Source organism: Sneathiella glossodoripedis JCM 23214 (assembly GCF_000616095.1).
GTDB lineage: Bacteria > Pseudomonadota > Alphaproteobacteria > Sneathiellales > Sneathiellaceae > Sneathiella > Sneathiella glossodoripedis.
Window position 1 is genome coordinate 517,778 of sequence record NZ_BAMS01000001.1, and the last position, 57,671, is coordinate 575,448.

Consider the following 57,671-nt stretch of genomic DNA (forward strand, 5'->3'; position numbering starts at 1 on the left):
GGATTTGACGCGCAAATACCTGATCATATCCGAGGTCATTTGCACCGGCTGTCAGGGCTGATGTATCCGTATTGAGGGCGATGGCGGCAATGGGGGCGCGATCCGAAATAAAGCGGATTACGAGCTCGGCTGCCAGATGTTGTGCATCTGCAGCGCTACCACCATTTCCAAAGAAAAGGATTTTACCCCCCTTCTCTACAGCTTCTGTCCATATATTCAGCATTTGAAGAAAGGGACCTGACAAATTAGCTTTGGTACGCGCCAGAACCTGTTCGTGATCGTCTAATTCTTTATTAAAATAGTCCAGAAAATCCAAGAAACTGATCCTTTTGCCTCTGCCAATGCCTCTTAGGGTAATACTGGAACTGACACATACATGCAATTGAACAGTTTGAAATGTGCAAATGGGAATTATGCACCCGCTGGTGGCAGGTTTCCACTGGCAACATCCTGAATGAGGCGGATATGTTTTGGCAGCAGGTTTTTGAGAGCATACTGGCGCATTACAGTTTGGCGAGCGTTTTTGCGAACGTCTGCAAGTTGATCCCGATTATCCAGCACATGGGCAATCCGATCGGCAAAAGCTTCATGGTCAAAAAAATCAGCGAGAAAGCCATTTTCACTATCCGTTATGACTTCGCGGACGGGCGCAGTGTCTGATGCAACCACGAGTGCCCCACAGGACAAGCTTTCAATTAGGGACCAAGAGAGGACAAATGGGACCGTTAGGTAGGCTTGCACCGTTGAGGCCTGCAGGACTTTGACATAATCGCTGTAGGGTAAAAGGCCGGTAAAGTGCAGCCGGTTTTCATCAAACTCAAGTTCGCCAAGCATTCTCTTTTTCCAGCTATCCCCTTTTGGAAGTCGTTTTCCATAAGCCACTCTGTCTTCACCAACCACCACTATGTGAAGACCCGGACGGTCTTTTTGCAGTCGGGCAGCAGCCTCATAAACTCCGGAAACCCGCGGTAGGGTTCCATACCACGCGTAGCTAGGTCAAGATTTCATCTGCATCTGACAGGTCCAGATTTTTAATTTTGAGTTTCGACTTGTGAGCAGGTTTAAAAAAATCCGTATCTACACCATCATGCATGACAGAGAGTTTCGGTTTGAAAATTTCAGGAAACTGGGACTGCTGAAAACTGGTTGGGACCTGTCCCCAGTCACAATGAGCCAGATCCATCAGAACTGGTAGGTTTTTGGTCCGAATGCGTGATTGATCGTCAAAGGAAATGTTGGAATCTTTTAGGAAATTGGCGTCAGATCCGAGAGCGTGATAATACCATTCAAAATAGCTGAGCAGTTTCGTGTCGGGAAACAGGTCTTTAACGTATAGTGACGGACCCCACCCGGAATGGGCGCAGACAATATCAGGCTGAAAGCCTTTTTTCTTCAACTCCAGACAGGCCTTGAACAAGGATTGCCCATTAATAATCGCTGACTCAGTAGAGCGCAGGTAATGATGGGTTTCTTTGCGTGGCTCACGATGAGGCTTATAGAGCAGGTTACTAACGCCCGGAATTTTTTCCACAGCCCGGTGAGATGCGAATACTACAGTGTTGTTTTTATTTTGTGCCAGTTTTCGAGCTACATGGCGATATTGGGCTGGAAAATTGTTGTGTAAGAACAGTACTCGCATTCGCGACCCCCTACTGTGCTGTGCGATGTCTTTGAAGCCTATTTAAGCAGCAAAACTTAACCGAACCCTAAAGAGAAGTTTGGAAAGTTGGTTAATTCGTCATTTTATGAAAAGTGATTCGGAATTTTAGCCAAAATACCCGTACCTCATTTGAGTGATAGACAATTCTTTTTAACAGAAAATTAACCTTAACGAAAATTAACCGTGATTTTTCTTATGCCTACTAGGGAAGGGAGAAAATGACGGTACAGCAATAAGTTACTGTTTTGTATAAAATTTTACTAAAAAAGAGAGAAAATTTCGAACTTGCAGCAGATATGAAAAAGCACATACTGGCGCCAATTGCGGTGCCGATCAAAAACTGACTAACGGTAACAGATCGGGACTGGCAGCTTAAGAGGTTAAACCATGAATAGCGTATTTAAGTTGATTATTGGCGTGTTTGTTCTGACCGTGATTGGTGCGCAGTCAGCAAGTTCAGCCACTTTTAACCTTGATTTTAATGAACCACTGACGATTACCCCCCTGTTGAGTGCCAGTTCAACGTCAGGAACGGTTCATGAAGGTCTGACATCTTCAGACAGCACGAGTTATATGTACAAGTCACCGTTTGAAGGGACAACGACCCCTGCTGAAGCGTTTACGTCGGTTCAGGCTAGATCTGAAGCGTCTTACAAGTTCAGCGATGCGGTCACACAGGTTAGTTTCCTGTGGGGTTCAGTTGATTTTTTCAACACGGTTGTGTTCAAGAATAACGGAACCATTGTTGATTACTTGAGCGGTCAAACCGTAATTGATGCAGGTGCTGTGTCCGGCGAAGAATTTGTACAGATTTCAATTTTGGCTTTAGCGGCTTTTGATGAAATCATATTCCGGTCTTCTCAAAATGCATTTGAGTTTGCCAATCTGAGCATTTCGGCGGTACCCCTGCCAGCAGCGCTCCCACTATATGCTGCCGGTGTTGTTCTGCTTGCTTTGATTGGGCGTAAGCGTAGCGTAAAAGGGTCAAGCTAACCCGAGTAAAGAGTAGCGTATTCGTTTATAATTAGAGTAAGCAGTAGCGTAACCAGTAGAGTAGATTTGCGTATGTCGTAGAGTATCCAAGATTACGATTATCAAGCAGATTTTGGGCGGCCTTTTAAGGTCGCCTTTATTTTTGTGCTTAGCTGATGGAATTTAGATTAACTGGTTACCTTTACGGCCTTTTCCGTCTCTTTTCTGGGCTGGTCCTTAGGAGCACGGTCTTTTCGGGGATCAATGGAGTCAAATCCGTCAAAAGGTTGCTCAAGCCGGGCCCTGCTCATTTCGACATAGTCCGGGTTAATATCGATCCCAATGCTGCGACGTCCCAACACTTTTGCAACTCGGGTAGTTGTTCCGCTTCCGACAAAAGGATCCAGTATCAACTCCCCCGGATTGGAGGCAGCAGCGATGATCCTCTCGATCAGGGCTTCTGGTTTCTGGGTTGGGTGAGGCTGACGTTCAGCTGCGCAGTAGTGAACGTGGCTAAATTGCCAGACATCTCCTGGATTAGCCCCAGACATGTTGTTGCGCTTGCGATAATATTTTTGCGGAATTCGAACATCATCCAGATTAAAGGTCGCATTCTCTCCTTTGGAAAACCACAGTATGTCTTCATGGCGGGGGGAAAATCCGCGTTTGCGTCCCATTCCTTGCGTGTAATGCCACGTAATCCATCCTTGGGGGAGCATATCCAGCTCTTCTTCCAACATGACATAAAGGCGGGCTATATACTTCACGCCCATGAAGCAAAACAGGGATCCATCAGGCTTCAGTACCCTTTTGGCCTGCTCCAGCCATTGGCGGGTAAAATTGTGATAGTCTGTCCTTTCCTTCTGGTCGATATTATTACCGTAGTTTTTGCCAAGATTATAAGGTGGATCAGCAATTATCAGATCCACGCTTTCATCATCAATGGCTTTCAGATGCTCAAGTGCATCGCCACAGAGAAGAATATGTTCGTCATAATCCTGCATTTACTGGGGGGATCTTTTGGCCATGATCCGCTGCAGGGTTCTGCGGTGCATATTCAATCGGCGCGCGGTTTCTGACATGTTGCGATCGCAAAGCTCATATACTCGTTGGATATGCTCCCATCGAACCCGATCCGCAGACATGGGATTTTCTGGTGGTTCAGGTTTTTCTCCCTCGCGGGCATAGAGCGCATTGATGATATCATCCACATTTGCGGGTTTTGCCAGATAATCAATGGCACCGGCCTTCACAGCGGCGACAGCAGAAGCGATGTTTCCATAACCGGTGAGCATGACGATGCGTGCCGCGGGGCTGGCATTTCTGATGGCTTCTACCACTTCGAGGCCACTGCCATCTTCAAGGCGCAAATCCACCACCGCAAACTGGGGATTACAGGTTGCGGCAAGTTTAACACCTTCAGCGACACTATTCGCCAATGTAGGAGTAAATCCATTTTTTTCCATGGAACGACCTAGCCGGTTCAGGAAGATCTGATCGTCATCCACTATTAAAAGGCGTTTTTCATCCATCACGCGTTTTCCACTCATCCATCCGTTTTCAGAGTCTACAGGTAGGGGTCTGCCTTTTCAAGCTGGCTGCGAGGCCATTCCACCGCCACTCGAGCACCACCATCGAGCTGATTTCCGAGGGAGAGATGACCCCCGGTATGCTTGATCAGCATATCAGCGATAAAAACTCCCAGGCCCATACCCCCCTTGCCTGCACGGCTTGACGTATAGGGCTCCCCCAATCGGTCAAGTATTTCGTCACTAAAACCAGGGCCGTCATCCTGAATAATGATTTCTACCCGGCGTTCTGACCAATTCAGTGTAATATCCACAGCTTGCTTGCAGAATTCACCCGCATTGCTCACCAGGTTGCCGAGCCCATAGAGGAGTTCAGGAGTTGCAAACAGGCTGGGCTGCGTTTTGGGATCCCCAACGTTATGAATTCTGAAGGTTGCGTGAGGAGCAGACTGTTTTTCAACAACCAATTCCATCAGGCTTTGCAGTGGCAGATAATTATGATGGGCGTCATTTTGCAAAAATCGGCTGGTATCTGGTTTAGTGGAGAGTTGTTCCAGCACCTCTCTGCATTTACGGGCCTGATCATACAGGAGGCGAGCATCTTCTGCATGGTCACTTCCTTCAGTGAATTCTTTGGACAATTCTTCGGATACAAGAAGAATGGTATTAAGCGGTGTTCCCAGTTCATGGGCTGCGGCTGCAGCGATCCCGCCTATAGCTGAGAGTTGCTGTTCTCTTGCGAGGGCAAATCTTGCAGCGGTAAGAGCTTCGGTCATTCGCTGACTATCCTTGGAAATACGCCATGCATAAATGGACAGAAACACCGTTCCCAATACAAGGGCGGACCAGATCGCGAATATATAGGTGTTCGAGAGGCGGATCTCACCTTCTGGCAGTGGAAGCGGTTCATGAACAAGCGCCAGCATAGTTACTGCTATGATGGTTGTTAAACCCAGAAAAACGGTCCCCTTCAAGGAGAGGTTTGTCGCGGAAATTGTGACAGGAACCAGAAACAGGAGTGAAAACGGGTTGGTTAGTCCGCCGGTCAGATACAATAAACCCGTAAGCTGCAATGCATCGTAAAACAGATATAAAATTGCTCCTCGGTCCGAGAGGCGTGTCGCAGGGCGGGAGCTCAAAGTGACCAGAATATTGAGAAGGGCGCTGGAACTTACCAGCAGGACCGCGGGAACAATTGGCAGTTCATACCCTAAAAATACGTGAACAAGAAGAAGGGCAAATGCCTGCCCCAACACAGCAAGCCAGCGAATATAGACCAATGACTGAAGACGTACACCGCGTGATGCGTTCAGGATGTTTGTATCAGATGCGCCCTGATCCGCGAGAGTTGCTGCAACCATTACCCTAACATAGCCAAGCCCTGATCGTCAGTTCAGTTTCCGGCTTTCTCCAATACTCATTATCCAGATATTTTCCGGATCATATCCTTCTTTGGTAGCTGCTTGCAAGAAGCGTCCGGGAGGTTCAAACAAAGGCTCATCCGTAAGCCGGACCGTTCCCCAGTGCATACCGACAATCGTTTTAGCTTTGACATCCTGAGCGATTTTTACGGCTTCTTCGGGGGTTGTGTGGTGCGCCTTCATGATAGCCCTCGGCTCATAAGCACCAATACCGACCAATGTATAGTCAAAAGGCCCTTCAAGTTTGCCTATTTCTTTAAAGAGTGGGCCGTAGCCGGTGTCACCGGTGAAATAAATACTCGTAGCATCATGTTTGAAGGCAAAAGATGCCCACAATGTCTTGTTGCGGTCAAAAGGTGTTCTTTTTGACCAGTGTTGTGAAGGTAGGGCCGTAATTTGAATGTCATTTTCTTCAAATCGGTCCCACCAGTCCATTTCGATAACGCGGGAAAAACCTCGCTTTTTGAAATAATTACCCAGACGCAGAGGAACAATGACAGTAATATCGGATTTACCCTGTATTGCGCGTATAGTGCGCGCATCAAGATGATCATAGTGGTTATGTGACAGGACAAGATAATCCAGAGGTGGTAAGTCAGACAGGCGTATGCAGGATCGACAAATCGCTTGGGCCCGGCAAATGGAAAAGGGGATGCGTAAGGCGAAAGATAAGGATCTGTCAGGATTGTCTTTCCATTAATGCGCAGTAAAAAGCAGGCCTGCCCCAGCCATGTGGCACAATCTGTCTCAGAAGCATGAAACGCACGCATTTTCGCAGCGGCATCATCAGGATTTAGGACGTGACCATCGGGAATAGTAATCCGTTCCCTGCTATAGCCGATCATGCGCCAGATAAATGACAAATATGTTTTTCGGGAGGGTTTAGTAATCTCAGGGTTGGGCAGGTTTGAAAATCGCTTCCCATTAAAGGGTGCTTTCGTTTGAGCGGTTTCAGTGTGATGCCGTGTACTTTTTTTAAGCACAGATATGCTTCCTTTCGCCCTTTTTCCCAAAGGGGCAGTTTCACTTCTTAATTACGTCACATTTATGAGTTTGATAGAGAAAAGCAACGATAAACGTGTATTTGAGGCCCGATAGATGGAATTGTTTAATGTACAATGACGTTAAACTCGGGCAATAATTCGCGTCATGTGAGTTCAGGCAATTTCTTTTGACAACTCCTTCAGGGGGATAAAATGCTTTTAAAATGGGTACAGGCGTTTAAAAAATATGTAGTCGGCGGGTTTGCGGGTCTGTTGATCCTGCTACCTTTTGGCCACGCAGTTGCCAGTAGCGAACAACAGCAGCTGGTGGACAAGGCAAAGTTGACGGTGGAAGCGCTGCAAAACCAGTCCGAAATGGAACAGTTTCGCAAATTGCTGGCTGTTTCAAAAGGCGTAGTGATTTTCCCGCAGTTTTTGAAGGCGGGCTTTATTGTGGGTGGTGCCGGCGGTACAGGTGTTCTGCTGGCCCGCAATAAAGAAGGTAGCTGGAGTTCACCGGCCTTTTATACGATGGGTCAGGCGAGCGTTGGGCTGCAGATTGGTGCCGAGGCGAAGGAACTTGTCTTGCTTATCATGACTGACAAAGGCATGGACGCCATTATCAAAAATCAGGTGAAGCTCGGGGGTGACCTTAGCGCCGCGGTTGGGCCGGTTGGCAAAAATATCGGTGCATCCAGCACAACAAACATGGATGTGGACGTATTTTCCTTTGCCAAAACTGCTGGGCTGTTCATTGGCGCTTCAGTAGAGGGCTCATTACTGGATGCGAAAGATGACTGGCAGGAAGCTTATTATGGCAAGCCGGTAACCGCACGGAATATCGTTATTCTCAGAAGCGTTGATAGCCCCGCTGCAAGCGCACTTAAAAATGCATTGAAAGCAGCAGAGGCTCCTTAAAGTAGATTATTGGGGAAGCGCCAGAAGTTTTTCGACTGAACGGTTGCGATTTTCCCTTGCATGATCCAGAGCTGTCCGGCCGGTAAAGTCGGTCAGCTCCTTATCCGCATTAAACTGAAGAAGTAATTTCGCAACATCAAGATGTCCCTCCTGAGCGGCCTTAATCAGCGGGGATTCCCCTTTGTTATTCACGTCATTAACATTCGCTCCGGCCTGCAGGAGTATTTCCACAATTTCGGGATGATTTTGCGAGACTGCATACATCAGTGTTGAATTTCCCAGCCTGTCAGTAAGATTTACATTCGCCTTGTTTCGAATGAGAACTTCAACCACGCTGGTGGAGCCAGCTTCGGCTGCACGGCTAATCAGCGGGACTTTGGAGCTGTCACGGATATTCACATTTTCCCGTTTTAACAGATAGGCTTCAACATTTTCGGAATTGTTTTGCGCTGCAGCGTCGAAAACTTCATGCTCACCGAACAAAGAGGCAGCCTGTATATTGAAGCTTATCAATAACAGAAGCGCGAAAGTGGCTGAAAACCTAATCATTGTGGACCCTTCTTATGAAAATTTTAAGAGAGTTTAGCAGTATACTGTTCGCGGTGGCAAACGTCATTAACCTTAGTGGCTGATTCGAGTTATGTTGCAACGCAGCGAAATTCGGAGTATTATAACACCAATTAGTAATTTGTCTTTGTCAGTAGGATCGGAATATTTTGATGCTGTATCAGTTCAACGAGTTACAACGACTGGCTCTCACACCCGTTCGAATGGCTGCTCAACTGCAGTCACAGATCCTGCGAAGTCCGTTCAACCCCCTGTCAGAGACTCCTCAGGCTAGAACACTTGCTGCGGCTTATGAATTGTTCTCTGAAACCACTCAATATCACGGGAAACCGGCATTTGGTTTGTATGAGACGGTTATTGATGGAAAGTCTGTTCCGGTTGCGGAACAAATAGTTCTTCGTTTGCCATTTGGTCAACTGAAGCGCTTCAACCGCGAAACAAAGAGGAAAGATCCCAAAATTCTCATGGTTGCACCGATGTCTGGACATTTTGCAACCTTGCTCAGGGGCACAGTGGAGGCGATGATGCCCGAGCATGATGTTTATATCACAGATTGGCGGGATGCGTCTTCGGTACCCTTGAGCGAAGGCCGTTTTGATCTGGATGATTATATCGACTATTTGCGGAAATTCATGGAGTATCTGGGCCCCGATACCCATGTGATGGCCGTTTGCCAGCCGGGAGTTCCGGTCTTGGCGGCGATTGCATTGATGTCGGAAGACAAAGACCCCAACACACCAAAATCAATGACCTTGATGGGCAGTCCCATTGATACGCGCCGGCATCCGACAGTGCCTTGTAAACTGGCCATGGATCATTCGCTCGACTGGTTTGAGCGGACGGTTATCTATCATGTTCCCGTTGGCTATCCAGGTGCGTTTCGCAGGGTATATCCCGGCTTTTTACAATTGGGTGGTTTTGTCTCCATGAATTTGGAGCGGCACATGGACGCCCATTTGCAGCAGTTTAATCACCTGATAGAAGGGGATGGCGACAGCGCAGAAAAGCACCGGGAATTTTATTCCGAATATAATGCTGTTATGGATCTGACAGCGGAATACTACCTGCAAACCATCGAAACAGTGTTTCAAAAACAATCCCTTGCCAAGGGCGAAATGATGTATCGAGGCACACGTCTTGTAGATACGGGTGCCATTGAAAAAACGGCTCTGATGACGGTTGAAGGTGAATTGGATGATATATCCGGTATTGGTCAGACTGTAGCGGCACATGATTTGTGTGTGAATTTGCCCGATAGCATGAAGACTCATTATGAGCAAAAGGGTGTCGGTCATTACGGCGTGTTTAACGGATCCAGATTTCGTAAGCATATTGCACCGCGCATTGGCAAATTCATAAAAAAACATAATAATTAGCCCCTGTTCGTCAGGAGCCTGAATATTGTGAATGAAAAGCCTTTTTGGGAGACAACCCCACTGGATGAGATGACCCTTGAGCAGTGGGAGTCCTTGTGTGATGGATGTGCGAAATGCTGCCTTTTAAAGCTGGAAGATGAGGATACAGGTGAAATCGCCTATACGGATGTAGCTTGCAGGCAATTGGATATTGGTAATTGTCGATGCGCAAATTATGAGCAGCGGGCCATTCTGGTACCAGATTGTGTAACCATGACCCCGAAAATTGTTCCGCAACTGGGATGGATGCCAAAAACCTGTGCCTATCGCCGTTTGTCAGAGGGTAAGCCACTTCCCTGGTGGCATCCATTGGTCTCAGGCTCTTCAGAAACGGTTCATGAAGCAGGTATATCGGCTCGAGGGAGAGTGGTATCCGAGCGCAAAGCTGGTGATCTGGAAGACCATATTGTGGACTGGCCGGAGGAGGATTTTTCCTGAAATTTGGACGATTGAGACAACCTGCCATAGAACGGTCGGAAAAAGAGCAGCTTCGTCTACCGATATCAGGCCGAATTGTTCCTTTGCAATTTACGCCGTCATCCCGAGGTAAGCGCCTGAAGTTGAAAGTTCGCGCATCTGGCTTGGTTGAAGTCTCTCTTCCAAAGCGTGTAACGATGGAGGCCGCGCGGAAATTTGTTCGCTCTGAACTGAATTGGATTGAAGGGGTTTTTGAAAATATTGAACCACCTGTCAAATTCGAAGAAGGCGCGGTTGTTCCAATTCGCGGAAAAGACCATCGGATCTGTCATCAGGCGCAGAGTGGAGCACCGGTTTCAATCGAAACGGGGGTGATTTTTGTATCTGGCGGCAAAGAGCATCTAGCACGGCGCTTGACTGACTGGTTAAAGAAAAACGCCCGATCCCGAATTTCTGAGCGAGCTGAGTATTATGCTGCCAAAGCAGGTGTTCGCTATGGTCGTATCACGATTAGAGATCAGAAAAGTAGGTGGGGCAGCTGCTCATCAACTGGGAACTTGAACTTTTCCTGGCGACTGTATCTCATGCCCGATAAGGCGCTGGATTATGTTGTTGCGCATGAGATAGCTCACATAAGACATATGAATCACAGTCCTGAATTTTGGGCGCTAGTTGCTCGGATTTGTCCTCACATGGATGAAAGTCGGCGCTGGATGAAGAAAAATGCCGGTAGATTCCATAAATATAATGCAACTACTTAGCGTAAAGTGTATAACTATGTTCTTGATTAAAGAACATGAGATTTATGGGACTTATTTCAAAAAGCAGCATTTTCTTGACATGGTTTCTGGCAATGTCCGTCGCCCTTGGGCCGCTTGCAACGGATATGTACCTGCCTGCCTTCCCTTTGATCGGAGAAATTTTTGATGTCAATGCTTCTGTTGTTCAGTGGACACTTAGTATTTTTGTAATCGGGATTGCGGTGTTTCAGCTTGTTATCGGTCCAATTTCGGACAGATTTGGACGCAAAAATGTATTGATTGCAGGACTGTTTATTTTCTCAGTATCCAGTCTTTTCGCGGCTCAGGCCAGTAGCATGACAGAGCTGATCATCGCGCGATTTCTACAAAGTATTGGTGTGTGTGTGGCTGTGGTCGTTCCCAGAGCATGATCCGGGATTTGTTTGAAAGGGAAATGTCCGCGCGGAAGTTGTCGCGTATGGGAACGATAATGGGTATTGCTCCTGCGATTGCACCGGTTCTGGGTGGGTATCTAACCGTTCACTATGGTTGGTATGCAGTATTTTTGTTCCTGTTTGGATATGGAATCCTGGCAATGGTGTTGACGACAGTTTTCTTACAGGAAAGTCTGGATCAAAAAGACAAGCATGCGACCCGCCCGTTGCAGGTGTTATCGAATTACCGGGAGTTGCTGAGCTCGCTACTTATTTGCAGTATGCCTGTACCGGAGCGTTTTGCTTCGCAGGTTTCTTCGCCTATATTTCGGCATCTTCATATGTGTTGATTAATCTGATGCAGGTGCCGGTTAGTCAATTTGGTTACTATTTTGGTGCTGTTGTGCTGGGTTATATCAGCGGCACGTTATTGGGACCCCGGCTTCTTCGGCTTAAGGGGCTTGATCAGGCGCTGAGGCTTGGAACCCTCTTGTCCCTGTTAGGTGGAATAACTGTTCTTGGGGTCGCCATTAACGGTGTTTTGAACCCTTTTCTGATTTGCCTGCCAATGTTCGTCTACAATATTGGGGTGGGAATAATTGTTCCGCAAAGCCAAGCGGCATCCATGCACCCCTTTCCTGAAAAAGCCGGGGCTGCTTCCGCTTTAAACGGTTTTCTCATGCTAGGTTTTTCTGCAATTATAGGACTGCTGGTCGCAAAATTCTATTCCGGTAGCGCTCTTCCCATGGGTATCGCAGTATTTTGTATGGGGACGGTTTCCTTCGTGATCTGCCGGTTGAAAGTGAAAGCGATTGAGGTGGTCAAACAAGCCTGAATTTTATCTCTTTCCGTTAGGTCAATCTTGTCAGCCGGTGTGAAATGCACCAAGCTACAGATCCAATAAATTAAGGATCTGTTATGACAACTGCCCGACACCCCATGAGTGAAATGCCAACTCATTCGGTTGAAAATCAACCTGATATGATGGCTGACATAAATTATGCGCAAATTGATCCTGCATTTCTTGAAATGATACAGCGTGAAGGGGCTAGTTGGGCAAGCGATCATATTCAAGGTTTTGGCAAAGTAATAGGTTCTGCAACGGTTCGGGATCTGGCGCGGCAAGCGGATCAGAAACCACCGGAAATTCGACCATTTGATCCATATGGCAGGCGGTTGAATGAAGTTGAATTTCATCCGGCTTATCACCAGCTGATGAAACTTGCCATGAAGGCGGGAGTCCATAATTTTGCCTGGCGCCATGAAGGTAAAAGTGGCGCTCACGCAGCGCAGATTGCCCTTGCTTATTTGTTTAATCAGACAGAGGGCGGAGTGTCCTGCCCTATGGCGATGACTTACGCAGTCTATCCTGCTTTGCAAACACAAAAAGATGTGTTTGACCCAATCAAAGACCTGCTTCTGTCTGCTGAGTATGACGAGAGGTCAATTCCTGTCCATGAAAAGACAGCCATGACGATGGGAATGTTTATGACAGAAAAACAAGGAGGATCGGATGTGCGTGCCAATACAACACGCGCTGTTCCAGCGGGTGACAAGAGCGGACCCGGTTCGGAATATCTGATAAATGGGCATAAGTGGTTCTGCTCAGCCCCTATGTCCGATGCATTTTTGGTTCTGGCGCAAGCAGAAAAGGGGATAAGCTGTTTTTATTTGCCGCGCTGGAAGGCCGATGGAAGTCGCAACAATCTGTTTATACAACGTCTGAAGGACAAGGTTGGAAATAAATCGAATGCCTCCAGCGAAATGGAGTTTGTTGATTGCCATGCCGTAATGGTTGGTGAAGAAGGCAGAGGCATACCCACAATCATAGAAATGGTTCAGCATACCAGGTTGTTTTGTATCATGGGCTCGGCGGCGATTATGCGGGCTGGGTTGGTGCACGCACTATATCATGTATCTCACAGGCGGGCATTTCAAAGAAGGTTGATTGATCAACCGCTTATGAGAGTACTTCTTGCTGATTTGGCAATGGAAAGTGAAGCGGCAGCGCAGGTTATGATGCGAGTCGCCGGAAGCTTTGACAGAGCCGCAAAGGATCCTTTGGAGGATGCGTATAAGCGTATTGTAACGGCAATTGGGAAATACTGGATATGCAAACGTGCACCCAATTTTTCTTATGAAGTCATGGAATGCCATGGTGGAATGGGATATGTGGAGGAAAATCCGCTTGGACGTTTATACCGGGAAAGTCCGGTAAACAGTATTTGGGAAGGTTCAGGTAATGTTATGTGCCTTGACGTTTTGAGAGCCATTGCCAGAGAGGGTGATGCATTTAAAAGGCTTTTAAATGATCTAGCAGAAGATTGCGGTTGGCACAAAGATTATGATCAGTCCCTTGATCGGGTGGTTACAGCTTTTGAAACGGGTCAACTCAGTGAGGCGCGGGCACGCTGGCTTACAGAGCAATTGGCTAAACTGATACAAACATCTTTGATGTATCGGCACGCCCCTGAAAATATTGCTCGCTGTTTTGCAGATACCCGACTAGGAGCCGAAGGGGGACATGTCTACGGATCACTATCCGAAGATGCACCGATCGATGACATACTTGAGCGGGCTGGTCTGTCCTACATTGGTTCGTAACATCAAGGCTTGGTATCTTCATCATAGTAGGTATCGGGTTTTTGCGTGCCCGTTGGATTTTCTTTTTTCGAAGCAGAACTTGTCGAAGGACCAGAACTGAATGTTTTCACAATTCTGTCCCATATACTTTGGGCCGTCTCACTTAAGGCTCATCGACTTTGGCAAATGTGGGCTGGTTACCATTGCCTAATGAGCCCTTCATGAAATCTTTCCAGGCATATGCGGGAAGATTACTGCCGGTTACCCGTTTTGTAGGGCTTCCATTATCGTTTCCGAACCAGACCCCAGCGACCAATCTGGGTGTAAAGCCGATAAACCAGGCATCTCTGTAATCCTGCGTCGTGCCAGTTTTACCTGCTGCGGCAAATCCGGGATACGCAGCGCGGCCAGTTCCTTCGAGCAGCGCCGTGTTCATAATATCCCGTAGGTTATTGACGGTAGAGCCGTTAAGCAAACGACGGCTAGTGGTTGCGGTTCTTTTGTACAGCAGTTCTCCCCTTTTATTGCGGATTTCCTTAACCGCGTAGGGGAGAACAGAATAGCCACCATTAGCGATACTTGCATAGGCCGCACTCATCTCAAGCAGGGTAACTTCTGAAGTGCCCAGCGAGATTGATGGATGTGTTGGCATATCGCCGCCTAACCCCAGTTTTGCAGCCATATGTGCGACACGGCTACGCCCGACACTTTCACTCAATCGAATAGCAACGGTATTAATAGATTTGGCATAAGCTTGTCTTAGCGTCATGTTCCCCAGAAATTTGCGAGTATAGTTTTCTGGCGTCCAGCCATTGATATTAATGGGAGCATCCAGAAAGACATCATCGGGTTCATACCCATTTTCAAATCCGGCGGCATAAACAACAGTTTTAAAGACCGAGCCTGGCTGGCGTTGGGCGGAGGTTGCCCGATTGAAAGACGATTTACTGTAGCTGCGCCCACCGACCATAGCCTTAACTTCACCGTCCGGAGTCATGGCGACAAGCGCCGCTTGTTCCACGCCAAACTTTTTACCATTTTTCGCAAGCTGCTTTTCAATGGTTTTTTCGGCTTGTGTCTGTAGGTTCAGGTCAAGACTTGTAATGACTTCAAGGTCTTCTTCAGTACGTCCCACATAAGAGCGAACTTCATTTACGACCCAGTCGGAAAAGTAGCGTACATTCTTGAAATTACTGCCTGCATGTTGGAGTTTGGCGGGGTTTTTCACCAGTTTGTCAGCTTGTTCTTTTGTAATGTAGCCAACTTCCTGCATGCGCCGGATCACAACGGTGGACCGCTGCTGAGATCGTTTGAGGTTAACAGTTGGTGCATAGTAGGTTGGTGCCTTCAGAAGACCAGCCAGCATCGCTGCCTCAGAAATTGTTAAATCTCTGATATCTTTGGTAAAATATTTTTTTGTCGCCGCGTCAATGCCATATGTTCCTGACCCGAAATAAACTCGATTTAGATAGAGCGCTAGAATTTCTTCTTTGGTGTAATTGGCTTCCAGCCAAAAAGCCAAAAGGACTTCACGAATTTTTCTGCCAATGCTTCGCTCTGGTGTAAGGAACAGGTTTTTTGCAAGCTGCTGCGTAATGGTGCTTCCCCCCTCCACCACGCGCCCTGCCTGATAATTACGCCATAAAGCCCGTATAAGGCTGACCGGGTTAATGCCAAAATGGGAATAGAAATGGGCATCTTCCGTCGCCAGAACGGCTTCTTTCATGACGGTTGGGATTTGCTTTGGTGTAAGCATTCGGCCGTAGAGATCGCCATAGGTTGCAAATTGCTGACCATCATCTGAACGCAGAGACAAAGAGGGTCGTTTTTCAATGACATCTATTCCCGAGATACTGGGCAAGGTATAGGCGAAATAGCCCATAATGATCCCGGTGATGAGAATTCCCCATAACATTAAAGTCCCACCCCAGTTCAGGGCGAGAGTGAGCAAACCTTTGCGTTGAGGGGAAGAGCTCTCTTTTGCCGGTTTTCGCGTCGATGCTTTTTGGGGGGCGGTTTTGCCTTTGCGGTTCGTTCTGCTTGGAGGCTTGCGCTGTTCGTAGTTCGGCTTTCGCGAGTTGGCGGGAGCGATTTACCTTTTGCTGAAGCTTTTTTCATAGATGAGATGCAGATACCTGATTTTGCAATGAACTAGAGCTCAAACCCTGATCCATATTTACGGCAAAAATAAGTTGTTTTGGGCCATCTGCAAGCAGAAACTGTGATCGTCAGTTGATATTCGCTACATATTTGACAGAGCCAGATTTTTTGCCGGTACAGATTTCATCTGTCCGATTAATCTTTTCTGCGACTTTTTCACCACTGAAAATCTGAGTGTTCAAGACAACACGGGCGCAGCTGAAATCTTCGCCCGTGCGTTTGTCTTTGCGGGAGGGAATGAATTTTACAGCCTTACCCACCACATGTATGGATTTGTCCAGAGTAATATCTGTAACGACCATACGAAGGCTGCGTTCATGAATGTCTTCAACAATTTTCCGCATCATATATTCAGCGTCACTTTTCGCCTCGTTGGAAACTTTCCCGGCGGCAACAGCCGATCCGGCCAGCAAAGACGCAGCCAACACGCTAGATGTAAATGTTGAAAACTTCATGGGGCATCCGTTCTTTAAAAAACATCAAGATATGAAGGTAATAGTGAAAAAACCGTTAGTAAACCAAATTAAGCATCCAAAACCCGGACTTTCAACGCATTTTGCTGAATAAAATCCCGTCTGGGTTCAACCACATCGCCCATCAGTGTTGAAAAGACTTCATCAGCTTCATCACCGTGATTGACTTTGACCTGCAGCAGTGTTCTTGCTTCAGAATCCAGCGTGGTCTCCCAAAGCTGATCTGGGTTCATTTCACCCAATCCTTTGTATCGCTGCATACTCAGCCTTTTCGGCCAATAGTAAGGACCGCTTCGAGCAATTCTATAGGCGAATTGATTTTTTGCGATTTGTCTTTGCTGCTAAAGCTACATTGCTTGGCGTAAATTTCCTGAAGTTCTTCTTTCATAGCATCGAGGCTTTTGGCCTCGGACGAGTGGATCATGTTACTGTCAATGAGTTGAGCTTCGGTTACACCACGTACCTCACGTGAAAACTTGAGGCTGAAATCAGGCAGAATTTCACCAACCCAGCCACGTTCTGTTTCCGAAGACATGAAATCCAGCCGGTTGGCGACAAATTCAGCGGCTTTTGGGCCCTTTTCTGGATCGCTGAGTATTTCATCATTCAGAGCACCAGCAATCGCCACCTGCTCCAGAATGCCTTTGGTATGCTGGCGTGATATTGAATCGATCAGATCCCGACACTGACGAGCTCTTTCGATTAGCTTCTTAAGATCCTGACCAGAGCGTTGTTCACCATTGGCGAGGGTCAGAATCGCATCTTCGAGCCCCTGTTCAATCAGATAATCTTCCATGGCGGATTCGTCTTTGAGATATACCGAAGATTTGCCGCGCGTCACTTTGTAAAGAGGAGGCTGTGCAATATATAAATAGCCTTTTTCCACAAGTTCCGGCATTTGGCGGTAGAAGAACGTTAGTAACAATGTTCGAATATGTGATCCATCCACATCCGCGTCTGTCATAATGATAATTTTATGATAGCGGGCTTTTTCAATATTAAACTCTTCGGCGCCGATGCCAGTGCCAAGTGCGGTAATGATTGTTCCAATTTCCTGAGAGGAAAGCATTCGGTCAAAGCGAGCCCGCTCCACATTCAGAATTTTACCGCGTAGTGGCAGAACAGCTTGGTTATGGCGGTCCCTACCCTGTTTGGCTGATCCTCCCGCACTGTCACCCTCCACCAGGAAGAGTTCAGAAATGGTTGGGTCCTTCGACTGGCAGTCAGCGAGCTTGCCGGGCAAACTTGAAATGTCCAGAGCTCCCTTCCGACGTGTCAGTTCACGGGCCTTGCGTGCGGCTTCGCGGGCAGCAGCAGCTTCAAAGATTTTCGAAATAATGGCCTGAGCTTCACGCGGGTGTTCTTCAAACCATTGGTCAAGGCCATCATTAACTGTGCTTTCAACAATTGGCCTGACTTCACTGGAGACCAGTTTGTCCTTGGTTTGAGAAGAAAATTTTGGATCTGGTACTTTAACCGAAACAACACAGGTCAGACCTTCACGGGCATCATCACCCGTAATGGACGCTTTTTCCTTTTTCGCAATTCCGGTACTGGCAGCATATTTATTGATGGTTCGGGTCAGCGCCGCGCGAAAACCGGCCAGATGAGTGCCGCCATCACGCTGCGGAATGTTGTTGGTGAAACACAGAACATTTTCATGGTAGCTGTCATTCCATTCCAACGAGACTTCAACGCCAACGCCTTCTTTTTCCGCTGCAAAATTGATTGTGTCTGGAATAAGCGGACTTTTGGAGCGGTCAAGGTATTTGACGAACTCGGAAATACCGCCTTCATAATGCAGATCAGTGGATACTGGCTCGGCAGAGCGAAAATCGTGAATTTGAATGTGGACCCCGGAATTCAGGAATGCCAATTCACGCAGACGATGCTCAAGTGTCGCAAAATCGAACTTGATGTTTGTAAATGTCTCTGCTGATGGGAAAAATGTAACTTCGGTGCCGGTCAAAGGTTCATTTGTACCCTCTTTCATCGGGGCGTCACCAACAACTTTCAGTCGATCCAGCGCTTCACCATGAGAAAAGCTGATTTCATGGAGTTTACCATTCCGCCAGATTTTCATATCCAGTCGAACGGACAAGGCATTTACAACAGATACGCCCACGCCGTGCAGACCGCCTGAGACCTTGTAGGAGTTTGAATCAAATTTACCGCCCGCATGAAGCTGGGTCATGATAACTTCCGCAGCCGATATGCCCTCTTCCTCATGTATATCAACAGGAATTCCGCGTCCATTATCGCGGACAGTAACGGAGCCATCACTATTGAGAGAGACATATACCAGATCACAATAACCGGCCAAGGCTTCGTCAATGGCATTGTCTACAACCTCATAGACCATATGGTGCAAACCAGAGCCATCATCGGTATCTCCGATATACATGCCCGGACGTTTGCGAACCGCATCAAGCCCTTTCAGGACTTTAATGGAATCTGCACCATATTCTTCAGCGGCCATTTGATCTTCACTCATACGTAACTTCCTTTAACTTCAGCAGATGTTTTCCGGCGTAACTCTACCGGCATCCACTGTGAAAAATTGGGCTCTATCCTGTAGTTCGGCGAATAGCAGTCTGTCCGTTCCAGTCATCCAGGCCTGCATCTTCAATTCTGTAATTTCATCGAATAATGCCATGCGCCTTTTCCGATCCAGATGGGCAGTGATTTCATCCAGTAATAATACCGGGGCTTTGCCTTGTAATCCAGCCTGTAGACGCGCATCAGCAAGGATTATTGAAATTAAAAGTGCCTTTTGTTCGCCTGTTGAGCAAAGGGAGGCGATTTGACCCTTTTCGCGGTGAAAAACCTGAAGGTCAACGCGGTGTGGGCCATATGTTGTGCTCCCCGCTTTTGCATCAAGAGCTCGTCTGTTTGCGAGAGTCTCCCGGAACAAATCTTCGGCTGCGAGCGCCGTCATATCACTGATTTCGTCTTCAAATTCACCAGAGAGGCTCATTTCAGCTTTTGGGAACGCTTGAGTAGCGCTGCCAGTGCTTTTTTCCTCTTCTTCAAGCATGGCTTGATTAAGGCGGTTAACAGTATCCATGCGCGCTGCATAAAGGGCAATTGCCTGTTCAGACAGTTGATGTTCCAATGAAGAAAGCCAGCTTTTGTCTGTGCGTCCGTCTTTGAGTAGCCGATTGCGTTCGCGCATGATTTTCTCATATGTGCTGGCCCTGCGTGCGTGAGCGGGGTCGAACCCATAGGTTAGTCGATCCAGAAAACGCCGCCGACCCCCTGCTCCTTCTTGAAAAAGTCGATCCATTTGAGGGGTGAGCCAGCCAATAGACAACAGGTTTCCAAAATCAGAAGCTTTCAAGTTAGTCTGCCCATTGATGCGTACGACCCTTCGATCAGGGCTGTCACCAGAGGTGCCGGATACAACAAGGCCTGTTCCCAGTTTAACAGAAATTCCATTGTCATTTAGTAAGCCTGACACAGCCCATTTTCCGTCACTATTGTTGTTTGCCACTTCCTGTAGTTTTGCGCGGCGCAGGCCTCTTCCAGCGGAAAAAAATGAAATCGCTTCTAGCAGGTTCGTTTTTCCGCTCCCATTGGGGCCGGTCAAAACCACAGGGCGCGTATCTGTTTCCAGCTTCAGATACGCATAGTTTCGAAAGTCTGTTAAAACCAGCCGCGTGAGCGCGAGAGGGATCAAGAATAGCTCCTATCTGATGATCTGGGCCGACAAGGCGGCCCACAGATCAGACACGCATGGGCATCAATACATAAAGGGCACCATCATCGGTACCATCTTTGACGATGGTGGGTGACTGTGCATCCGCTAGGACAAAATGCGCGTTAGTCCCTTCAATCTGGCCAGTGATATCCAGCAGGTATTTGGAATTGAAGCCGATTTCCAGATCACCGGAGGAGTAACTTGCCGCTAATTCTTCGGTTGCACTGCCGCTGTCTGTTCCGGTAGCGGAAAGAGTAACAGTATCATCGGTTAGAGATAGTTTGATTGCACGGGACTTTTCCGTTGAAACCGTTGAGACGCGGTCAACAGCCTGCGCGAAGGACTTACCATCCAACTCCAGAACTTTGTTGTTTCCGGTTGGTATAACCCGTTCATAATCGGGGAAAGTGCCGTCGATCAACTTTGAAGTGAGTATTGTTCCATCAAAGGTAAAGCAGATCCGGTTGTCAGATAGAGATATATTGATATCCCCTTCTGTGTCATCAATGAGCTTGCGGAGCTCGTTGACAGCTTTTCTTGGAATAATAACACCGGGGATATTTTCGGCGTTTGCCGGAAGAGGCGTTTCGACACGGGCCAAGCGGTGGCCATCTGTAGCAACTGCACGCAGAACCGGAATGCCTTCGTTATCTGCAGCATGAATATAGACGCCATTCAGGTAATAGCGCGTTTCTTCAGTTGAAATTGCGAACCGGGTTTTATCTATCAATCGTTTCAGTTCGGCAGAGGGGAAACTGAAATTAAAGGGTAATTCACCTGTTTCCATAATCGGAAAGTCATCTTTTGGCAGGCAGGAAAGCGCAAATTGCGACCGGCCGGCACGAACAGTGATCCGACTGTCTGCACTTTGATAGTCAAGTTCGACCTGTGATCCGTCAGGAAGCTTTCTGACAATATCATACAGGAGATGAGCAGGGGCGGTTATCGCTCCTGGAGACTGTATTTCGGCGGGCACTTTTTCGTTAATGGCAAGATCCAGATCGGTTGCAATTAAACCAAGTGATCCATTTTCAGCACTCAACAGGATATTCGACAGAATGGGGATCGTATTTCGCCGCTCAACGACACTCTGTACATGATTTAGGGCGCTCAGTAAGGTACTGCGTTCGATTGTAAGTTTCATTGGCTCAACTAGGCTTTCAGACATTACCCACGGATGAAACACCATCATGCCTGATTATGGTGCTCAACATCAACAATTATCTCCCCCTTTTGGGTGAAGGTGCTTTTTGTTAAGAAGTTGATTCACAAAAATGAATCCGCTCTCCTAGCCCCATTTGCCCAAGTGTCAGGAATATAAAGTTCACTATAACAGAATGATCGGCGCTTGCCCACGTATTTTGGGTCTTGGTACACCGCTGGCTGCGAATGTAAAACATCATCGGTTTGGCGGCTATTAAGTGATTGAAAAAGTTAATTTTCCAGCATTCTACGCAGCAGATCAATATCCTCCGCCAACGAGCTATCACCTTCACGCAGCTCATCAATTTTCCTCACTGCGTGCATTACTGTTGTGTGATCTCGTCCACCAAACTTGCGGCCGATCTCCGGCAGTGATCGACTGGTAAGTTGTTTGGCGAGATACATTGCCACTTGACGGGGACGTGCGACCGCTCTCGCTCGTCTTGCGGAATGCATGTCAGACATACGGATATTGAAATGTTCAGCAACGCGCTTCTGAATTTCCTCAATCGTAGTACGGCGGTCATTAGCCCGCAGGAGATCCCTTAGCACTTCCTGGGTACTTTCCAGAGTAACAGCACGGCCAACCAGATCAGAATAGGCCAGCACCCTGTTTAGGGCTCCTTCCAGTTCGCGCACATTAGAGGTAATCCGGTGCGCCAGAAACTCCAGAATTTTTGGATCAATTGAAATACCAGCCTGTTCGACCTTGGACTGTAGAATGCCAAGTCGAAGCTCGTAATCAGTTGGGTGGATATCTGCGACCAAACCCCAGCCCAGACGAGAGCGCATGCGCTCTTCCATGCCTTCCAGATCTGTAGGTGAGCGGTCACCAGAAATAATAATTTGATGATTTTGATCAACAAGAGCGTTGAAAGTGTGGAAAAATTCTTCCTGTGTAGATTCTTTTCCAGAGATAAACTGCACATCGTCTATCATCAAAACATCTACGGAACGGAACTGTTCCTTGAAATTCATGGTGTCCTTGTACCTGAGGGCACTAATGAATCGGAACATGAATTTCTCTGCAGACAGATAAAGCACTTTCTTGTCTGGGCTGCTTTGGGAAATCGCGTGCCCTATTGCGTGCATAAGGTGGGTTTTTCCCAGCCCGACACCGCCATATATATAGAGAGGGTTAAAGGGGATATTGTCTTTTGCATCCGCAACACGACGCGCTGCTGCATGTGCAAGTTCATTGGATTTTCCGACTACGAAATTTTCAAATGTAAAGCGAGGGTCAAGCTGTGACTTCAGTTGTGACTGTGGGTCATTACCTGCTTTCACAATCTCTGCTGCTGTTACATGTGTATTGGCATTAGGTGCTGGCTGAAAATTTGAGGCTGCCTCTTCAACTTTTGTGGCAGGAATTTCTTTAACATGAATGTCGATGGATTGAATGTCGCTGCTAAGCTGGCACCAGATCTGGCGAATACGATTGGCGTAATTGTTGATTACCCAATCGCGCAGAAATTTGGTGGGTAAGGACATGGTCACATGCCCATTCGTAACACCGCCCAACTCGATATTCTTTAACCAGGAATTAAAGGTTGCCTCACCATATTCCGACCGAAGCTTTTCACGCACCCTGACCCAGATGTCAGCATAATCAGTATTGTTGCGATTAAGTGGACTGCTCGAGGACATTTCTTAACCCTGTTTCCAGTCAAGATTGCGCACTTTCCAACCACAGATTTTTCCGCGGTGGCCTTCACTATCTGGATCGCCTTCAAACCCTTCCAGAATATTAAAACAATTCTCAAAACCTGCGGAAGTGGCCGCTATAGCAGCGGCAACGGAGCGCACACCTGAGCGGCACAAGAACAATACAGGTTGGGATTTGTCAGGCTGAATTTCATTCAGTAGGGGCAGAAAGTTTGGGTTTGGTGCCATTTGCGGGAACAGTACCCAGGAATTCAATTCACATTTTTTACCAATTGAATACAGATCCGGGAGGCCTACATAGGCCCATTCTGCATTGGTACGAACATCTACCAGCACCGCGCCAGCTTGATCCTGCAACATTTCCCAGGCCTGTTGTGGTGTAACATCACCTGCATATTGTGAATTAGCGGTGTGAGTTCCCGTAGTTGTCATTAATAAAGAACCTTCCTGTCATACATGTTGATTGTTCAAACGTGACCGTCCCGTCGCGATAGCTCAAGTGAGCCAATCGCACAAACGAACCAGTTGCCCGCAAATTGCTCTGCGGATCAGGTCGTTTCCGAAAACGTGAAATTGACAGCGGTTGAAAGCGGGTATGTGATCAAGGCCCAGTTAATTGTCCGGTGATCCTGCATATATGCCTGATCCCATCCGAGACTTTCCTGCTGTCAAAAGTCTGTTTGTACTCCCAATTGCGAAGAATTTAATCTCAACTTATCCACAGATGCAAGGGAGCCATTCAACATTTAATGAAAATAAACTTATTTATAGACGTAAGAAATTCTTGACCTACTAGATCTAGTTGTTTCTGGCAAATCCATAGTAAAAATTAAAATATATAGAAAATTTGAACTATTGGATTCGTCTGTCAAAATGCCCAAAAAGACGAAAAAAAAGCCGCGCCCGACTTTCGGTTACGGCTTGATTCTCGTAATTTGGCTTTCGCTTACGCAGACAGTGCTTTCACACGAGCGTTCAGACGAGAAACCTTACGTGCAGCTGTGTTGGCTTTCAACACGCCCTTGGTTACGCCGCGAGTCAGTTCAGACTGGGCTGCACGAAGAGCTTCATTGGCGACCGCTTGGTCACCTGCAGAAATTGCTGTTTCGACTTTCTTTACAAAAGTCCGGATGCGACTACGGCGGGCACGGTTACGTTCAGTCCGTGTCTCTGTCTGCCGAATGCGCTTAAGAGCTGATTTATGATGCGCCATGACAATCCTGTACATTAGCTTCGAATTTCGGAAGCCGGGTTATAACTAGCCATTTATGCGCCGTCAACAGGAGAATCTGTTAAATCTGACAGAAATGGCAATTTCCATGCTTTTTCCCCAAAAAACACTGTTTTTGTGAATATTAAGCACAGTATTTACTGATGTTTGAAGGACGGGGAGCGTTTTTCAGCAAAGGCCGCCATGCCTTCTTTCTGATCTTCTGTTGCAAAAGTCGAATGAAAAACCCTGCGTTCGAACATGATTCCCTCTTTGAGAGTTGTCTCGTAGGCCTTGTTTACACTTTCCTTGCAAATCATCACAGTCGGGCGAGACATCTTGGCGATGGTTTCCGCTGTTTTCATCACTTCGTCCATCAGATCGTCAAGCGGAACCACTCGACTGACCAGCCCGGAACGTTCCGCTTCCTCCGCATCCATCATGCGGCCCGTCAAACACATTTCCATGGCTTTGGATTTTCCAACGAAACGGGTCAGTCGCTGCGTACCGCCTGCACCGGGTATTGTGCCCAATTTGATTTCAGGTTGCCCAAATTTGGCGTTATCGGCGCAGATGATAAAGTCACACATCATGGCAAGTTCACATCCTCCGCCCAATGCAAAACCAGCAACTGCGGCAATAACAGGTTTGCGGCAACGCGGCACTTCTTCCCATGTGGCTGTAATGAAATCGGACTTGTAAACATCCATAAAGGACTTGTCCTTCATTTCCTTAATGTCAGCCCCTGCCGCAAAGGCTTTTTCAGATCCGGTTATGACAATAGCACCAATATTGTCATCAGCTTCAAAGGCCCGCAATGCTTCGCCCATTTCTTCGGTGAGTTCCTGACACAGTGCGTTGAGCGCCTGTGGTCTGTTCAGACGGATCAGTCCAACTTCACCCTGAGTTTCAACAATGATGTTATTATAAGCCATTTTCAGCTCCTGTTATGACAACTCTACATCCGGGCATAAAGGTAAACCGATTGTGAAAACGCCCGGACATTTAAAATAGTGGCGCCATTATCGTCGCCACTAGATGGATGTCCAGTGATTTAGTTAAGAAGGATCAGAATTAAAAGCCCTTATCGTTGGCAGGAAGAGCAGTAAAAGGTTGAACGACCCGATTGTGTGATCCGGCGGATATGTTGTGAACAGTTTTTGTTCTGGCACGGTTCGCCTTCGTGCCCGTAGACGCGAAACCTGTGCTGAAAATACCCAAGTTCGCCATCTGTGTTGCTGTAGTTTCGTAATGTTGACCCGCCCGAGAGGATCGCCTCATTTAGAACATCGCGAATGGCAGTGGCCAGCCTTTCTGCGCGAACTCCTTTAATTGTATTCGCTGCACGTTTTGGATAAATGCCGGATCTGTATAGAGCTTCACATGCATAAATATTTCCAACGCCTGCTACGACCTTCTGATCCAAAAGAGCCACCTTTACAGGTCCTTTTTTATTTTGCAGTGCTTTTGCCAAAACGGGACCATTAAATTTGTTGCCAAGAGGCTCAGGTCCGATGGAAGAAATTTGTGGGTGCTTAGATAGCTCATTGATATGCGTGAGCAGCATAAACCCGAAACGTCGGGGGTCATGATAGCGCACGCGCACCCCTTTTTCGGTTACAAAGACAATATGGTCATGGCGATCAAGCTATCACCGCCCTTTGGTTCAATTCGAAAACTGCCTGACATCCCCAGATGCCCAATCATAACGGTTCCATCTGATAGGGTCATCAGAATATATTTTGCCCGGCGTGAAATGGATTTGATCTCTTTGTGACTTAGTTTTTCACAAAAGTCAGGTGCAAATGGGAAACGAAGATCAGCGGTTAAGGGTGATTTTCGTAAACTTATCGCCAAGAAGTGCTTTTTCTAGCCCTCTTGCGACTGTCTCGACTTCAGGTAATTCTGGCATCCTTGCAGATTAGACCTAAATAGAGACTTGCGCTATGGTCTTATTTTACGCAAAACAGACTTTTACCAATTCATTCCGCCCCGGGGACAATTATGGCAGATGCACAAGAGCCTAAAAATACGGAGGATAACCGCGATCCCTCCTCAACAACGCATTTTGGTTTTCGGAATGTGGCTGTTGAAGAAAAAGCGGGACTTGTGCGCGGCGTTTTCGACAGTGTAGCTGAAAATTATGACCTGATGAATGATCTGATGAGCGCAGGTGTTCATCGGCTTTGGAAGACCGCAATGATTGACTGGTTAAATCCACGCCCGGGACAGCATCTGCTGGATGTGGCGGGTGGTACAGGCGATATTTCTTTCAAGTTTATGGATCGTATCGATGAAGATGGTCAGGTTACCGTCCTTGATATCAATCATAATATGCTGTCCGTTGGGCAGGGCCGAGCAATCGATCAGGGCCGAATAAATGGATATCGCTGGGTAAATGGGGATGCCATGAAATTGCCTATGCCCGATAAATCGGTGGATGCTTACACCATCGCGTTTGGTATTCGAAATGTAACGGATATCCCCATGGCATTGAGAGAAGCACGCCGAGTACTCAAGCCGGGTGGACGGTTCATGTGTCTGGAGTTCAGTAAGGTGACACTGCCGGGATTGAAAGAGTTTTATGACTTTTACTCATTCAATATTTTGCCAAAAATTGGGGGCGTTGTCGCTAACGACAAGGAATCCTATCAGTATCTGGTAGAGAGTATTCGTAAATTTCCCGACGCGGATCAATTTAAGGAGATGATCGGGGTGGCGGGTCTTGGGCAGGTCAAGTACCGGCGCTTGTCCGGCGGCATTGCTGCACTTCATTCCGCCTGGCGGATATAGGGGGAAAGCGTGTTTAACGGCCTACGGAATTTTTTCCGCCTTTTATGGGTACTGCGTATCCTCGCCAAGCATGATGCCCTGTTCTTGGCAAATGAACTTGAGAGGGCACCTTTCCACGTGAAGCTCGGCTTGTTTTTGTTGCCTCTTTTTGCCATTGGAGCGAAATCATCCAAGCATATGCGCAAAGGAGAGCGGCTTGCACGAGCGCTGCAGGAATTGGGGCCCAGTTTTATCAAGTTAGGACAAGCGCTATCGGTGCGATCGGATCTGCTCGGTGAAGAAATATCTCAGGATCTTGGAAACTTAAGGGATAAACTCCCCCCTTTTTCATTCGAGGAGGCCAAAGAAACCATCGAGTTTGAATTAGGTGAGAAACTGGATGATCTGTTTGTTTCATTCGACGAAAAACCGGTTGCGGCAGCGTCAATTGCGCAAGTTCATTTCGCTGAAGTTGCGGAGACTGTCGCCGCACCAACGCCAGAAGATCCAGAGGCACTAGAAACCTTCAGGCGAAAAGTAGCTGTAAAAGTATTACGCCCGGGGATTGAAGATGCCTTTGAGAGGGACTTGCGACTGTTTTTTTGGGTTGCAGATATGGTTGAGCGCTTTCAACCCGCCTTTCGCCGCTTGCGTTTGCGTAAAATCGTGGAGATTTTGGAACATTCTGTATCTCTTGAAATGGATTTGCGACTTGAAGCTGCCGCCGCCGCTGAAATGGGTCAAAATTTTGAAAATGATCCCGATTTTGATGTTCCCAAGATTGACTGGCAACGCACTGGTAAAAGGGTGATGACGCAAAGCAGGGTAGACGGAATCGCTCTTTCTGATAGGGATGCATTGCAAAATTCCGATCACGATCTTGAAAAACTGTCTGCAAACGTGATTAGGGTATTTTTACATCAAGTCCTCAGAGATGGGTTCTTTCATGCTGACATGCACCATGGAAACCTGTTTGTAACTGATGCGGGAACATTGGTCGCCGTTGATTTTGGGATCATGGGCAGAATGGATCGGCAAACGCGGCTATTTATGGCAGAGATGCTTTATGCATTTCTGGTTGGGGATTACCGCCGGGCTGCGGAAGTTCATTTCGAAGCAGGTTACGTTCCGCCAGACAAATCCTTGGATGCGTTTACGCAAGCTTGCCGTGCCATCGGGGAGCCAATTTTGGGTAAACCTGTTAGTGAAATATCTATTGCTAGACTTCTGGTGCAGTTATTTCAGACCACTGAAACCTTCGAGATGGAAACGCAACCTCAGTTGCTGTTGCTACAAAAGACCATGGTAACTGCGGAAGGTGTCGCTCAAAGCTTGAACCCGGATGTGAATTTTTGGGAGGTCTCCCATCCAACAGTTGAAAACTGGATGCGCGAAAATATGGGGCCGGAGGCGAAGCTGGCAGATATAGTGAATGATGGCCTGACTTTTGCCAAGAAAATACCCGGGCTCGTAAACAGGGCTGATCGTTTGCTAAGTGAGCTTGAGGAAAAGTCCGGCGGAAAACATGAACAGAGCGGATCAACTGGTTCTGGCGGTTCTGCGTTTGGAAAAGGCTGGATGTTTTTGATTGGCGCTGCCAGTGGGGCCATTGGATTATATGTCTTTTTGTCAGTATAGCTGAATTGGTAAATTATAACTTGCACAAAAATATTACGGTTACTATTTTATTCACATAAAATAACGGTAAAATAGGCGGGTGTCTTGGATTCACGAAAATCAGTCTTGTTGATCATTGGCGGCGGAATAGCCGCCTATAAGTGTCTTGAGCTGATTAGACAGCTAAGCAAACGAGGCTATGCCTGTCGGGTGATTCTCACTCGCGCGGGTGAGGAGTTTGTAACGCCCCTATCGCTGGCGGCGCTTAGTGGTGATAAGGTGTATACCGACCTTTTCTCTCTGACTGATGAGACTGAAATGGGACATATTGAATTGTCCCGCTCAAGCGATTTGGTGGTGGTTGCACCCGCGACGGCAGATTTGATGGCTAAGATGGCAAATGGCTTGTCCAATGATCTGGCAAGCACGGCCCTTCTCGCAACGGATAAGCCGGTTCTGATTGCCCCTGCTATGAATGTTCGAATGTGGCAGCATCCTGCCACTCAGCGAAATTTGGCGACACTTCATTCCGATGGTGTGCAGGTTATAGGACCTGATGAGGGGGATATGGCGTGCGGAGAGTATGGCCCAGGAAGAATGGCGGAGCCGCTGGAAATCGCAGACAAAATTGACGAGTTTTTCAGTGGTATCTCTTCAAATGCTTTAAAGGGCAGGAAAATTCTTGTGACCGCAGGTCCAACTCATGAACCTATTGATCCTGTTCGCTATATTGCAAACCGCTCTTCGGGTAAGCAAGGGTATGCAATTGCCGCTGCGCTGGCAAAGCAGGGCGCTGATGTTGTTTTAGTTTCAGGGCCTACAAGGCTTGAATGTCCGCCTGGTGTGAAACGGGTCGATGTGCAAAGTGCAAGTGATATGCTCGCTGCAATGGAAGAAAATTTACCTGCTGATGCCGCCATATTTGCGGCCGCAGTTGCCGATTGGCGGGTCGCGAACGCGTCTGGTCAAAAAATAAAGAAAAAAGAAGGGGCTCTTCCTGAATTGGCGCTCAGTGAAAACCCTGACATTCTGGCAACGATCAGCCAATCAGCTGATAAACGGCCAGAGTTGGTGATCGGTTTCGCTGCGGAAACAGAAAACGTTGTCGAGAATGGTAAAGCAAAGTTGGCACGCAAAGGCTGCGATTGGATCGTGGCGAATGATGTAAGCCCAGCCAGTGGTACATTTGGGGGCGATAGTAATCAGGTTCATTTGATCAGACAGTCTGATCAGGAGCAGTGGCCAAAACAGACTAAAGATCAGGTTGCAAAGCAGTTGGCAAACCAAATTGTAGAGTATTTTTCGAAAGACAAATCATGAGTAGCATAGAAATCAAAATCTCTCGCCTGGATCATGGGCAAGGTCTACCGCTTCCCTCCTACGAGACAAGGGGAAGCGCAGGCATGGATTTATGTGCTGCTGTGACGGAGCCACTTGTGATTGAGCCCGGGAAAAGAGCGCTGGTACCGACAGGATTTAAAATCGCGTTACCAGATGGCTATGAAGCGCAGGTGCGGCCTCGTTCAGGACTGGCGCTTAAGAAAGGAATTTCCCTCCCCAATTCGCCGGGAACGATCGATTCTGACTACCGCGGTGAAGTTGGCGTAATTCTGATCAACCTTGGTGATGAGAATTTTGTGATTGAACGTGGAGATCGAATTGCCCAGATGGTGATCGCTCCTGTAACCCGCGGTTTGTGGTCAGAAGTAGATACGCTTGATGAAACCGTGCGCGGTGAGGGTGGCTTTGGCTCCACCGGTGTTTCAACAGCATAAAGGAAAGTTGGATGTTACATCTGCCAAAAAAGATGCTGTATGCCCTAGAGGCTGTTGTGGATATTGCGTTTAATGCACGGCCCGACCCGGTACAGTCAAAAGAAATTACCCGCCGGCAGGGTATTCCTCAAAGATATCTTGAACAGGTTATGCAACAGCTTGTTCATGCTGGCATACTCAAAGGGGTACGGGGCCCGCGCGGCGGATACAGGCTAGCCCGAGAGCGCCGCCGAATAACGGCAGGCGATATTGTTCGTGTAATTAGTGCCGCTGATGAGGCGGACGGTGATATCCAGATATTTTCCTCGGAAATCGGACAGAAGGTGGTGGGCCCATTATGGATGGATGCACAGGACGCCCTGCTCAAACAGCTTGATAGTGTAACACTTGAAGATCTGTGCCGAAAGGCTGAGGAGGACTGCAGCGACGCTAATCCGGCACCGACAAGTGATTTTAGTATTTAGGTCTGAATAAACAATTTCCCCAATAACGGTCCAAGGGCCCTTCAATCAACAGGACGGAGTTTCCCCATGAAGAAGATAGAGCCGCGCGGCAAGATTTATGACAGTATTCTTGATACCATCGGCAGCACCCCCCTTGTTCGTGTCAATCGTTTTGCCGCCAATCGCAATCTCAAGGCCAACTTGTTATTGAAGCTGGAATTCTTCAACCCACTTGCTTCAGTAAAGGATCGTATTTCCCTTGCCATGATTGAAGCAATGGAAGAGGCAGGAAAAATCAACAAGGATACCCGTATTATTGAACCGACCTCTGGAAATACAGGGATTGGGCTCGCATTTGTTTGTGCTGCCAAGGGATACGATTTGACCCTTGTGATGCCAGAAAGCATGTCTGTTGAGCGTCGTAAGATGCTTAAGTTTCTAGGCGCCAATCTGGAGCTGACCGATGCTTCAAAGGGCATGAACGGTGCCGTACAAAGGGCAGAGGAAATGGTTGCAGAGCTGGACAATGCTGTGATCCCGCAGCAGTTTGAAAATCCGGCAAATCCTGCTGTTCACAAGGTAACAACAGCCGAAGAAATCTGGACTGATACTGAAGGTAACGTTAATGCTGTTATTATGGGGGTTGGAACCGGAGGAACACTTACGGGTGTGGGAACAATTCTAAAAGGGCATAATGAAAACATTCGTATCATAGCAGTGGAACCCGAAGATAGTCCTATTCTCTCTGGTGGTCAGCCTGGTCCCCACAAAATTCAGGGTATTGGCGCAAACTTTATTCCAAAAAATTTGGACCGCAGCCTGATCGACGAAGTTCTGACTATCGGCAACGAGACGGCTTTTGAAACATCACGTGCGCTCGCCCGTGAAGAGGGAATCCCTGCGGGTATATCATCCGGTGCGGCGTTGGCAGCGGCGGTAGAAGTTGCAGAACGGCCTGAAATGGAAGGAAAGAACATCGTTGTTGTTATTCCATCCTTCGCAGAAAGATATCTGACAACAGCTTTGTTCGACGGAATCTAGTAATGGCTTTAAGCGATGATCAGCTTGATCGGTATGCACGACATATTGTCCTTCGTGAAGTCGGGGGTATGGGGCAGCAAAAACTGCTGGGCTCGAAAGTGCTGATCATCGGTGCGGGTGGCTTAGGGTCACCCCTTGTGCTTTATTTGGCGGCGGCTGGCGTTGGCACCATTGGCCTTGTGGATGATGATGTGGTTGATCTTTCGAACCTTCAGCGGCAGATCGCTCACGGAACCAAAGATATAGGATTAGAAAAGGTTCTCAGTGCACAGCAGACAGTCGCCGATATTAATCCGGACGTTAAATTTATTCCGCATTCGGAACGATTGACGCGTGATAATGTTCAGCAGTTGTTTGGCGAATATGATTTGATTGCGGATGGATCAGATAACTTTGAAACCCGCTTTCTGATCAATGATGCTTGTTATTTTCTAAAAAAGCCGCTTGTTTCAGCAGCTATGCTCCAATTTGAGGGTCAGCTTTCGACTTACAAGGCCTATTTAGGTGCGGAGCATCCCTGCTACCGATGCATTTTTCCTGCCCCTCCGCCTGATGATGTGGCGCGAACATGCGGTGAGGCGGGAGTACTGGGCGCACTTGCGGGGACGATGGGGTCCTTGCAAGCAGTCGAAGTTCTTAAAGAACTCCTCGATATCGGTCAGAGCATGTCAGGTTCGCTCCTTATTTATGATGCTTTGTATAGTGATTTCAGGAAGGTAAGGGTCAAGCCAGATCCGGGCTGTCCGTTATGCGGTAAGACACCCTCAATCACTTCATATTGATTTCAGACCCTATAGAAAATAATAGGATGCTACCGCGATTGAGACTGGCAAGGTCAGCATCGACAAGAGTGTCTGAATGGTGATGATGGCAGCGGTGGCTTCTGAGTCGCTGCCCAATTGCTTTGCGAGCGCATATCCGGAGCTAGCCGTAGGAACCGCACCGTATATGATCAGTATAATTGCAGCCACGCCGGTTAATCCAGTGAGATGGATAATTGCAACCATGATGGCCGGAAAAATAACTAACTTGCTGACGCTTGCGATAATCAGTGAAATATATTCGGTTTTCATCGCCCGAATACGTAAGCCCGCACCAACACACAGCAGGGCAAATGGAAGAGCTGCACGCGAAAGAATGTCCGCCAGGTCATGAATAATCGGAAGTTTTCCAACTCCAGTCAGATTCAGGGTTACCCCTGCTGCGATTGCCAAAAGGAGCGGGTTTCGAATGATTTCCTGCAGAAGACGACGTTTGAGTTTTCCCTCATGACCACCTTGATAGCTTACCAGCGCAGTGACACAAAACAGGTTTGTCGGAGGGACGAGAATTGAAGTTGCAACAGCCGCCAGCAAAAGGCCTTCATTTCCAAAAAGCATGTCTGCGGTTGCGAACGCGATAAATGTGTTGTGGCGTGTTGCTCCCTGAAAGATTGCACCACTTAAACCGTTGTTTAATTTGAACAGCCGCGACATCAAAACCGCAAATACAGAGCAGGCACATAGAGCCCCGAGGAGAGCAAAGGTGTAACTGCCAACTATTTCACCTCCAAGGGGCGCGGTTGTTGTTCGATAGAAAAGCAACGCGGGGAAGAGAATCCAGTAAGTGACCTTGTCAGCATTGCCCCAGAAGCTTTCACCAGGAAAGGCTTTGCGTCTGAAAATGTAACCCAGTATCAGCAACAGAAAGATGGGGACAATGGACAGTGATATTGACCACATTAGAGGGCACCTGAATAGACCGGTTGGCGTGTTTCTTTATGTTCTTTCCTTTAGTGTCTAACAATCAAAGTGCCAAGCGACCAGCAATTTCTACTATATTGGGTTTGTACCCTCTTGAGTGGCGGCGAAAAAGTCTCTATGAACGTCTGCGACGGATGGTACTACCCGATGTCCAAGGGCCAGGGTTTCCGGCGACGGTTCTAATATGTCTGGTACTTGATACACCAGCATGTCAGCGGCAACCGCTGCACGCACCCCATTGTCAGAATCTTCGAGCGCCAAACAGTGTGTTGCTGCAATGCCAAGACGAGAGGCTGCTGTGAGGTATATTTCCGGGTGGGGCTTGCTGGAGGATACCTGATCGCCAAAGGTAAGGGCTTGGAAGTAGTCGATCAGTTCGGAATGTTCCAGTTTCAAAGTTGCATTTTTTTGAGGGGATGAGGTCGCAACAGCGCAAGGAATATGGTTTTCGTTCAGGTAATTTAAAAACTCCCGAACCCCTTGTTTGACGGGGACAGGTTTGAGGATGGCTTCCTGTACATAAAGCTCATTCCACGCCTGCATAAACGGCTTTTTGGGAAATTCCGGATAGGATGCTGACAGAATATCTGCAGTACGTACCAGGTTACTGCCAACACAGCGCGAGTAAATCTCGTCTTCAAAAGGTACATTAAAATGTACGCAGGTTTCCTGGAAGGTTCGCTTGGCGATCCGTTCTGTATCCAGCAACAATCCATCCATGTCGAAAATAACTGCGCCTCGCAAATGTAACCCCTGTCTTTGTCCGCAAAGAGACGTGGACAGTAGCGCAAAAATAAACCCCCCGCCAGCTGCGAGGGGTTGTAACACTTAAATAGTTTATTGATCTTATGCGCGTTTCGGCGCAGAGCTCATGACTTCATCATCGACATATTCGATAAACTGTTCGAAGTTTTCGATAAACAGGCTGACCAAATGTGCAGCCTGTTTGTCATAGGCATCTTTGTCTGCCCAAGTATTCCGCGGATTCAGAATTTCGGAAGGCACACCTTCGCCGGATTTGGGGATGGAAAGACCAAAGAATGGGTCTTTTTCAAAATCCACATTTGCCAATGTACCGTCCAGAGCCGCATTGACCAGCGCCCGTGTATGCTTGATTGGCATTCTATGACCTGTTCCATATGCACCACCTGTCCAACCGGTGTTTACCAGCCAGCAATTTACGCCGTGGGCTTCAATTTTTTCTCCCAGCAATTTCGCGTAAACTGATGGGTGACGGGGCATGAAAGGTGCGCCAAAACATGTTGAAAATGTTGCCTGAGGCTCGTTACCCAATCCTTTTTCAGTGCCAGCCAGTTTTGCTGTATAGCCGGATAGAAAATGATACATCGCCTGTTCAGGCGTAAGTTTGGAAATGGGAGGTAACACACCAAAGGCATCAGCTGTTAGCATAATGACGTTTTTGGGGTTACCAGCTATTCCTGTTTCGCTGGCATTAGGAATAAAATTAATCGGATAGGAAGCACGTGTATTTTCGGTAAGGCTGTTGTCATCAAGATCGAGCCGGCCCTTTTCATCCATCACCACATTTTCAAGCACCGTTCCAAAGCGTCCGGTTGTCGCGTAGATTTCCGGCTCCGCTTCCTGAGAGAGCTTGATCACTTTTGCGTAACAGCCTCCTTCAAAATTGAAGACGCTGTCATCCGCCCAACCATGCTCATCATCCCCGATCAGCATGCGGCTGGCATCTGCTGAAAGTGTTGTCTTACCAGTGCCTGAGAGGCCAAAAAAGACCGCGCTTTCATTTTCATTACTCACATTGACAGAGCAATGCATCGGCAGGACATTTTTCTCTGGCAGCAGGTAGTTCAAAATTGAAAATACTGATTTCTTGATTTCGCCTGCGTAGGATGTACCACCAATAATCACCAGTTTTTCAGCGAAATTAGCGAGCACAAAAACTTCCGAACGGGTACCGTCAATTGCTGGGTCGGCCTCAAATGATGGGCATTGCAAAATCGTGAATTCCGGCACGAAATCGTCAAGTTCTTCATCAGCAGGCTGAATGAACATGTTGCGGGCAAACAGATTGTGCCATGCGCATTCAGTAATGATCCGCACCCGCAGACGATGGTTCTTATCCGCACCAGCATAACAATCCTGCACAAATACTTCCCGGTCCTGCAGATGGGCAATCATTTTTTTGTGCAAGCTAGCAAACTTTGTGGCTTCAAAGGGTTTGTTGACCTTACCCCACCAAATATTCTCTTTGCTGCAGTCTTCTTCGACAATAAATTTGTCATTGGCAGAACGGCCAGTATGTTGGCCGGTAATTGCGACAAGAGCACCACCTTCAGAGAGTTTGGCTTCTCCCCGTTTAAGAGCTTCTGTATACAGATCAGGAGCGGTAAAATTCCAATGGGAGACACCTACTCCTCCCAACCCCTGATTTTCCAGACCATAACTGCTGATCCGAGATCCTTTAGTTTCCAACGCACTTCTCCCGCCAAACCGTATTTTTTAGATGACTATTTTGCTCAAAGGATACGGAGCCCCCGGGAGCTTCGCAAGAGAAGGGCCTTGAAAACTGTCAAAAAAGTGAAATTTTTTTGAAAGATTTTCAAATGAGTTTCGTTTGATTCTTAAACCGAAAAATCTTGAAATAAATTAACCAATTTTTATTTGTGGTTAGATTTTTCCTGACTAAACGGACAGGTATTTTTTCGCTTTTTTTCGATGTCCGCTGAAAAGAAAGATTCATGATAATGGAAACATACACCAGTTTAAGGACAAAAATCACGGTTAAGTCCATATGCTGCCACAATTGTGACAAAAGCAGGATGGTATTAAGATTACAGCTACATTAAACTGACACAGACTGGCCTTGGAGGGGATTGTTGTGACAACCAAAATTGCCCTTGTGGATGATGACCTTAATGTCTTGACGACGGTTTCCATATTACTGGAATCCGAAGGGTTTTCGGTCACTAAATTTTCAGATGGTGAAGAAGCGCTTAATTCATTTCAGAAAAGCCCGCCTGATCTGGCTGTGCTGGATATAAAAATGCCACGAATGGATGGCATGGAAATGCTGAATAGACTACGGCGATCTTCAGATTTGCCCGTTATTTTCCTCACTTCGAAGGACGACGAAATTGACGAATTTCTGGGTCTTAAAATGGGTGCTGATGACTATGTGAAAAAGCCTTTTTCTCAGCGACTTCTTGTTGAAAGGATCAGGACAGTACTTCGACGTCACAAGGCCAAGGCAAGCTCTGAGGAAACTGCAGATGAAGATGTCCTGGTTCGGGGGCGTCTGAAACTGGATAGTGTGCGTCATGCATGTTTCTGGGATGATCAGGAAGTTACATTGACTGTAACAGAATTTATGCTTTTGCATGCGCTTGCTCATCGGCCAGGTCACGTGAAGAGCAGGGACCAGTTGATGGATGCGGCCTATGATGACAATATCTACGTAGATGATCGGACAATTGACAGTCATATAAAACGGCTGCGTAAAAAGATCCGGAATGTGGATCCGGAATTTTCGGCGATAGAAACTCTTTACGGTGTAGGTTATCGTTTCAAGGAAAACTAGTCGTCATTTTTGGAAAGAGTGTTAAGTGGACGCCACAGAGTTTTCAGAAAAGGCCTCAGACAAGCCGCTGCCTTTACCCGCTTCTAATAAGAGTGCATCCACTGCCAAACGAAGCAGGTCAGCTACGAAAGCGGCTCCTAAAAAGAGGAACTGGAGCCCATTTTCCTCTCTGTCCCGCCGTATTATGGCAATCAATCTGTTTTCGATTGTTTTTCTTGCTGGCGGGATTCTGTATCTGGATCAGTTTCGCTCCGGCTTGATAGATGCCAGACTTCAGGCTTTGACTACAAACGGCCGGATGATTGCGGGGGCACTAGGTGAAGCTGCGCTCGCAGATATGACTTTCTCAGGTGGATCAAGTTATTTTAATCTGGATAGCCGAAATATTCGTCGCGTGATGCGACGTTTGGCAGTTGTCACGAATACACCTGCGCGTCTGTTTGATCGTGAGGGTGACTTGATAGCGGATAGTCGGTTTCTGATTTCGGCAGGAAGGCAGATCATACTGGAGGAACTTCCGCCACCAGATCAGCGCAGCAGTCTGCAAAAATACTATGAAAATACATACGCTTTTCTTGCAGGTCTGATCCCTGCATCGCAGGATTACCCGTTGTTTCCTGAAAAACGCTCAGTATCTGCGAAAGATTTTTCCGAGGTTGAGACAGCTCTCAAAGGAGAGCTGAAAACTGTTATTCGCCAGACCCGTGACGGCCGTCTTATGTTGACAGCAGCAATTCCGGTTCAGGGTTTTAAGAGAATTCTGGGTGCCCTGATGCTGGTCGAGGATGGGAGTGCGATTGATGACGCGGTTCAGGCTGCACAGGTGATGACCTTGACAGTATTTTCTATAACGGTTGTTATTACCTTGTTGTTGTCTCTGTATTTGGCAAGAACCATTGCGCGGCCAATACATGAAATGGCAGAGGCCGCAGACAAAGTTAGGCTTGGAATTGGCAGGCGTGTTGAAATGCCGGATTTCTCCGATCGACAGGATGAAATTGCGGATTTGTCTATTTCGTTCCGGCAAATGACCACTGCACTTTATGATCGAATGGATGCTATTGAGGCATTTGCCGCGGATGTGGCCCATGAGTTAAAAAATCCTTTGACCTCACTCGGTACAGCTATTGATACATTTGAGAGGATCAAGGATGAAGAAAAAAGAAAACAGTTGCAGGCTGTTATCTCAAGTGACGTTAAAAGGCTGGATCGTCTGATTACCGATATCTCCTCCGCCAGCAGGCTGGATGCGGAATTATCGCGAACGGAAGGGGAAACTGTTGCGTTGGTTGAGGTTATCGATGGGGTTGTCGCGATGTATTCGGCGGACAGGATACCGCGAAAAGTACAGCTTGATGTTGAAGTGTCGTCCAGCAACATTACTGTTGAGGGTGTACCGGGTAGGCTTGGGCAAGTCGTTCGAAACCTCATTGAAAATGCGATTTCATTCTCTCCTGACGGGGGGCGTGTTCTGGTACGTGTGCAAGAGGAGCGGGATCTGAATAAAAATCAGTGGGTCCAGATTGATGTAGAAGATCAGGGGCCGGGAATTCCAGAGAATAAGCTGGAAGCGATATTTAACAGATTTTATACAGAACGTCCGAGAGACGAGGTTTTTGGCCAGCATTCAGGATTGGGTTTGAGTATTTCCAAGTTGATAGTTGAAGCGCATGGGGGAAGTATCCGGGCCACCAACCGAATGAGTGCCGATGGTGCGGTTCTGGGAGCCCGTTTTTCTGTCCGACTGCCTAACTAGGGAATTTGCATTGACAGCCCTGTCATCAGATGTCCTAATTTTGCAATGAAAAAGATCCACGCATCCGCAGTTGCAATCCAGAATCAAGCCATTTTGCTCCGAGGTCCTTCGGGGGCTGGTAAGTCAGATTTGGCGTTGCGGCTGATTGGCGAAGGGGCAACGCTAATTTGCGATGACTATGTGGAGCTGGAAATTCTGGGTGGCCAAGTTTGGGCGCACACCCCCAAAAATATCGCCGGGCTGATAGAGGTTCGGGGCCTTGGTATTGTTTCCCAGCCTTACGTAAGTGGTGTTTCTGTTGCTCTTGTTTGTGATCTTGTACAGGTGAGTGAAATTGAAAGGTTGCCCGATCCGCCTCAATATGAACAATTATTGAATATTGCGGTTCCGCGGATGGATGTTGATTATCGAGCAGCGTCAACACCCGCCCGAATTCGATTGGCACTTGACCGCCGAAGTGAGATATGGCCCTCTGAACTTGGTGCAGATTTCTAATAAATATTGATTAAGGCAGAAGATCGCATGGAAAAGGCGCATACCAGAATTGTTCTGATCACAGGCTATTCAGGTGCGGGAAAATCAACAGCCTTAAAACAGTTTGAGGATCTGGGTTGGGAAGTTGCGGATAATATCCCGCTTTCCCTGCTGTCGCCACTGGTGCGTGATATCAGTCGCGCTGGTGGGATGAATATTGTAGTGGGTGTTGATACCCGAACAAGAGGGTTTTCTGTCGATGCTTTGTCTGAATTGTTGCAGACTTTACGATCCGATACCGATAGCCCAGTTGAATTATTGTTTCTCGACTGCGACAGTGATGTCTTGCAGCGTCGCTTTACGGAAACCCGGCGTAAACATCCGTTGGCAAATGGGCGCCCAGTAGCAGATGGCATAAAGGCAGAGCGGAACCTGTTTCGCCCTTTGAGGGGACAAGCAGATATTCGGATTGATACAACGTTGCTATCATTACCCGATCTGCGCAATCAGTTGATACAGCGCTTCAGCCTGAATGACAGTCCGACGATGACAATTACGGTCATGTCCTTTTCCTATAAACGCGGGATCCCGCGCGAGGCAGATCTTGTTTTTGATATGCGATTTTTGCGTAATCCTTATTATGATGAAAAATTACGACCTCTTACGGGTCAAAATGATAAGGTTGTTGCCTATATATCAGAGGACGAAAGTTTCAGGCCGTTTCTGCAGCAGCTCAAATCCATGATGGATTTGCTGTTGCCAAGGTACAAGGCCGAGGGAAAATCCTATCTAACAGTCGCGATTGGCTGTACAGGTGGACGGCATCGATCTGTGTGTGTGTCGGAAAATATTCATGGCTATATGATGGAAAATGGGTATTTTACGCAATTGATACATCGGGATCTTGAGTAAAAACTGATAAGCGAATCTAAAAGGGCGTATGTAATGATTGGAATGGTTTTGGTTACACATGGCCGGTTGGCTGAAGAGTTTGTTGCAGCCACCGAACATGTGGTAGGCCCCCAAGATCAGGTAAGGGCGATCTCGATTGGTCCTGATGATGATATGGAGCAACGTCGCAATGACATATTGAAGGCCGTATCTGAGGTTGAGACTGGTTCGGGAGTTATAATCTTGACGGATATGTTTGGCGGTACACCGTCAAACCTTGCTATTTCCATTATGGAAAAAGCAAGTGTTGAGGTGATTGCCGGGATTAATCTGCCGATGTTGATCAAGCTTGCGAGCTTGCGCGGTGAAGATGATATGGAGAAAGCAGTTGCGGCAGCGCAGGAATCGGGCCGGAAATATATCAATGTTGCGTCGCATTTGCTGGCCAATAAATCCTGACCGGATCGTTTTGTCAGTATGAGCAAATCTTTGCAAAAAACACTCCTGATTGAAAATGAACGCGGTCTGCATGCTCGCGCTGCGGCAAAATTTGTAAAATGTGTCGAAAAATTTGACGCTAACGTGATCGTAACCAAAGACGATAATAATGTGTCCGGAACATCCATAATGGGTCTGATGATGCTGGCGGCTTCCCGTGGATCTTCGATTAACCTATCTGTTAGCGGGCCGGATGCAGAAGCGGCGCTGACTGCAATCGAAGAACTGGTCGGTGACAAGTTTGGTGAAGATCAGGACGGCACAGAGTAAGTTTGACTGGCTTCATATTTCCCATTAAATAATCAAGATATAAAGATGTCTTTATGTAATTCTTGATCGTGTTGGATGTGTCTGTTATAAACGCAGCTAAGCAATGGTCATGCGCAATCTGAGCCCGTGATCAACCAGATATGTCAAAAGGAAAAGAGTATCCCATGTCAACTTCACAAGATTTCAAGGTTGCCGATCTTTCGCTTGCCGATTGGGGTCGCAAGGAAATTAAGATCGCTGAAACCGAAATGCCTGGCCTGATGGCGCTGCGCGAGGAATTTGGAGCTAGCAAGCCATTGAAAGGTGCTCGCATTGCCGGCTGTCTTCATATGACAATTCAGACTGCGGTACTCATTGAAACTCTGATTGAACTGGGTGCGGAAGTTCGCTGGTCGTCATGTAATATTTTTTCGACCCAGGATCAGGCTGCTGCGGCTATCGCTGATGCCGGCATCCCGGTTTTTGCCTGGAAAGGCATGAGTGAGGAAGAATTCTGGTGGTGTATCGAAGCAACCATTGAAGGGCCAAATGGCTGGCGTCCAAATCTGATATTGGATGATGGCGGTGATCTCACGCAGATCATGCATGAGAAATATCCACAATATCTGGAAGATATCAAAGGCCTGTCAGAAGAGACGACAACCGGTGTTCATCGGTTATATGAAATGGCAAAGGCGGGAACGTTGAAAGTTCCTGCAATCAATGTGAATGACAGTGTTACCAAGTCCAAGTTTGACAACCTGTACGGGTGCCGTGAAAGTCTTGTCGATGGCATCAAACGGGCAACAGATGTGATGGTCGCGGGTAAGGTTGCTGTGGTTGCAGGTTATGGAGACGTGGGCAAGGGCTCCGCAGCATCACTGCGCTCGCAAGGTGCACGCGTACTCGTTACCGAAATTGATCCAATTTGTGCACTTCAGGCGTCCATGGAAGGTTATGAAGTTGTCACGATGGAAAAGGCAGCTCCGCTTGGTGATATTTTTGTCACGACAACAGGTAACATTGACGTCATTACAATTGAGCATATGCGGCAGATGAAGGACCGCGCAATTGTTAGCAACATTGGACATTTTGATTCCGAAATCCAGATTGAAGCCCTGCGCAATTACCCTTGGCACAATGTTAAGCCTCAAGTGGATGAAGTAGAATTCCCTGATGGAAAACGTATTATCGTTTTGGCAGAAGGCCGCCTTGTAAATCTGGGCTGTGCTACAGGTCACCCAAGCTTTGTGATGAGCGCATCCTTTACAAATCAGGTGCTTGCGCAAATTGAACTTTGGGAACGTTCTGAAAATTACAAGAATGACGTATATGTACTTCCTAAACATCTGGATGAAAAAGTGGCCAGTCTGCATCTGGCGAAGTTGGGTGTCGAACTGACAACACTGTCCCCAGAACAGGCCGCTTATATCGGCGTGAAACAACAGGGGCCGTTCAAACCAGAGCATTATCGCTACTAAATCAAGTGAGTTTGATCCCGAAAAGCTGGCCAAAAAACGGCCAGCTTTTTTTATGCTTTCACAACAGAACGCTTAATCTATTGTCATTGCGCACTCTTTTTTGATAACTCTGGTTGCTGGAGCGGCAGGATTTGTTGATAGTGCCGTAAAGGGGAAAGCGTCGGACAACTGTTAATGGGCATCGATTATTCGTCTACAGAGCTTGTAATTATCTGGCTAACGGTTCTCATCGTTATCATTTTGGCGATGGCCCTTTTCGTGATGCGTCGCAAAGCGTTATCCCTGCTTGGACAAAGTGATCGACTTGGCGAGCGGGTGCGGTTACTTGAAGAAGAGCTTGAAAGTTCCCGTGAAGAAGCTGCGGAAAAAGAGAAAGAAATCTTGAGCCTTAAGTCGATCCTTATGGACACGCGATCCGAACGGGATGACTATATTGATCTTTTGAATGCCGCACCTTTCCCAATTTGGCGAAGGGATCAACAATCCAGAATAGTTTGGCACAATAATAAATACGAAGAAATAGTCGGACCGCCCAATAGCTTGGGTGATGTGTCGGAGCTTGCCTCCAGTAGAGAACCTGATCAAGCTCGTAAGTTGGCAGCCAGAGCCCGTGTTACTCAATCCACGCAGAGTGAACTGCGCAAATTTGTCGTTGGTGGAGATTTGCGAAGCTTTAGGGTCCATGAAGTACCGCTTGAGTTTGAAAACCAGCTTGCGGGATTTGCGGAGGATGTCTCCCGTGAAGAACAAATGGCTGCGGATATGAATGAGCATATGCGCGGTCAGGAAAGCGTTCTTGAGAATATAACAACCGCCATTGCTATTTACGGACCAGACCTGCGACTGACATTTTATAATCAGACTTACGCAAAATTGTGGAAGTTAAGTGACGCATTTCTTCAGGAAAAACCCACAATTCTGGAAGTTCTGGATAAACAACGTGAATTGCGACGCCTTCCTGAGCAGGCAGACTTTTCTGCTTATAAAGCCAAACGCAAGGCATTATTTACAAACCTTATCAGCATGCAAGAAGAGCTTGTCCAGCTCCCCGATGAAACGATGCTGAGAACGGTGATTGCTCCGCATTCCATGGGGGGATTGTTCTTCATGTTCGAAGACGTGACGGACAGGGTTGTTTTGGAGAGAGCCAGAAATACTCAAACAGCAGTGCAGCGAGCAACTCTTGACAATTTGTACGAAGCGGTTGCGGTGTTTGGATCTGACGCAAGGTTAAAGCTGTATAATTCTGGTTTCTCAACGATATGGGGAATTCCGCAGGAATATCTGGAAGAGGATATGCATATATCGGTGCTGATCGACAAGATCTTCGATATGTGGAAACTGGATCAAAACGGAGATTTACGCGATCGCTATATTGCCAACGTGACGCGGCGCGATGCGTATTCAGGTCAGTTACAACAACCTACGGGACGGACAGTAAATTATAACCGCGTTCCATTACCTGATGGCAACGTGCTCTATACCTATATCGATGTGACTGATCAGCTCAGGATCGAAAGGGTGTTGACCGAAAGAAATGATGCTTTGCAGGCTGCAGATCGCATGAAGACTGAGTTTGTCGCGAGCGTCAGTCATGAGCTGCGCACTCCATTGAACACGATAATTGGTTTTGCTGAGATTTTGGTTAAACAGTTCTTCGGCCCACTCAACGTTAAACAGAACGAATATGGCCAAGGCATTCTGGATAGCTCAAATCACTTGCTGACATTAATCAATGATATTCTGGATATGGCGAATATTCAGGCTGGCAAGATTGAGCTTGAACTTGAGCCCGTCGATGTACATGCCTTGCTTGCCAACGTGATTACAATGGTACATGATCGCGCCAGAAAGCGGCAGATTCAAATCGATTTTGATATTTCCGAGGATTTGGGCTGGGCGACACTGGATGAGCGGCGGATCAAGCAGGTGATCTTCAATTTATTCAGCAACTCCATCAAATTTACGCGACCCGGAGGACGTGTATATCTTGAAGCAGGGCGGAATGCGGAAGGTTTGCTGATCAAGGTAATTGATACCGGGATTGGAATATCCAGAGAAGCTCAGGATCGCATATTTGAGCGATTTGCAAAGGGTGATACCACTCATGAAAATGCAGGGGCGGGTATTGGTCTTTCCCTTGTTAAGAGTTTTGTGGAGATGCATGAGGGTCGCGTGTGGCTTGAATCTGATGAAAACACGGGAACAACTGTCTACTGTCAATTGCCTGAAAAATTGTGTCTTGAGTCTAAACCGAGGTAAAGCAACCCCATGACTGGTCATCTGGATCTGTCCATTACCGTGACTTCAGAAGAGGAAACGCGCAATCTGGCGAAAGACTTGTCCCAACTTCTGAAGGTAGGAGATATTGTCCGCTTGGATGGGACACTTGGAGCTGGCAAGACCGCTTTTGCGAGAGCATTGATTCAATCGCTGGCAGAGCAGGATCTTGAAGTTCCAAGCCCGACTTTTAATTTGTTGCTGCTTTATGATACGCCCGCCGGAATGGTCTATCACTATGATTTTTATAGACTGGAAGATCCTGAGGAAATCTGGGAGCTGGATATTGACGATGCCTATGACAGTGGGATCACTATAATGGAGTGGGCTGAACGGCTTGAAGATCTGGCGCCGCAGAATGCGCTGAGGATCGAACTGGTTATTACAGGTGATTTAGAATCGAGCCGCGTGTTGCAAATAACAGGCGACGAAAGCTGGGGTCGCCGTTTGGCGGGTTTCAGTCAGGGCAAAACCGTCAATGACTGATTTGCACTTTTCTCTGCTCAAAGGTACTCCGTGGAGCGGTGCGGCTCCCGTTTCCATGGCTGGAGATGCATCTTCGCGCAGTTATTATCGACTTGCTGGTGGAGAGAAGCCGGCAGTTTTGATGATTGATCCAGATCCAGATACAGTTGAAAAGTTTCTTAAAATTGCAAAGTTGCTAAAGAAAAGAGAATTCAGCGCGCCGGAAATTTATCATGTGGATGTCGAAAGTGGTGTCGTCATACTCGAAGATCTGGGTGATGGGCTTTTGGCAAGTCTGATTGATAAGGATCCAAATTGCGAAAAAGATCTGTATCAGTTAGCCGTTGATTTTTTGATCCGACAGAAAGGGTTGGAGAAACCTATTGGTCTTCCCTTTTTCTCACAAAGCTATGTGCTGGATCAGAACGCGGCGTTTCTTGATTTTTATGTCCCTGAAATTCTGGGGGCGCCTTTGGCTGATAACGCGCGGTATTTTTTTCACCAAATCTGGGTCGAGTTACTCAAACAGATTGATGTCGAGCAGGAGGTGTTTCTACATCGCGATTTTCATGCTCAAAATTTATTGTATTTACCGGACAGAAGTGGTTTGCATAGGCTTGGGTTGCTGGATTTTCAGGATGCGATGACTGGACCTGCGGCTTATGATCTTGCATCCTTGCTGCAGGATGTGAGGCGGCAGGTCGATCCGGACATCGCCCAGAAGATGATTGAATATTACATAAGCGAAACGAACGTAGATGAAAAGGCTTTTAAACGGGATTTTGCGATCCTCGGAGCCCATCGCTGCTTAAGAATTCTGGGTGTGTTCACACGCCTTTCCAAATTGGAAGGGAAAAACCAGTATATTGCACTCCTGCCCAGAGTGATTGGTCATTTGAACGATAATCTGGCCCACCCTGACCTGTTGGCGCTAAAACATTGGATCAAAGTTACACTTGGGACACATCAGGCGGAGGTCAGGTTGTAATGAGTGACATTCATACTGCGATGGTCCTTGCCGCGGGGCTTGGACGTCGATTGCAACCGCTAACCGACCATACACCTAAACCACTGGTAAAGGTGCAGGGGCGTGCGCTTATTGACTATGCATTGGATCTGGTTCGTGGTGCAGGTTTAAGTCAGGTGGTGATTAACTGCCACCATCTCGCTGATCAGATCGAAACTTATGCAAAGAGCATACAGGATTTGACCGTTAAAATATCTGATGAACGCGGTGAGTTGCTGGAAACCGGTGGTGGTGTTCAAAAGGCACTACCTCTGCTTGGAAACTCAGCTTTCGCTGTTATTAATTCAGATGTGATCGTCAGGGACTCACAGAACGGATCTCTGAAATCCCTGATTGAAGTTTGGGATCCGGAAAAGATGGACGTCCTCCTATTGTTGCAAGAGAAATCCAGCGCTGTTGGTTACGATGGAGAGGGTGATTTCACCATCGGACCAGATGGGCGCTTAACACGGCGTCATGAGCAGAGCGTCGCCCCTTATATTTTCTCAGGTGTACAGATTGTAAAACCGGAAATGTTTGACGAAGTTGCCGAAGGAAAATTCTCTATGAATGTTATTTTTGACCGGGCAGCGAAAAACGGGCGTTTATATGGATCAATCCATACCGGAATGTGGCTCCATGTTGGAACAGTAAACGCAATATCTCAGGCAGAGGAGGTTTTTGCGGGTTGTGAATAAGAAGTCAAATTTGCAGCCTAATGTTTTGAATATACCGCCTGAGTATATTTTTGTTGACTGTTTGGCCCGCCATTTAGTGCAGACTTATTCTGCGGATTTGTCCCGGCTTGGAGATGTGACCATCTTAACAACTACCCGTCGGGCTGCACGCGCACTTCAACATGCGTTTTTGCGAGAAGCCAGAGGTGTACCGCTTTTACTTCCAAGAATGCGTCCGATCGGAGATGTGGATGAAGATGAGTTGCTGCTTGAGGGAGGGTTGAGTGAGGATCTGCAACACGCGCTAAATTTGCCCCCAGCGATTGACCCGTTACGCAGGCAATTATTGTTGGGTCAGCTGATTTTGAAGAAAGATCCTGAAAATCAGGATATAGCAAAGGCAGTGGGGCTTGCGCTGGAGCTTGCACGCTTGCTTGATCAAACTCAGACCGAAGGACAGGACCTCAAGGACCTTTGGAAAATTGTTCCTGATGAGTACGCTACTCACTGGCAGGTAACCCTCGAATTCTTAAAAATAATCAGTGAAGTCTGGCCCCAAATTCTGGAGGCAGAAGGTGCGATCGACCCGGCTAAGCGCAGGGATTTATTGCTGCGGCATCAAATCGAAGAATGGAGCTATTCCCCCAAGGGGGCCGATATATGCTGTCGGTTCAACAGGATCCATTCCCGCAACTGCAGCATTATTAAAGCTTGTTTCTGAATTGCCATCGGGATGTGTAGTGTTACCCGGGCTTGATCGGTATCTGGATGAAGAAACATGGGCAGTGGTTGAACATGAGCCCAGTCATCCGCAATATGGTCTCGCACGGTTGTTATCATATATGGGAATAACACGTGCAGACGTTCATGATTTGACCGATCCGAGCGCAAAAACCGGCACGGATGCGCGCGTTCATTTTTTTGCCGAGGCCATGCGTCCGGCAAGCACCACTGATTATTGGCAGCAATTAGAGTTACCAGACTTTGAACAGATGGGGGCTCTGCAGTTGATCGAATGTAGTGGTCCGCAAGCAGAAGCCCAAGTCATAGCACTTAAGATGCGTGAGGTGTTGGAGACACCGAACAAAACTGCGACACTTGTAACTCCGGATCGGGATTTATCAAGACGTGTAAGTGCGGAATTACGGCGTTGGGGCATTGAAGTAGATGACAGCGCCGGGGCCAGTTTGGATCAGTCACCGCCTGGTGTTTTCTTGCGGCTCATTGCGAAAATGGTGGCAGACAGATTTGACCCCCTTTCTGTGTTGGCAGTATTGAAACATCCTTACGCAAATATGGGCTATCCGATTGGCAGATTTCGGACGCTGGTGCGTGAACTCGAAATCAATTTGTTGCGTGGACCTAAACCAGCGGAAGGGCTTGGAGGACTAGAAAGTCTTGTAATTGCAGCGGTTGCTCAAACGAAAATTTCCTGCGAGCTTGAGAGTTGGTTTACAAAATTTAAGCAAATTGTGAAGCCGCTTGAGGATCTTGCATTGAGCGGTGAAGTGCCGTTTGAGAAATTTCTGAAAAAATACGTGAGTGTAGCGGAAGAGTTATGCGTCAGCGAAAACGAGCTACAGACAGTTTTATGGCAGGGCCATTTTGGAGAAGAGGCCGCCTCTTTCATATCAGAGTTGTTGCGCGCCAGTGATATTGCGGGACCTGTTAAAAGCGACATCTGGCCTGAGTTGCTGGAAAGTCTCATGGTCGGCCGAATGGTTCGAAGTCCATATGGTCTGCACCCCAGATTACAGATTTGGGGACCGATCGAAGCAAGATTGCAACGATCGGATGTTATGATACTGGGGGGTATGAATAAAGGGGTGTGGCCGCCGGAACAGGCGGGAGATCCTTGGATGAGCCGGCCCATGAGAGCCGAGTTTAACTTACCACTGCCGGAGAAAAAAATTGGCTTGTCTGCGCATGATTTCCAGCAGGCGTTCTGTGCGAAGGAAGTTGTTCTCACTCGTTCCGAGAAAATGGATGGTGCACCGACAGTACCGAGCCGCTGGATTTTACGGTTGCAGACCCTATTACAAAAAAATGGAGCAAGTCTTGTTCAGAAGAGCAGTGCTCAATGGCTGCACTGGCAAGCTGATCTGGATAAGCCGGATATATATTCTGCGCAAATGGCGCCTCGGCCAACACCACCTGTGTCTGCACGTCCACGGCGGCTATCCGTTACAAGAATTGAAAAGTGGATTAAAGACCCGTATTCCATTTTTGCAGATGCAATCCTGAATTTGAAACCATTGGATAATATTGGCGAAGAGCCCGGTGGCGCTGAGCGAGGAACATTTATACATAAGGCACTGGAAATATTTGTTGAGCGATTTCCAAAAGAATTACCAGAGGATGCAGAAGCCCAACTTCTGCAAATTGGTCGGGAGGTTTTCTCGGAAATCCTGACCTATCCAGCGGTCTGGGCTTTCTGGTGGCCGCGATTTGAAAAAATGGCAAAGTGGTTTGTGGAATTCGAAAAAGAACGTAGATCACATTATTTGCCCGTAAAACTGGAAGCAAAAGGCGTCATGAAAATCGGTGCTCCATTTGGCCCGTTTGAATTATCCGGAACTGCGGATCGGATTGATAAGTCGCAACTCAATGAAGTTTCAATAATAGATTATAAAACAGGGTCTATTCCCACCGAAAAGCAGGTTGAAACAGGCATTTCACCACAATTGGCGCTGGAAGCAGCATGCTAGAGCGAGGAGCTTTGAGGGACTTGAGGGATTAAGCGTTGCCGAGCTTCTATATATTCGCCTAAGCGGCGGGGACCCTGCTGGTGAAAAACGCCAGGCATGCAAAAAACTTTCCGTTGAGGAGCTAATGGAACAGGCCTTTAATGGCCTGCAACGTCTTGTGGCTCAATTTGATCGCGAGGCTACACCTTATCTGGCAAGGCCGCGTTCTGAATTCGTGGATAGATACAACGATTATGAACATCTCGCCCGCGTTCGTGAGTGGTCAAGCGGGAGGGGTAGTGATGACTGATTCTGGTATATCCGAGCTCACAAAAGCGGGTATTAAAGCACAGCGGCGGGCCGCAGACCCATCTATTTCCGCGTGGGTGTCTGCCTCAGCGGGCTCAGGAAAGACCCGGGTTCTTGTAGACCGGACTTTGCGGTTGATGTTGGCAGGAACGCAGCCTGAGAGAATACTCTGTATTACATTTACCAAAGCAGCCGCGGCGGAAATGGCGAACCGGCTAAACGAGGTCCTTGGCAGTTGGTCAGTTTTGCCAGAGAAAGATTTAATAGCTGCCATCAAGGAGCTGAGAGGCAAAGAGCCTGATGCAAAGGAAGTGGTCCGGGCGCGTCAGCTATTTGCAAGTGTGCTCGACGCTCCGGGTGGTATAAAAATTCAGACCATACATTCTTTTTGCAGTTCCGTACTCGCCCGTTTTCCACTGGAAGCAGGCATTTCACCGAATTTTCGCGAATTGGATGATCGTACCGCATCCGAAATAATGGAGGTGGCGCGAGACAGGTTATTGAGTGCTACACGGGATCCTGCCAAAAAAAGCTTGGCAGACGCATTAAGGCAGGTTAGCGAGCGTATCAATGAAGGTGATTTCGCAGCATTGATGCAGGCGCTTACTTCAAAACGGGGGCGGTTGAGGCGCTTTTTCAAGCAACATCAGAGCTTAATGAAGCTAGAGACGCGTTGGCGGACATTTTGCAAGTAGATCCCGTCCTAACTGAAGAGGAATTGCTGGAAAAAGCGTGTGAAGAAGAAGCGTTTGATGGGCAAGCCCTTCGGCAGGTTGTCGAAGTTCTTTTGAATGGCACTAAAACTGATACGGAAAATGCGAATAAGCTGGCGGACTGGTTATCACAGCCAGAAAAACGAAAAGACTTATTCGACCAGTACAAGTCAGTGTTTTTTACAGTCAAAGAAGATCCAAAAACAGACAGATTTCTGGCAGGTGCGAAATCTCAAAAACAGATGCCGGAGATTTTGGATATCCTGTATGCAGAGAGGGAGCGATTAAGTCTTATATTAGAGACACGCAAGCGTATCCGGGTGTTGTTGACAACTACAGCTATGCTGGCGCTGGCCCAGCGATTACTGAGTGAATACGAGCGTGAAAAAATACGCCGCGGAGCGCTGGATTTCGATGACCTGATCCTGACTACACGTGATTTGCTCAAACAAACCGAAATTACGCCTTGGGTTATGTTCAAGCTTGATGGCGGGATCGATCATATTCTTGTGGATGAGGCTCAGGATACAAGCCCCGAACAGTGGGAAGTGATCAACGCCCTGACCAGTGAGTTCTTTAGTGGGATGGGCTCACGCGACCATGCTAGAACCGTTTTTGTTGTGGGAGACGAAAAACAGTCAATCTATTCGTTTCAGGGAGCGGACCCGGCTGCGTTTGAGCATATGCGTCTGCTTTTCAAGGAAAAGGCTGAACGGGCGCAAAAAGTTTGGGAGAAAGTTCCTATGGACCTGTCGTTTCGATCAACTCATGCTGTATTGTCACTAGTTGACGATATATTTCAATCGCAAGAGGCACGTTCAGGCCTGACTGTCGAAGCGTCGGAAATACAGCATTTCGTTCATCGAAGTGATGCACCGGGTTTTACTGAGATTTGGCCGGTTGTTAAACCGCAACCTGTAGAGGATACAGATCCGTGGGAGATTCCTTTGGATCAGGAATTGGGTGTCAGTCCGCCAGCGCAACTCGCAAAAAATATTGCGACGCAAATTCGGTACTGGTTGGACAATAAAGAGGTTCTGGAAGCCAAAGGGAGATATCTTGAGCCCAAGGATATCATGATATTGGTTCAGAGCCGGAACGCTTTGTTTGATGAACTGGTCCGTGCACTGAAGCAGGCAGATATTCCTCTCGCCGGTGCTGATCGAATGCAATTGACAGAACAGCTGGCGGTTATGGATCTGATTGCACTTGGCAATTTCGTGTTATTGCCAGAGGACGATTTGACACTGGCAATCTTGTTGAAAAGCCCGTTTGTGGGATGCGATGATAATCAGCTTTTTGAGTTGGCTTATGGGCGAAAAGGGTCACTTTGGTCAGCCCTGCAGAAATACACCGGTAAAATAGAGATTTTTAAAGATGCTGTTGGTTTTCTACGGCGGCAAATGGCTCGCGCTGATTATGTTCCTGTCTACGAATTTTACGCTGACATTTTAGGGCGGGAAAAGGGTCGGGAAAAACTTGTTTCCCGCCTTGGTCCCGAAGCACTTGATCCAATTGAGGAGTTTTTATCACTCGCGCTGTCCTATCAGAGAAGTGAGGCAACTTCGCTGCAGAAGTTCCTGCATTGGATTAAAGCCGGAGCGGCCGAAATCAAAAGGGATATGGAGCAGGGTAGAAATGAAGTTCGTATCCTCACGGTACATGGATCCAAAGGGTTGCAGGCGCCGGTGGTGTTTTTGCCAGATACTTGCCAAGGAAGCGCCCCCCCAAGAAATAGTCAGATTCTCTGGAGTGAGGGTGGAGCACATGCACCTCTCTGGCCGGTTCGAAAGGAAAATTATGATCAGTACAGCTTATCGTTATTGAATCAACAGAAGCGAAGCCAGAGCGAAGAGAAGAAGCGCCTTTTGTATGTGGCTCTAACCAGAGCTGAGGACAGGTTGTATATTTGTGGTTGGGAAAATAAGAAAGCCCGCCCTCAAGGGTGTTGGTATGACCTGATTGAGAGCGCGTTTCGACCGATGGATTCAAGAGAGATTGAAGAGATCCAACTTCCCTTTGGGGATGTGGCCAGGCGGCGGCGCAGTGGTTCTCAAAAGGTAGTCATTTCCGATGAGGTCAAATCACAGCCAGACACTTTGAAGGCACTTCCTGAATGGGCGCGTCAGATGCCAGCAGCTGAACCCTTTCCGCCTCAGCCTTTGACGCCTTCGCGTCAAGAAGAAGAGCCATCCGTGCGATCGCCATTGGGAGGTGATGATGGACATCGTTTTCACCGGGGAATTATCATTCACAGACTGCTGGAGAGTTTACCATCAGTGCCAATCGAAGAGCGACGACAAACGGCAAAATCCTGGCTTGCCAGGCCAGCACATGGGCTTTCAGAGGAGCAGCAGAAAACTATCTTGAAGGAGACTTTGGCTGTACTTGATCATCCGGAATTTGGAGACATTTTTGGTCCAGATAGTCGGGCTGAGGTTCCAATAACAGGACTGATGGATCAGGTAATTATGTCAGGTCAGATAGACAGGCTTTTAATCCGTGGCGATGAAGTTCTTATTGTGGATTATAAAACAAATCGTCCTTCACCGAGGGATGTCAGCGAAGTTCCTCGAATATATATTCAGCAAATGCAGATATATTATCGGGCACTTAAAAAAATGTATCCGGGAAAATACATCAGATGCGCCTTGCTCTGGACAGATGGCCCTTACCTAATGGAGCTGCCTGAAAGCATGATGTAGTTTCCATCACTTGACGGAATGGCTATGGATACGTAATTATCAATATAAGATCGAGCGAAAGCTCGCGCTCGAGGGCGCGTAAATTTTTTGTCAGGATTGAGGACATAATGGCCACAACAAGTGTTACAGATGCATCTTTCGAACAGGATGTTTTAAAAAATGAGGGGCTGGTACTGGTTGACTTCTGGGCTGAATGGTGCGGCCCGTGCAAGACAATTGCTCCCTCTTTGGAAGAACTCTCCAATGAACTTGCGGGTCAGGTGACTGTCGCCAAGATCAATATCGATGAAAACCCGAATACGCCAACAAAATACGGTGTTCGTGGTATTCCTACCCTTATGCTTTTTAAAGATGGCGAAGTTGCTGGAACTAAAGTCGGTGCTTCACCAAAAGGACAAATCGAGGAATGGATTAAATCTTCAAGCTGATAGGCATAAGATTTACCAAGTGACAAGCGGGCCCAAGTGGCCCGCTTTTTTATTGTCTTTTTTTTCATATATCCGGCACAATCAGTTAAAAATTAAAAGAAAGCAAAGTTTGAATGGCGTCTGTAATTTGTAATTCACTTGAAATTGAATATGAACGAATTGGCGAAGCTGGAAATCCGGTTGTTCTGTTGATCGCGGGCCTTGGTTTTCAAATGATCGACTGGCCCTTGGACATGTGCAAAAAACTTGCGGCAGCGGGATATCAGGTTATCCGTTTTGATAACCGTGACATTGGACTGTCCGAAAAGTTAAGCGCTTCTGGTATACCGGATATTCAGAAAATCTTACATGACAAAGGGCAGGGAAAACATATTCAATTACCCTACCAATTAGAGGATATGGCAAAGGATGTCTCCGAACTGCTCAAAGCGCTGGATATTTCGGCGGCGCATATTGTGGGTATGTCCATGGGAGGTATGATTGCCCAAATCGTTGCGGCAAGCTTTCCGGAGCAGACATTGAGCTTAACATCGATTATGTCTTCTTCCTCAGATCCGTCTCTTCCGGGGCCAACAGATGATGCCTCTACGATTCTTGCTTCAGCACCTGCTAGCCAGAATAAAGAAGATATTGTGGCCTTCGGCTTGAAGGTTAATGAAGTGATTGGTAGCCCGGGGTTCAGGTGGCCGCTAAAACTATTGCAGGCTCATATAGAAGCTTGCATCGAGCGTTCCTACTGCCCGGATGGTTATATGCGCCAGTATGCTGCTGTGTTGGCCGCGGGTAGCAGGGTTGAGCTTTTACACAAGATTTCTGTTCCAACACTCGTCATACATGGAAGTAATGATCCGCTTGTTCAGCCGGTATGCGGGCGGAATGTTGCGGATCATGTAACTGGCAGCCGGTATGTTGAGGTTTCGGGGATGGGGCATGATTTATCTCCAGCCCTTTGTGCCCATTTAGCGGATTTGCTGCTTGATCATCTGAAATCTCATCAGTACTAGCGAAAAGCTGGTTCATCAAAGCTTCTAAGCTTGCGTGAATGCATGCTTTCAATTCCCCCATCGCGGAGCATTCTGAGGGTTTCAATGCCTATTCGCAGATGTTTGGCTGTTCTATCCTGATAGAATTTATTGGCCATTCCTGGAAGCTTAATCTCTCCGTGTAATGGTTTATCGGATACACACAGCAATGTTCCGTAGGGTACTCTGAAACGGAAACCGTTTGCGGCAATGGTCGCGGATTCCATATCAATGGCGATTGCCTTCGTCTGGTTAAAGCGTTGCGCCAGTTCTTTGTGACGTAATTCCCAGTCCCGATCATCAGTTGTATAAACCGTTCCGGTTCTGAAATGTTCTTTGAGTTGTGCCCGGCTGAGGCTTCCTTCCGATGCTTTGGCCACGGCTTCCGTAAGGGCTACTTGAATTTCTGCAATTGCCGGTAGAGGAACCGAAGGGTGAATATCTTCATCCAGCACATGATCTTCCCGAACATAGGCGTGGGCCAACACGTAATCACCTAGACTTTGTGTTCGGCGGAGCCCACCGCAATGGCCAACCATGAGCCAGCAATGGGGTCTTAAGACTGCTATGTGATCGGTTATCGTTTTAGCGTTTGAAGGGCCCACACCAATATTAACAAGGGTTATCCCTTCATGATGATCCGTAACCAGATGATAGGCGGGCATTTGCGGTAGATGAACAGGGTAAGTTCCACCTTCAACTTCCTCACCGTCAATGCGGGGGTTTTTTGTAACGACGTTACCCGGCTCAACAAAAGCTCTGTATTCGTTACCATTTAAGACCTGCTCTTTGCCATATTCGACAAATTCATCCACATATCGCTGATAGTTCGTGAATAAGACGAAGCGCTGGAAATGTTTGGGTGATGTGCCTGTGTAATGAGCAAGGCGCAACAGGGAATAATCAACTCTTTCCGCAGCAAACAGCGATAGCGGCATGGGGTCACCGGGTGCAGGTTGATGAGTTCCGTTGGCGATGGAATCGTTTATATTAGCCAACTCTGGCATAGGAAAGATGGATTGCAACGCCTGAACATCTTCACCGGAGACATTTGAGGATGCTTTTTCGATTACAAAAGGCAGTGGCATTGGTCGATCACTAAGACCTACATATACCGGCTGTACGTGGTTGTTGATCAGGAGTTCAATTTGTTCAAGATAATAACTGCGAAACAGCTCGGGATTGGTGAGAGTTGTCCCAAAAACACCGGCTGAATGAAGATTTCCATATGCCAAACGTCCGGTCAGGTTAATATCCTGCGGTCCGATCTCTAAACCAGATAGGGGTAGTATGCTATATCAAGGGGGCTGGTTTTGTCGCCTTCAGCAAATTCCCTGAAGCGCTTCTTAACCTTTTCAACATTCTCGTTATAAATTTTTTCGATTGCATCAAGGGCGTCAGCTGCTGTCTCATATTTCTTGAGATTCGTTGCACCGCCGTGACCTGACGTGGTGTTTGTCAGAAATCCACTCATATTTTCTTCCTTCCAGTGACCCCTACGGTCACCGCCAAAACTAAATTCTCTTCTTTTTTCTCTATCTATTTAGCATTTTTTTATGACAACACAATTAATCAATTGTTCTGATGAAAAATATGTTAGTAAGCGGTTTCTAAAGTGACAACACTCAGTTATGCGGACTCGAGGATGACAGTAACGCTCGCCCCTATGGAAGGGGTTGTTGACGAATATATGCGAGATATCATGACGCGCATTGGCGGTTTCGATCTATGCGTTTCTGAATTCGTCCGGGTTAGCCAGCAGCTATTGCCAGCTTCCGTATATTATCGGTATTGCCCCGAATTAAAGAATGGTGGGACCACTGCTTCTGGCACGCCCGTGCATGTTCAGCTTATGGGCGGCGATGCCAGTCTGCTTGCAGAAAGTGCCCAACAGCTTGTCGAACTGGGAGCGCCGGGAATTGATTTGAATTTTGGGTGCCCGGCAAAAACAGTAAATAAACGAGATGCTGGGGCAACGTTACTCCAGTGGCCAACACGCGTACATGATATTGTTTATGCGGTCCGCAAAGCTGTACCCGTGCACATTCCGGTCAGCGCAAAAATGCGACTTGGCTATATGGATAAAAATCTGTATCTGGACAATGCCCATGCGGTCGAAGATGCCGGGGCTGGGAAGCTCACGGTTCATGCCAGAACAAAACTCGAAGGTTATAAACCACCTGCACATTGGGAATATTTGGCTCCAATCCGGGAAAACCTGTCAATTCGTGTCATTGCCAATGGAGAAATTTGGACACATGAGGATTTTCAGGCGTGTAAATCCATAAGCGGCTGTAGCGAGTTTATGATTGGTCGCGGTGCCATTGCCCGCCCAAGCCTTGCGCAGGAAATTAAGAAAGAGCGAGAAGACAAGCTGTCTTGGGGTGAAATTATGGGCCATTTGCATGATTACAACATGCTGTTGCTTAAAATGGACAGTGATCATCGGCGTGCAGGTAGGCTGAAGCAATGGATAAAATTACTGAGCCGTACATATGATCCAAGTGGCGCTTTATTTGCGAACATTCGTCGATTACAAGAACCAGACGAAATTCTGGGATCCATAAGTGGTGCAATCGCCGCTTAGTGATATTCATCTTTACTACGTTACAGTAAACTTCAAAAATTCGGAAAATTGACTCTTTCGGTGCTTTGTTAGGGAAGCCTTAACAACTCTGTCGTTAAGTACATGGTTAAGTATTTAATGAGTAATCAGGTACCAGGTGCAGGAATTTTCATTCGAGGTTGTGTGTCTTCGTTTGTTGACTGCTCTGGGTTGATAAGGACAAAAACAAATGAACTTACGCAATTTGAGCATAACGAAAAAATTGTTCATTTCTCCCACGATATTTGTGCTGGCGCTGATCTTTCTTGGAGCCGTATCCATATCGGGAAGTCAGCAAAGTCTGGACACCATGGAAGCGCTGAATACTCAGGCTGAAGTGAAAAACGGTGCGGCTTACCGTTTTCAACGGGATTTGCAGGCCTTTAACGGAAATCTGTTTAGGCTGATATCCCAGATGAACGCGGGAGT

General features: G+C 47.4%; 53 protein-coding genes and 4 pseudogenes (2 of these 57 running past the window's edge). 36 read left to right on the plus strand and 21 right to left on the minus strand.

The features are described 5' to 3' along the window. Positions 1-316 carry the 5' portion of a D-sedoheptulose 7-phosphate isomerase gene (locus JCM23214_RS02620; protein ID WP_025897398.1) on the minus strand. Its footprint begins 263 nt before the window's first position, so the window shows 316 of its 579 coding nt (coding positions 1-316); its start codon is at positions 314-316; its stop codon lies off the left edge, out of view. A gap of 95 nt (positions 317-411) precedes the next feature. Continuing rightward, positions 412-1,639: pseudogene (locus tag JCM23214_RS26435) on the minus strand (glycosyltransferase family 4 protein). Positions 1,640-2,047: 408 nt separating this feature from the next. Here JCM23214_RS26435 and JCM23214_RS21960 point away from each other — a divergent pair. After that, entirely contained in the window at positions 2,048-2,653 is a 606-nt protein-coding gene (locus JCM23214_RS21960; RefSeq protein ID WP_025897399.1) for a VPLPA-CTERM sorting domain-containing protein, read from the plus strand. Between the two features lie 167 nt (positions 2,654-2,820). Here JCM23214_RS21960 and JCM23214_RS02635 read toward each other — a convergent pair whose 3' ends face one another. From JCM23214_RS02635 to JCM23214_RS25205, 4 genes are read right to left on the minus strand one after another with little or no spacing between them, the layout of a single operon-like run. Then, on the minus strand, positions 2,821-3,636 hold the full coding sequence (locus JCM23214_RS02635) for a DNA-methyltransferase (protein WP_025897400.1): 816 nt from the start codon (positions 3,634-3,636) through the stop codon (positions 2,821-2,823). Further along, positions 3,637-4,182 (minus strand): ActR/PrrA/RegA family redox response regulator transcription factor, encoded by a 546-nt coding sequence (locus JCM23214_RS02640; protein ID WP_025897401.1) that lies wholly within the window; start codon positions 4,180-4,182, stop codon positions 3,637-3,639. Positions 4,183-4,199: 17 nt separating this feature from the next. Continuing rightward, the gene (locus JCM23214_RS02645; RefSeq protein ID WP_025897402.1) at positions 4,200-5,522 is read right to left on the minus strand and encodes an ActS/PrrB/RegB family redox-sensitive histidine kinase; all 1,323 of its coding nucleotides are present in this window, start codon (positions 5,520-5,522) and stop codon (positions 4,200-4,202) included. A gap of 27 nt (positions 5,523-5,549) precedes the next feature. Then, positions 5,550-6,236, minus strand: a complete 687-nt coding sequence (locus JCM23214_RS25205; RefSeq protein ID WP_148301751.1) for an MBL fold metallo-hydrolase — start codon at positions 6,234-6,236, stop codon at positions 5,550-5,552. 542 nt (positions 6,237-6,778) lie between these two features. Here JCM23214_RS25205 and JCM23214_RS02655 point away from each other — a divergent pair. Continuing rightward, positions 6,779-7,483, plus strand: a complete 705-nt coding sequence (locus tag JCM23214_RS02655; RefSeq protein WP_025897403.1) for a lipid-binding SYLF domain-containing protein — start codon at positions 6,779-6,781, stop codon at positions 7,481-7,483. Between the two features lie 6 nt (positions 7,484-7,489). Here the strand turns inward: JCM23214_RS02655 and JCM23214_RS18770 are convergent, their stop codons facing one another. After that, a complete protein-coding gene (locus tag JCM23214_RS18770) occupies positions 7,490-8,032 on the minus strand; it encodes an ankyrin repeat domain-containing protein (RefSeq protein WP_025897404.1) in 543 nt (180 codons plus the stop codon). Positions 8,033-8,202: 170 nt separating this feature from the next. Between JCM23214_RS18770 and JCM23214_RS02665 the strand changes: the two genes are divergently transcribed. From JCM23214_RS02665 to JCM23214_RS02685, 7 genes are all read left to right on the plus strand, one after another. After that, complete coding sequence (locus tag JCM23214_RS02665) at positions 8,203-9,426, plus strand: polyhydroxyalkanoate depolymerase (protein ID WP_025897405.1); 1,224 nt, start codon at positions 8,203-8,205, stop codon at positions 9,424-9,426. Between the two features lie 24 nt (positions 9,427-9,450). Next, a complete protein-coding gene (locus JCM23214_RS02670; RefSeq protein WP_025897406.1) occupies positions 9,451-9,903 on the plus strand; it encodes a YcgN family cysteine cluster protein in 453 nt (150 codons plus the stop codon). 11 nt (positions 9,904-9,914) lie between these two features. After that, positions 9,915-10,643, plus strand: a complete 729-nt coding sequence (locus JCM23214_RS02675) for a M48 family metallopeptidase (protein WP_025897407.1) — start codon at positions 9,915-9,917, stop codon at positions 10,641-10,643. A gap of 74 nt (positions 10,644-10,717) precedes the next feature. Further along, positions 10,718-11,053 (plus strand): MFS transporter, encoded by a 336-nt coding sequence (locus JCM23214_RS25800; RefSeq protein WP_159104285.1) that lies wholly within the window; start codon positions 10,718-10,720, stop codon positions 11,051-11,053. Positions 11,054-11,100: 47 nt separating this feature from the next. Next, positions 11,101-11,406, plus strand: a complete 306-nt coding sequence (locus JCM23214_RS25805; protein WP_267879387.1) for an MFS transporter — start codon at positions 11,101-11,103, stop codon at positions 11,404-11,406. After that, positions 11,400-11,891, plus strand: coding sequence for an MFS transporter (locus JCM23214_RS21975; protein WP_051547994.1), 492 nt, complete (start codon positions 11,400-11,402; stop codon positions 11,889-11,891). Before JCM23214_RS25805 ends, JCM23214_RS21975 begins: the two co-directional genes overlap by 7 nt. Positions 11,892-11,974: 83 nt before the next feature. Further along, positions 11,975-13,660, plus strand: a complete 1,686-nt coding sequence (locus JCM23214_RS02685; protein ID WP_025897408.1) for an acyl-CoA dehydrogenase family protein — start codon at positions 11,975-11,977, stop codon at positions 13,658-13,660. Between the two features lie 142 nt (positions 13,661-13,802). Here JCM23214_RS02685 and JCM23214_RS02690 read toward each other — a convergent pair whose 3' ends face one another. The 10 genes and pseudogenes from JCM23214_RS02690 to mutM all read right to left on the minus strand — a co-directional run bounded on the left by JCM23214_RS02690 (position 13,803) and on the right by mutM (position 25,962). Continuing rightward, positions 13,803-15,554 (minus strand): transglycosylase domain-containing protein, encoded by a 1,752-nt coding sequence (locus tag JCM23214_RS02690; RefSeq protein WP_025897409.1) that lies wholly within the window; start codon positions 15,552-15,554, stop codon positions 13,803-13,805. Positions 15,555-15,867: 313 nt separating this feature from the next. Continuing rightward, complete coding sequence (locus tag JCM23214_RS02700) at positions 15,868-16,254, minus strand: hypothetical protein (protein ID WP_025897410.1); 387 nt, start codon at positions 16,252-16,254, stop codon at positions 15,868-15,870. Between the two features lie 68 nt (positions 16,255-16,322). Next, positions 16,323-18,766 (minus strand): annotated as a pseudogene (gene gyrB, locus JCM23214_RS18780) (DNA topoisomerase (ATP-hydrolyzing) subunit B). An 18-nt stretch (positions 18,767-18,784) separates the two neighbouring features. After that, complete coding sequence (gene recF / locus JCM23214_RS02710) at positions 18,785-19,951, minus strand: DNA replication/repair protein RecF (protein ID WP_025897413.1); 1,167 nt, start codon at positions 19,949-19,951, stop codon at positions 18,785-18,787. Positions 19,952-19,997: 46 nt separating this feature from the next. Beyond that, a complete protein-coding gene (dnaN, locus tag JCM23214_RS02715; RefSeq protein WP_025897414.1) occupies positions 19,998-21,116 on the minus strand; it encodes a DNA polymerase III subunit beta in 1,119 nt (372 codons plus the stop codon). A 290-nt stretch (positions 21,117-21,406) separates the two neighbouring features. Beyond that, positions 21,407-22,822, minus strand: coding sequence for a chromosomal replication initiator protein DnaA (gene dnaA, locus JCM23214_RS02725; protein ID WP_025897415.1), 1,416 nt, complete (start codon positions 22,820-22,822; stop codon positions 21,407-21,409). A gap of 3 nt (positions 22,823-22,825) precedes the next feature. Next, on the minus strand, positions 22,826-23,272 hold the full coding sequence (locus JCM23214_RS02730; RefSeq protein ID WP_025897417.1) for a rhodanese-like domain-containing protein: 447 nt from the start codon (positions 23,270-23,272) through the stop codon (positions 22,826-22,828). A gap of 514 nt (positions 23,273-23,786) precedes the next feature. Continuing rightward, positions 23,787-24,053, minus strand: coding sequence for a 30S ribosomal protein S20 (rpsT, locus tag JCM23214_RS02735; RefSeq protein WP_025897418.1), 267 nt, complete (start codon positions 24,051-24,053; stop codon positions 23,787-23,789). Between the two features lie 155 nt (positions 24,054-24,208). Further along, complete coding sequence (locus tag JCM23214_RS02745) at positions 24,209-24,985, minus strand: enoyl-CoA hydratase (RefSeq protein WP_025897419.1); 777 nt, start codon at positions 24,983-24,985, stop codon at positions 24,209-24,211. A gap of 149 nt (positions 24,986-25,134) precedes the next feature. Then, positions 25,135-25,962: pseudogene (mutM, locus tag JCM23214_RS26440) on the minus strand (bifunctional DNA-formamidopyrimidine glycosylase/DNA-(apurinic or apyrimidinic site) lyase). A gap of 92 nt (positions 25,963-26,054) precedes the next feature. Here mutM and ubiE point away from each other — a divergent pair. The 7 genes from ubiE (at position 26,055) to JCM23214_RS02785 (ending at position 32,480) form a co-directional block, all read left to right on the plus strand. Beyond that, positions 26,055-26,843: a bifunctional demethylmenaquinone methyltransferase/2-methoxy-6-polyprenyl-1,4-benzoquinol methylase UbiE gene (gene ubiE, locus JCM23214_RS02755; RefSeq protein WP_025897420.1), complete on the plus strand. Its 789-nt coding sequence runs from the start codon at positions 26,055-26,057 to the stop codon at positions 26,841-26,843. Between the two features lie 9 nt (positions 26,844-26,852). Further along, positions 26,853-28,460: a 2-polyprenylphenol 6-hydroxylase gene (gene ubiB, locus JCM23214_RS02760; protein ID WP_025897421.1), complete on the plus strand. Its 1,608-nt coding sequence runs from the start codon at positions 26,853-26,855 to the stop codon at positions 28,458-28,460. A gap of 84 nt (positions 28,461-28,544) precedes the next feature. Then, the gene (coaBC, locus tag JCM23214_RS02765; protein ID WP_025897423.1) at positions 28,545-29,759 is read left to right on the plus strand and encodes a bifunctional phosphopantothenoylcysteine decarboxylase/phosphopantothenate--cysteine ligase CoaBC; all 1,215 of its coding nucleotides are present in this window, start codon (positions 28,545-28,547) and stop codon (positions 29,757-29,759) included. Next, entirely contained in the window at positions 29,756-30,214 is a 459-nt protein-coding gene (dut, locus tag JCM23214_RS02770; protein WP_025897424.1) for a dUTP diphosphatase, read from the plus strand. The genes coaBC and dut overlap by 4 nt, the downstream gene beginning before the upstream one ends. Before the next feature lie 11 nt (positions 30,215-30,225). Beyond that, the gene (locus JCM23214_RS02775) at positions 30,226-30,678 is read left to right on the plus strand and encodes an RrF2 family transcriptional regulator (RefSeq protein ID WP_025897425.1); all 453 of its coding nucleotides are present in this window, start codon (positions 30,226-30,228) and stop codon (positions 30,676-30,678) included. A gap of 66 nt (positions 30,679-30,744) precedes the next feature. Further along, the gene (cysK, locus tag JCM23214_RS02780; protein WP_025897427.1) at positions 30,745-31,698 is read left to right on the plus strand and encodes a cysteine synthase A; all 954 of its coding nucleotides are present in this window, start codon (positions 30,745-30,747) and stop codon (positions 31,696-31,698) included. A 2-nt stretch (positions 31,699-31,700) separates the two neighbouring features. After that, positions 31,701-32,480 carry a HesA/MoeB/ThiF family protein gene (locus tag JCM23214_RS02785; protein WP_025897428.1) on the plus strand — a complete coding sequence of 260 codons (780 nt, stop codon included), beginning with the start codon at positions 31,701-31,703 and terminating at the stop codon, positions 32,478-32,480. Between the two features lie 9 nt (positions 32,481-32,489). Here JCM23214_RS02785 and JCM23214_RS02790 read toward each other — a convergent pair whose 3' ends face one another. The 3 genes from JCM23214_RS02790 to JCM23214_RS02800 form a co-directional block, all read right to left on the minus strand. Then, entirely contained in the window at positions 32,490-33,419 is a 930-nt protein-coding gene (locus JCM23214_RS02790; RefSeq protein WP_025897430.1) for an AEC family transporter, read from the minus strand. 93 nt (positions 33,420-33,512) lie between these two features. Further along, complete coding sequence (locus JCM23214_RS02795; protein WP_025897431.1) at positions 33,513-34,184, minus strand: HAD family hydrolase; 672 nt, start codon at positions 34,182-34,184, stop codon at positions 33,513-33,515. Between the two features lie 102 nt (positions 34,185-34,286). Further along, complete coding sequence (locus JCM23214_RS02800; RefSeq protein WP_025897432.1) at positions 34,287-35,891, minus strand: phosphoenolpyruvate carboxykinase; 1,605 nt, start codon at positions 35,889-35,891, stop codon at positions 34,287-34,289. A 406-nt stretch (positions 35,892-36,297) separates the two neighbouring features. On the opposite strand from JCM23214_RS02800, the gene JCM23214_RS02810 reads away from it, so the two are divergent. The 18 genes from JCM23214_RS02810 (at position 36,298) to JCM23214_RS02880 (ending at position 54,619) form a co-directional block, all read left to right on the plus strand. Next, positions 36,298-36,996, plus strand: coding sequence for a response regulator transcription factor (locus JCM23214_RS02810; protein WP_025897434.1), 699 nt, complete (start codon positions 36,298-36,300; stop codon positions 36,994-36,996). A 25-nt stretch (positions 36,997-37,021) separates the two neighbouring features. Further along, positions 37,022-38,752 carry a sensor histidine kinase gene (locus tag JCM23214_RS02815; RefSeq protein WP_025897435.1) on the plus strand — a complete coding sequence of 577 codons (1,731 nt, stop codon included), beginning with the start codon at positions 37,022-37,024 and terminating at the stop codon, positions 38,750-38,752. 45 nt (positions 38,753-38,797) lie between these two features. Further along, complete coding sequence (locus JCM23214_RS02820; RefSeq protein WP_025897436.1) at positions 38,798-39,247, plus strand: HPr kinase/phosphorylase; 450 nt, start codon at positions 38,798-38,800, stop codon at positions 39,245-39,247. A gap of 27 nt (positions 39,248-39,274) precedes the next feature. Then, positions 39,275-40,138 carry an RNase adapter RapZ gene (rapZ, locus tag JCM23214_RS18790; RefSeq protein ID WP_051547995.1) on the plus strand — a complete coding sequence of 288 codons (864 nt, stop codon included), beginning with the start codon at positions 39,275-39,277 and terminating at the stop codon, positions 40,136-40,138. A 33-nt stretch (positions 40,139-40,171) separates the two neighbouring features. Next, positions 40,172-40,576, plus strand: coding sequence for a PTS sugar transporter subunit IIA (locus tag JCM23214_RS18795; protein ID WP_037492564.1), 405 nt, complete (start codon positions 40,172-40,174; stop codon positions 40,574-40,576). Positions 40,577-40,594: 18 nt separating this feature from the next. Further along, positions 40,595-40,885, plus strand: a complete 291-nt coding sequence (locus tag JCM23214_RS02835) for an HPr family phosphocarrier protein (RefSeq protein ID WP_025897437.1) — start codon at positions 40,595-40,597, stop codon at positions 40,883-40,885. A 164-nt stretch (positions 40,886-41,049) separates the two neighbouring features. Beyond that, the gene (ahcY, locus tag JCM23214_RS02840) at positions 41,050-42,345 is read left to right on the plus strand and encodes an adenosylhomocysteinase (RefSeq protein WP_025897438.1); all 1,296 of its coding nucleotides are present in this window, start codon (positions 41,050-41,052) and stop codon (positions 42,343-42,345) included. Positions 42,346-42,519: 174 nt separating this feature from the next. After that, a complete protein-coding gene (locus tag JCM23214_RS02845; protein ID WP_025897439.1) occupies positions 42,520-44,607 on the plus strand; it encodes a sensor histidine kinase in 2,088 nt (695 codons plus the stop codon). A 9-nt stretch (positions 44,608-44,616) separates the two neighbouring features. Then, complete coding sequence (gene tsaE, locus JCM23214_RS02850) at positions 44,617-45,111, plus strand: tRNA (adenosine(37)-N6)-threonylcarbamoyltransferase complex ATPase subunit type 1 TsaE (protein ID WP_025897440.1); 495 nt, start codon at positions 44,617-44,619, stop codon at positions 45,109-45,111. Beyond that, positions 45,104-46,078: an aminoglycoside phosphotransferase family protein gene (locus JCM23214_RS02855; RefSeq protein ID WP_025897441.1), complete on the plus strand. Its 975-nt coding sequence runs from the start codon at positions 45,104-45,106 to the stop codon at positions 46,076-46,078. The genes tsaE and JCM23214_RS02855 overlap by 8 nt, the downstream gene beginning before the upstream one ends. After that, positions 46,078-46,794 (plus strand): nucleotidyltransferase family protein, encoded by a 717-nt coding sequence (locus JCM23214_RS02860; protein ID WP_025897442.1) that lies wholly within the window; start codon positions 46,078-46,080, stop codon positions 46,792-46,794. The genes JCM23214_RS02855 and JCM23214_RS02860 overlap by 1 nt, the downstream gene beginning before the upstream one ends. A 10-nt stretch (positions 46,795-46,804) precedes the next feature. Continuing rightward, entirely contained in the window at positions 46,805-47,494 is a 690-nt protein-coding gene (locus JCM23214_RS25215; RefSeq protein ID WP_234397630.1) for a PD-(D/E)XK nuclease family protein, read from the plus strand. Then, the gene (addB, locus tag JCM23214_RS18800) at positions 47,457-49,481 is read left to right on the plus strand and encodes a double-strand break repair protein AddB (protein WP_234397662.1); all 2,025 of its coding nucleotides are present in this window, start codon (positions 47,457-47,459) and stop codon (positions 49,479-49,481) included. Before JCM23214_RS25215 ends, addB begins: the two co-directional genes overlap by 38 nt. Before the next feature lie 124 nt (positions 49,482-49,605). Further along, the gene (locus JCM23214_RS23400) at positions 49,606-49,770 is read left to right on the plus strand and encodes a hypothetical protein (protein WP_159104288.1); all 165 of its coding nucleotides are present in this window, start codon (positions 49,606-49,608) and stop codon (positions 49,768-49,770) included. After that, complete coding sequence (locus tag JCM23214_RS21985; RefSeq protein ID WP_051547998.1) at positions 49,763-50,464, plus strand: UvrD-helicase domain-containing protein; 702 nt, start codon at positions 49,763-49,765, stop codon at positions 50,462-50,464. Before JCM23214_RS23400 ends, JCM23214_RS21985 begins: the two co-directional genes overlap by 8 nt. After that, entirely contained in the window at positions 50,443-53,187 is a 2,745-nt protein-coding gene (gene addA / locus JCM23214_RS18805) for a double-strand break repair helicase AddA (RefSeq protein WP_051547999.1), read from the plus strand. Before JCM23214_RS21985 ends, addA begins: the two co-directional genes overlap by 22 nt. A gap of 107 nt (positions 53,188-53,294) precedes the next feature. Continuing rightward, positions 53,295-53,615 (plus strand): thioredoxin TrxA, encoded by a 321-nt coding sequence (trxA, locus tag JCM23214_RS02875; RefSeq protein ID WP_025897443.1) that lies wholly within the window; start codon positions 53,295-53,297, stop codon positions 53,613-53,615. 113 nt (positions 53,616-53,728) lie between these two features. Beyond that, on the plus strand, positions 53,729-54,619 hold the full coding sequence (locus JCM23214_RS02880; RefSeq protein ID WP_025897444.1) for an alpha/beta fold hydrolase: 891 nt from the start codon (positions 53,729-53,731) through the stop codon (positions 54,617-54,619). Here the strand turns inward: JCM23214_RS02880 and JCM23214_RS18810 are convergent. After that, positions 54,616-56,111: pseudogene (locus tag JCM23214_RS18810) on the minus strand (AMP nucleosidase). The gene JCM23214_RS02880 and the pseudogene JCM23214_RS18810 overlap by 4 nt on opposite strands. A gap of 171 nt (positions 56,112-56,282) precedes the next feature. Here JCM23214_RS18810 and JCM23214_RS02890 point away from each other — a divergent pair. Together JCM23214_RS02890 and JCM23214_RS18815 are read left to right on the plus strand one after the other, a co-directional pair. Further along, the gene (locus tag JCM23214_RS02890) at positions 56,283-57,224 is read left to right on the plus strand and encodes a tRNA dihydrouridine synthase (protein WP_025897446.1); all 942 of its coding nucleotides are present in this window, start codon (positions 56,283-56,285) and stop codon (positions 57,222-57,224) included. Between the two features lie 208 nt (positions 57,225-57,432). Further along, a protein-coding gene (locus JCM23214_RS18815; RefSeq protein WP_025897447.1) for a methyl-accepting chemotaxis protein crosses the window boundary here: on the plus strand, positions 57,433-57,671 show its beginning. It continues 1,543 nt past the right edge of the window; the window shows 239 of its 1,782 coding nt (coding positions 1-239); its start codon is at positions 57,433-57,435; its stop codon lies beyond the right edge, outside the window.

Bases quoted from the DNA above. Each gene is read 5' to 3' on its own strand.
- JCM23214_RS21960 (WP_025897399.1), top strand. From the start codon at position 2,048: ATGAATAGCGTATTTAAGTTGATTATTGGCGTGTTTGTTCTGACCGTG.
- JCM23214_RS02635 (WP_025897400.1), bottom strand. From the start codon at position 3,636: ATGCAGGATTATGACGAACATATTCTTCTCTGTGGCGATGCACTTGAG.
- JCM23214_RS02640 (WP_025897401.1), bottom strand. From the start codon at position 4,182: ATGAGTGGAAAACGCGTGATGGATGAAAAACGCCTTTTAATAGTGGAT.
- JCM23214_RS02645 (WP_025897402.1), bottom strand. From the start codon at position 5,522: ATGGTTGCAGCAACTCTCGCGGATCAGGGCGCATCTGATACAAACATC.
- JCM23214_RS02655 (WP_025897403.1), top strand. From the start codon at position 6,779: ATGCTTTTAAAATGGGTACAGGCGTTTAAAAAATATGTAGTCGGCGGG.
- JCM23214_RS18770 (WP_025897404.1), bottom strand. From the start codon at position 8,032: ATGATTAGGTTTTCAGCCACTTTCGCGCTTCTGTTATTGATAAGCTTC.
- JCM23214_RS02665 (WP_025897405.1), top strand. From the start codon at position 8,203: ATGCTGTATCAGTTCAACGAGTTACAACGACTGGCTCTCACACCCGTT.
- JCM23214_RS25805 (WP_267879387.1), top strand. From the start codon at position 11,101: ATGGGAACGATAATGGGTATTGCTCCTGCGATTGCACCGGTTCTGGGT.
- JCM23214_RS02685 (WP_025897408.1), top strand. From the start codon at position 11,975: ATGACAACTGCCCGACACCCCATGAGTGAAATGCCAACTCATTCGGTT.
- JCM23214_RS02690 (WP_025897409.1), bottom strand. From the start codon at position 15,554: ATGTTATGGGGAATTCTCATCACCGGGATCATTATGGGCTATTTCGCC.
- JCM23214_RS02700 (WP_025897410.1), bottom strand. From the start codon at position 16,254: ATGAAGTTTTCAACATTTACATCTAGCGTGTTGGCTGCGTCTTTGCTG.
- dnaN (WP_025897414.1), bottom strand. From the start codon at position 21,116: ATGAAACTTACAATCGAACGCAGTACCTTACTGAGCGCCCTAAATCAT.
- dnaA (WP_025897415.1), bottom strand. From the start codon at position 22,822: ATGTCCTCGAGCAGTCCACTTAATCGCAACAATACTGATTATGCTGAC.
- JCM23214_RS02730 (WP_025897417.1), bottom strand. From the start codon at position 23,272: ATGACAACTACGGGAACTCACACCGCTAATTCACAATATGCAGGTGAT.
- rpsT (WP_025897418.1), bottom strand. From the start codon at position 24,053: ATGGCGCATCATAAATCAGCTCTTAAGCGCATTCGGCAGACAGAGACA.
- JCM23214_RS02745 (WP_025897419.1), bottom strand. From the start codon at position 24,985: ATGGCTTATAATAACATCATTGTTGAAACTCAGGGTGAAGTTGGACTG.
- ubiE (WP_025897420.1), top strand. From the start codon at position 26,055: ATGGCAGATGCACAAGAGCCTAAAAATACGGAGGATAACCGCGATCCC.
- dut (WP_025897424.1), top strand. From the start codon at position 29,756: ATGAGTAGCATAGAAATCAAAATCTCTCGCCTGGATCATGGGCAAGGT.
- JCM23214_RS02775 (WP_025897425.1), top strand. From the start codon at position 30,226: ATGTTACATCTGCCAAAAAAGATGCTGTATGCCCTAGAGGCTGTTGTG.
- cysK (WP_025897427.1), top strand. From the start codon at position 30,745: ATGAAGAAGATAGAGCCGCGCGGCAAGATTTATGACAGTATTCTTGAT.
- JCM23214_RS02785 (WP_025897428.1), top strand. From the start codon at position 31,701: ATGGCTTTAAGCGATGATCAGCTTGATCGGTATGCACGACATATTGTC.
- JCM23214_RS02790 (WP_025897430.1), bottom strand. From the start codon at position 33,419: ATGTGGTCAATATCACTGTCCATTGTCCCCATCTTTCTGTTGCTGATA.
- JCM23214_RS02820 (WP_025897436.1), top strand. From the start codon at position 38,798: ATGAAAAAGATCCACGCATCCGCAGTTGCAATCCAGAATCAAGCCATT.
- rapZ (WP_051547995.1), top strand. From the start codon at position 39,275: ATGGAAAAGGCGCATACCAGAATTGTTCTGATCACAGGCTATTCAGGT.
- JCM23214_RS18795 (WP_037492564.1), top strand. From the start codon at position 40,172: ATGATTGGAATGGTTTTGGTTACACATGGCCGGTTGGCTGAAGAGTTT.
- JCM23214_RS02835 (WP_025897437.1), top strand. From the start codon at position 40,595: ATGAGCAAATCTTTGCAAAAAACACTCCTGATTGAAAATGAACGCGGT.
- ahcY (WP_025897438.1), top strand. From the start codon at position 41,050: ATGTCAACTTCACAAGATTTCAAGGTTGCCGATCTTTCGCTTGCCGAT.
- JCM23214_RS02845 (WP_025897439.1), top strand. From the start codon at position 42,520: ATGGGCATCGATTATTCGTCTACAGAGCTTGTAATTATCTGGCTAACG.
- tsaE (WP_025897440.1), top strand. From the start codon at position 44,617: ATGACTGGTCATCTGGATCTGTCCATTACCGTGACTTCAGAAGAGGAA.
- JCM23214_RS02855 (WP_025897441.1), top strand. From the start codon at position 45,104: ATGACTGATTTGCACTTTTCTCTGCTCAAAGGTACTCCGTGGAGCGGT.
- JCM23214_RS02860 (WP_025897442.1), top strand. From the start codon at position 46,078: ATGAGTGACATTCATACTGCGATGGTCCTTGCCGCGGGGCTTGGACGT.
- JCM23214_RS23400 (WP_159104288.1), top strand. From the start codon at position 49,606: ATGGAACAGGCCTTTAATGGCCTGCAACGTCTTGTGGCTCAATTTGAT.
- JCM23214_RS21985 (WP_051547998.1), top strand. From the start codon at position 49,763: ATGACTGATTCTGGTATATCCGAGCTCACAAAAGCGGGTATTAAAGCA.
- trxA (WP_025897443.1), top strand. From the start codon at position 53,295: ATGGCCACAACAAGTGTTACAGATGCATCTTTCGAACAGGATGTTTTA.
- JCM23214_RS02880 (WP_025897444.1), top strand. From the start codon at position 53,729: ATGGCGTCTGTAATTTGTAATTCACTTGAAATTGAATATGAACGAATT.
- JCM23214_RS02890 (WP_025897446.1), top strand. From the start codon at position 56,283: ATGACAGTAACGCTCGCCCCTATGGAAGGGGTTGTTGACGAATATATG.